At 72.0% G+C, this 56,240-nt stretch carries 52 protein-coding genes and 5 pseudogenes; 37 read left to right on the top strand and 20 right to left on the bottom strand.

What is annotated here, in order from left to right:
- Positions 1–14: 14 nt before the first annotated feature.
- A complete protein-coding gene (locus IE212_RS28560; protein WP_190200852.1) occupies positions 15–437 on the bottom strand; it encodes a DUF350 domain-containing protein in 423 nt (140 codons plus the stop codon).
- A gap of 178 nt (positions 438–615) precedes the next feature.
- On the opposite strand from IE212_RS28560, the gene IE212_RS28555 reads away from it, so the two are divergent.
- Positions 616–993, top strand: a complete 378-nt coding sequence (locus IE212_RS28555; protein ID WP_190200851.1) for a transglycosylase family protein — start codon at positions 616–618, stop codon at positions 991–993.
- Positions 994–1,011: 18 nt separating this feature from the next.
- On the opposite strand, the pseudogene IE212_RS28550 reads toward IE212_RS28555, so the two are convergent.
- Together IE212_RS28550 and IE212_RS28545 are read right to left on the bottom strand one after the other, a co-directional pair.
- A pseudogene (locus IE212_RS28550) lies at positions 1,012–1,175 on the bottom strand (methionyl-tRNA formyltransferase); the annotation flags it as partial.
- A gap of 252 nt (positions 1,176–1,427) precedes the next feature.
- Complete coding sequence (locus IE212_RS28545; RefSeq protein WP_190200850.1) at positions 1,428–2,567, bottom strand: glutathione-independent formaldehyde dehydrogenase; 1,140 nt, start codon at positions 2,565–2,567, stop codon at positions 1,428–1,430.
- A gap of 212 nt (positions 2,568–2,779) precedes the next feature.
- Here IE212_RS28545 and IE212_RS28540 point away from each other — a divergent pair, with 212 nt between their 5' ends.
- Complete coding sequence (locus IE212_RS28540; protein WP_190200849.1) at positions 2,780–2,968, top strand: hypothetical protein; 189 nt, start codon at positions 2,780–2,782, stop codon at positions 2,966–2,968.
- A gap of 250 nt (positions 2,969–3,218) precedes the next feature.
- On the opposite strand, the gene IE212_RS28535 is transcribed toward IE212_RS28540, so the two are convergent.
- Positions 3,219–4,898, bottom strand: a complete 1,680-nt coding sequence (locus IE212_RS28535) for an NAD-dependent malic enzyme (protein ID WP_190200848.1) — start codon at positions 4,896–4,898, stop codon at positions 3,219–3,221.
- 201 nt (positions 4,899–5,099) lie between these two features.
- On the opposite strand from IE212_RS28535, the gene IE212_RS28530 reads away from it, so the two are divergent.
- From IE212_RS28530 to hypA, 8 genes are all read left to right on the top strand, one after another.
- Positions 5,100–6,644 (top strand): hypothetical protein, encoded by a 1,545-nt coding sequence (locus IE212_RS28530; protein WP_190200847.1) that lies wholly within the window; start codon positions 5,100–5,102, stop codon positions 6,642–6,644.
- A gap of 1 nt (position 6,645) precedes the next feature.
- Positions 6,646–7,734: an NADH-quinone oxidoreductase subunit B family protein gene (locus tag IE212_RS28525; protein WP_190200846.1), complete on the top strand. Its 1,089-nt coding sequence runs from the start codon at positions 6,646–6,648 to the stop codon at positions 7,732–7,734.
- A gap of 67 nt (positions 7,735–7,801) precedes the next feature.
- Complete coding sequence (locus IE212_RS28520; protein ID WP_190200845.1) at positions 7,802–9,595, top strand: nickel-dependent hydrogenase large subunit; 1,794 nt, start codon at positions 7,802–7,804, stop codon at positions 9,593–9,595.
- The gene (locus IE212_RS28515) at positions 9,588–10,130 is read left to right on the top strand and encodes a NifU-related iron-sulfur-binding protein (protein WP_190200844.1); all 543 of its coding nucleotides are present in this window, start codon (positions 9,588–9,590) and stop codon (positions 10,128–10,130) included. Before IE212_RS28520 ends, IE212_RS28515 begins: the two co-directional genes overlap by 8 nt.
- The gene (locus IE212_RS28510) at positions 10,127–10,723 is read left to right on the top strand and encodes a DUF5947 family protein (RefSeq protein ID WP_190200843.1); all 597 of its coding nucleotides are present in this window, start codon (positions 10,127–10,129) and stop codon (positions 10,721–10,723) included. Before IE212_RS28515 ends, IE212_RS28510 begins: the two co-directional genes overlap by 4 nt.
- A 42-nt stretch (positions 10,724–10,765) precedes the next feature.
- A complete protein-coding gene (locus IE212_RS28505; RefSeq protein ID WP_190200842.1) occupies positions 10,766–10,972 on the top strand; it encodes a hypothetical protein in 207 nt (68 codons plus the stop codon).
- A gap of 34 nt (positions 10,973–11,006) precedes the next feature.
- A complete protein-coding gene (locus tag IE212_RS28500) occupies positions 11,007–11,204 on the top strand; it encodes a hypothetical protein (RefSeq protein WP_190200909.1) in 198 nt (65 codons plus the stop codon).
- A gap of 7 nt (positions 11,205–11,211) precedes the next feature.
- The gene (hypA, locus tag IE212_RS28495) at positions 11,212–11,568 is read left to right on the top strand and encodes a hydrogenase maturation nickel metallochaperone HypA (protein WP_190200841.1); all 357 of its coding nucleotides are present in this window, start codon (positions 11,212–11,214) and stop codon (positions 11,566–11,568) included.
- 156 nt (positions 11,569–11,724) lie between these two features.
- Here the strand turns inward: hypA and hypE are convergent, their stop codons facing one another.
- Genes hypE through IE212_RS28460 form a run of 7 tightly spaced genes read right to left on the bottom strand, consistent with a single transcriptional unit; the run spans position 11,725 to position 19,638 of the window.
- On the bottom strand, positions 11,725–12,795 hold the full coding sequence (gene hypE / locus IE212_RS28490) for a hydrogenase expression/formation protein HypE (RefSeq protein ID WP_308430256.1): 1,071 nt from the start codon (positions 12,793–12,795) through the stop codon (positions 11,725–11,727).
- Entirely contained in the window at positions 12,788–13,930 is a 1,143-nt protein-coding gene (gene hypD / locus IE212_RS28485; protein WP_190200840.1) for a hydrogenase formation protein HypD, read from the bottom strand. Before hypD ends, hypE begins: the two co-directional genes overlap by 8 nt.
- Positions 13,927–14,208, bottom strand: coding sequence for a HypC/HybG/HupF family hydrogenase formation chaperone (locus tag IE212_RS28480; protein WP_059419943.1), 282 nt, complete (start codon positions 14,206–14,208; stop codon positions 13,927–13,929). Before IE212_RS28480 ends, hypD begins: the two co-directional genes overlap by 4 nt.
- 3 nt (positions 14,209–14,211) lie before the next feature.
- Complete coding sequence (gene hypF / locus IE212_RS28475; RefSeq protein ID WP_190200839.1) at positions 14,212–16,533, bottom strand: carbamoyltransferase HypF; 2,322 nt, start codon at positions 16,531–16,533, stop codon at positions 14,212–14,214.
- Entirely contained in the window at positions 16,530–17,279 is a 750-nt protein-coding gene (gene hypB, locus IE212_RS28470) for a hydrogenase nickel incorporation protein HypB (protein WP_190200838.1), read from the bottom strand. Before hypB ends, hypF begins: the two co-directional genes overlap by 4 nt.
- A 38-nt stretch (positions 17,280–17,317) precedes the next feature.
- Positions 17,318–17,905 (bottom strand): hydrogenase maturation protease, encoded by a 588-nt coding sequence (locus IE212_RS28465; RefSeq protein ID WP_190200837.1) that lies wholly within the window; start codon positions 17,903–17,905, stop codon positions 17,318–17,320.
- The gene (locus tag IE212_RS28460; RefSeq protein WP_190200836.1) at positions 17,902–19,638 is read right to left on the bottom strand and encodes an enoyl-CoA hydratase-related protein; all 1,737 of its coding nucleotides are present in this window, start codon (positions 19,636–19,638) and stop codon (positions 17,902–17,904) included. The genes IE212_RS28465 and IE212_RS28460 overlap by 4 nt, the downstream gene beginning before the upstream one ends.
- Positions 19,639–19,759: 121 nt before the next feature.
- Here IE212_RS28460 and IE212_RS28455 point away from each other — a divergent pair, with 121 nt between their 5' ends.
- Both IE212_RS28455 and IE212_RS28450 read left to right on the top strand, forming a co-directional pair.
- A complete protein-coding gene (locus IE212_RS28455) occupies positions 19,760–20,518 on the top strand; it encodes an IclR family transcriptional regulator (RefSeq protein ID WP_190200835.1) in 759 nt (252 codons plus the stop codon).
- 115 nt (positions 20,519–20,633) lie between these two features.
- Entirely contained in the window at positions 20,634–21,839 is a 1,206-nt protein-coding gene (locus tag IE212_RS28450) for a PP2C family protein-serine/threonine phosphatase (protein WP_190200834.1), read from the top strand.
- Positions 21,840–21,847: 8 nt separating this feature from the next.
- On the opposite strand, the gene paaK is transcribed toward IE212_RS28450, so the two are convergent.
- A complete protein-coding gene (gene paaK / locus IE212_RS28445) occupies positions 21,848–23,152 on the bottom strand; it encodes a phenylacetate--CoA ligase PaaK (protein WP_190200833.1) in 1,305 nt (434 codons plus the stop codon).
- A gap of 150 nt (positions 23,153–23,302) precedes the next feature.
- Here paaK and paaA point away from each other — a divergent pair, with 150 nt between their 5' ends.
- Genes paaA through paaE form a run of 5 tightly spaced genes read left to right on the top strand, consistent with a single transcriptional unit; the run spans position 23,303 to position 27,041 of the window.
- Complete coding sequence (gene paaA, locus IE212_RS28440; protein WP_190200832.1) at positions 23,303–24,289, top strand: 1,2-phenylacetyl-CoA epoxidase subunit PaaA; 987 nt, start codon at positions 23,303–23,305, stop codon at positions 24,287–24,289.
- Entirely contained in the window at positions 24,286–24,579 is a 294-nt protein-coding gene (gene paaB / locus IE212_RS28435) for a 1,2-phenylacetyl-CoA epoxidase subunit PaaB (RefSeq protein ID WP_190200831.1), read from the top strand. Before paaA ends, paaB begins: the two co-directional genes overlap by 4 nt.
- 10 nt (positions 24,580–24,589) lie before the next feature.
- Entirely contained in the window at positions 24,590–25,417 is an 828-nt protein-coding gene (gene paaC / locus IE212_RS28430; RefSeq protein ID WP_190200830.1) for a 1,2-phenylacetyl-CoA epoxidase subunit PaaC, read from the top strand.
- On the top strand, positions 25,411–25,926 hold the full coding sequence (paaD, locus tag IE212_RS28425; RefSeq protein ID WP_190200829.1) for a 1,2-phenylacetyl-CoA epoxidase subunit PaaD: 516 nt from the start codon (positions 25,411–25,413) through the stop codon (positions 25,924–25,926). The genes paaC and paaD overlap by 7 nt, the downstream gene beginning before the upstream one ends.
- The gene (paaE, locus tag IE212_RS28420; RefSeq protein ID WP_229864627.1) at positions 25,926–27,041 is read left to right on the top strand and encodes a 1,2-phenylacetyl-CoA epoxidase subunit PaaE; all 1,116 of its coding nucleotides are present in this window, start codon (positions 25,926–25,928) and stop codon (positions 27,039–27,041) included. The genes paaD and paaE overlap by 1 nt, the downstream gene beginning before the upstream one ends.
- Positions 27,042–27,055: 14 nt before the next feature.
- On the opposite strand, the gene IE212_RS28415 is transcribed toward paaE, so the two are convergent.
- A complete protein-coding gene (locus IE212_RS28415) occupies positions 27,056–28,693 on the bottom strand; it encodes a PucR family transcriptional regulator (protein ID WP_229864626.1) in 1,638 nt (545 codons plus the stop codon).
- Positions 28,694–28,918: 225 nt separating this feature from the next.
- Between IE212_RS28415 and IE212_RS28410 the strand changes: the two genes are divergently transcribed.
- From IE212_RS28410 to IE212_RS28395, 4 genes are all read left to right on the top strand, one after another.
- Positions 28,919–30,187 carry an aspartate aminotransferase family protein gene (locus tag IE212_RS28410; RefSeq protein WP_190200828.1) on the top strand — a complete coding sequence of 423 codons (1,269 nt, stop codon included), beginning with the start codon at positions 28,919–28,921 and terminating at the stop codon, positions 30,185–30,187.
- Entirely contained in the window at positions 30,184–33,060 is a 2,877-nt protein-coding gene (locus IE212_RS28405; RefSeq protein WP_190200827.1) for an FAD-binding and (Fe-S)-binding domain-containing protein, read from the top strand. The genes IE212_RS28410 and IE212_RS28405 overlap by 4 nt, the downstream gene beginning before the upstream one ends.
- Positions 33,057–34,496, top strand: a complete 1,440-nt coding sequence (locus tag IE212_RS28400) for an NAD-dependent succinate-semialdehyde dehydrogenase (RefSeq protein ID WP_190200826.1) — start codon at positions 33,057–33,059, stop codon at positions 34,494–34,496. Before IE212_RS28405 ends, IE212_RS28400 begins: the two co-directional genes overlap by 4 nt.
- A 95-nt stretch (positions 34,497–34,591) precedes the next feature.
- Positions 34,592–36,529: a heavy metal translocating P-type ATPase gene (locus IE212_RS28395; protein ID WP_190200825.1), complete on the top strand. Its 1,938-nt coding sequence runs from the start codon at positions 34,592–34,594 to the stop codon at positions 36,527–36,529.
- Between the two features lie 40 nt (positions 36,530–36,569).
- On the opposite strand, the pseudogene IE212_RS28390 reads toward IE212_RS28395, so the two are convergent.
- Positions 36,570–37,120: pseudogene (locus IE212_RS28390) on the bottom strand (substrate-binding domain-containing protein); the annotation flags it as partial.
- Between the two features lie 226 nt (positions 37,121–37,346).
- On the opposite strand from IE212_RS28390, the gene IE212_RS28385 reads away from it, so the two are divergent.
- A complete protein-coding gene (locus IE212_RS28385) occupies positions 37,347–37,748 on the top strand; it encodes an SseB family protein (protein ID WP_086598811.1) in 402 nt (133 codons plus the stop codon).
- Positions 37,749–37,784: 36 nt separating this feature from the next.
- Here IE212_RS28385 and IE212_RS28380 read toward each other — a convergent pair whose 3' ends face one another.
- Genes IE212_RS28380 through IE212_RS28360 form a run of 5 tightly spaced genes read right to left on the bottom strand, consistent with a single transcriptional unit; the run spans position 37,785 to position 42,412 of the window.
- On the bottom strand, positions 37,785–38,180 hold the full coding sequence (locus IE212_RS28380) for a MarR family winged helix-turn-helix transcriptional regulator (protein ID WP_190200824.1): 396 nt from the start codon (positions 38,178–38,180) through the stop codon (positions 37,785–37,787).
- A 56-nt stretch (positions 38,181–38,236) separates the two neighbouring features.
- On the bottom strand, positions 38,237–39,268 hold the full coding sequence (locus IE212_RS28375) for a LacI family DNA-binding transcriptional regulator (protein WP_190200823.1): 1,032 nt from the start codon (positions 39,266–39,268) through the stop codon (positions 38,237–38,239).
- Positions 39,265–40,173, bottom strand: a complete 909-nt coding sequence (locus IE212_RS28370; RefSeq protein ID WP_190200822.1) for a carbohydrate ABC transporter permease — start codon at positions 40,171–40,173, stop codon at positions 39,265–39,267. Before IE212_RS28370 ends, IE212_RS28375 begins: the two co-directional genes overlap by 4 nt.
- Positions 40,170–41,096: a carbohydrate ABC transporter permease gene (locus tag IE212_RS28365; RefSeq protein ID WP_190200821.1), complete on the bottom strand. Its 927-nt coding sequence runs from the start codon at positions 41,094–41,096 to the stop codon at positions 40,170–40,172. Before IE212_RS28365 ends, IE212_RS28370 begins: the two co-directional genes overlap by 4 nt.
- On the bottom strand, positions 41,093–42,412 hold the full coding sequence (locus IE212_RS28360) for an ABC transporter substrate-binding protein (RefSeq protein WP_190200820.1): 1,320 nt from the start codon (positions 42,410–42,412) through the stop codon (positions 41,093–41,095). Before IE212_RS28360 ends, IE212_RS28365 begins: the two co-directional genes overlap by 4 nt.
- A 184-nt stretch (positions 42,413–42,596) precedes the next feature.
- Between IE212_RS28360 and IE212_RS28355 the strand changes: the two genes are divergently transcribed.
- The 3 genes from IE212_RS28355 to IE212_RS28345 all read left to right on the top strand — a co-directional run bounded on the left by IE212_RS28355 (position 42,597) and on the right by IE212_RS28345 (position 46,763).
- Positions 42,597–44,618, top strand: coding sequence for a beta-galactosidase (locus IE212_RS28355; protein ID WP_190200819.1), 2,022 nt, complete (start codon positions 42,597–42,599; stop codon positions 44,616–44,618).
- 127 nt (positions 44,619–44,745) lie between these two features.
- Entirely contained in the window at positions 44,746–46,296 is a 1,551-nt protein-coding gene (locus tag IE212_RS28350; RefSeq protein ID WP_190200818.1) for a glycoside hydrolase family 53 protein, read from the top strand.
- A gap of 209 nt (positions 46,297–46,505) precedes the next feature.
- A complete protein-coding gene (locus tag IE212_RS28345) occupies positions 46,506–46,763 on the top strand; it encodes an ArsR/SmtB family transcription factor (protein ID WP_190200817.1) in 258 nt (85 codons plus the stop codon).
- Here the strand turns inward: IE212_RS28345 and IE212_RS28340 are convergent.
- Positions 46,703–47,389: an MFS transporter gene (locus tag IE212_RS28340; protein ID WP_373301445.1), complete on the bottom strand. Its 687-nt coding sequence runs from the start codon at positions 47,387–47,389 to the stop codon at positions 46,703–46,705. The genes IE212_RS28345 and IE212_RS28340 overlap by 61 nt on opposite strands.
- 75 nt (positions 47,390–47,464) lie before the next feature.
- Here IE212_RS28340 and IE212_RS35470 point away from each other — a divergent pair.
- The 12 genes and pseudogenes from IE212_RS35470 to IE212_RS28285 all read left to right on the top strand — a co-directional run.
- A pseudogene (locus tag IE212_RS35470) lies at positions 47,465–47,944 on the top strand (FAD-dependent monooxygenase); the annotation flags it as partial.
- The gene (locus IE212_RS28330) at positions 47,941–49,017 is read left to right on the top strand and encodes an amidohydrolase family protein (RefSeq protein WP_190200816.1); all 1,077 of its coding nucleotides are present in this window, start codon (positions 47,941–47,943) and stop codon (positions 49,015–49,017) included. The pseudogene IE212_RS35470 and the gene IE212_RS28330, both read left to right, overlap by 4 nt.
- Before the next feature lie 4 nt (positions 49,018–49,021).
- Positions 49,022–49,834, top strand: a pseudogene (locus IE212_RS28325) (VOC family protein).
- 16 nt (positions 49,835–49,850) lie between these two features.
- A pseudogene (locus IE212_RS35175) lies at positions 49,851–50,257 on the top strand (SMP-30/gluconolactonase/LRE family protein); the annotation flags it as partial.
- Positions 50,258–50,424: 167 nt separating this feature from the next.
- Positions 50,425–50,883: a fluoride efflux transporter CrcB gene (gene crcB, locus IE212_RS28320; protein ID WP_190200815.1), complete on the top strand. Its 459-nt coding sequence runs from the start codon at positions 50,425–50,427 to the stop codon at positions 50,881–50,883.
- On the top strand, positions 50,880–51,260 hold the full coding sequence (locus IE212_RS28315; protein WP_190200814.1) for a DUF190 domain-containing protein: 381 nt from the start codon (positions 50,880–50,882) through the stop codon (positions 51,258–51,260). Before crcB (IE212_RS28320) ends, IE212_RS28315 begins: the two co-directional genes overlap by 4 nt.
- Positions 51,257–51,604, top strand: coding sequence for a fluoride efflux transporter CrcB (crcB, locus tag IE212_RS28310; RefSeq protein ID WP_190200813.1), 348 nt, complete (start codon positions 51,257–51,259; stop codon positions 51,602–51,604). Before IE212_RS28315 ends, crcB (IE212_RS28310) begins: the two co-directional genes overlap by 4 nt.
- Before the next feature lie 85 nt (positions 51,605–51,689).
- Positions 51,690–52,526: an undecaprenyl-diphosphate phosphatase gene (locus IE212_RS28305; RefSeq protein ID WP_190200812.1), complete on the top strand. Its 837-nt coding sequence runs from the start codon at positions 51,690–51,692 to the stop codon at positions 52,524–52,526.
- A gap of 175 nt (positions 52,527–52,701) precedes the next feature.
- Positions 52,702–53,379 (top strand): FadR/GntR family transcriptional regulator, encoded by a 678-nt coding sequence (locus tag IE212_RS28300; protein ID WP_190200903.1) that lies wholly within the window; start codon positions 52,702–52,704, stop codon positions 53,377–53,379.
- Positions 53,376–54,812 carry an amino acid permease gene (locus IE212_RS28295; RefSeq protein WP_190200811.1) on the top strand — a complete coding sequence of 479 codons (1,437 nt, stop codon included), beginning with the start codon at positions 53,376–53,378 and terminating at the stop codon, positions 54,810–54,812. Before IE212_RS28300 ends, IE212_RS28295 begins: the two co-directional genes overlap by 4 nt.
- Positions 54,813–54,844: 32 nt before the next feature.
- The gene (locus IE212_RS28290) at positions 54,845–55,861 is read left to right on the top strand and encodes an asparaginase (RefSeq protein ID WP_190200902.1); all 1,017 of its coding nucleotides are present in this window, start codon (positions 54,845–54,847) and stop codon (positions 55,859–55,861) included.
- Between the two features lie 123 nt (positions 55,862–55,984).
- Positions 55,985–56,240: lyase family protein (locus IE212_RS28285; RefSeq protein ID WP_268250803.1), on the top strand; the 256-nt coding region annotated here is incomplete at its 3' end.

The raw sequence follows: 56,240 nt of genomic DNA, 5'->3' as shown, positions 1-56,240 counted from the left end.
CGCCGGGGGCCTTCTCAGGCGATGGAAGCCGAAAGGATGGCCGATACGGCGAGGTTGCAGGACGCCGTCACCCAGACCGCGGGGTGCGGCTCCGGTTCGACCAGCGCGGCGCCCAGGCGCCCGGGCGTGATCAGGTCCACCACCAGGAACGCCACTGCCATCATCACCAGACCGAGCAGCCCGAACGCCGCGGTGGAGACCAGGCCCTTGCCGAAGTCCTCGTAGGTGGTCCAGATGGACGTGAACACGATGCCACCGACACCGAGCAGCGCGGAGCTGAGCACCAGGGCGGCGTTGCGGTTGCGCTGCTCCCAGATCTGCCGGCCGAGCTTGCCGGGCGTCAGCACGTCGACCAGGACGATGCCGAGGACAAGCAGGACCAGTCCCAGTCCGCCGTAAGCGGTGGCCCTGCCGAGCCCGTTGACGATGTCACTCATGGCGTGGCTGCTCCGTAGCGTGAGAGATCGTGAATGATCGCGGTCAAGGAGGAGCAAAATGTAACGCACCTGTCCGATGACCTGACCGGCCCGGGGAGGGGGGCACGGTGCGGCCTTTTGGCGTAGGACAGCTTGTTCTCGAATCGCCGCTCACCGGGCGCGGTGCAACGGTCTACCTATGATCTCGACACAGAACGCTGAAGCGATCGATGCCCGCGACTGCCGCCGCCGCAGGGCCAGTCCGGCGGTCGTCCTCCTGGCGGCCGTGGTGATAGCGGGCGTTGCCACGAGAGCGGAGGCCCTGCCGTCCTCTCAGTCAGGGCCCGACTGGGACGCCATCGCCGCGTGCGAGTCCGGCGGCGACTGGAAGGCCAACACCGGCAACGGCCACTACGGGGGCCTGCAGTTCAGCCAGTCCAGCTGGGTCGCCGCCGGTGGACGCAAGTACGCGCCGCGCGCCGACCTGGCCACCCGCAAGGAACAGATCGCCGTGGCCAAGCGCCTGGCGGCCCTGCAGGGCATGTCCGCGTGGTCCTGCGCCCACCGGGGCCGGTGAGCGGCGCAGACCCGAAAGCGGACGGCTGGTGAGGTAGCCACCCATGGACGTGAAGTACTCGGTCGCGCCCGACTCCCGGCCGTCCTCCGTCCTCACGCGCGTGATGGCAGGGCCGTGGTCGCGGCCCGGTCCGGGCCGTCGTCCTCGCGGTAGAAGACGCGGCCGGGCGTACCGCCGTAGCGGACAGGGGAGTTCGGCGATCGCCGCCTGCCGGCCGCGGGCGGAGGCCGACCTCGCGGCGATCGTCGTGATCACCAGCAGCCCCGCCCTCCTGGCCGCGGCCGACCGGGTCCTCGTCTCCCTCGCCACCGACGAGGCGTACTGCCGGGCGGTGGCGCGGTGACGGTCCGCATCGCACGAGGCCCCCTCGTTGTCGTGACCGACGCGGCGAGGGGGCGGTGCGATGCGGGATGTGCTCGGGAGCGGTCCTCTCCTCACTCGTGGGGGTGGAGTACGACCTTGGTGTAGCCCTCGACCCGCTTGTCGAACTTCTCGTACGCCGTGGGTGCCTGGTCGAGGGGCAGCTCGTGCGACACCACGAAGCTGGGCGTCGCGCGGCCTTCGATGATCAGGTCACGCAGCTGGCGGTTGTAGCGCTTGACGTTGCACTGACCGGTGCCCATCCGCAGCCCCTTCTCGAAGGCGCGTCCGATGGAGACCAGCAGCATGCCCTGCTTGGCCTGCTCGTCGGGCCCGCCCGGGTCGCGCGGGACGTACAGCCCCGGTATGCCGAGGGCACCCGTCGGCCTGACCGTCTCGACGAGGGAGTTCAGCACGATCGCCGGCTCCTCGCGGTCCTCACCGTGCGCCACGGCCTGGTAGCCGACGGCGTCGATGCCCTTGTCCGTGCCTTCTCCTCCGGTCTGTTCCTTGATCTGCTGAGCCGCGTCGCCCTCGGTGAAGTTGATCGGCACGGCGCCGATCTCCTCGGCCTTCTGCAGCCGCTCCGCCACCCGGTCGACCACGAACACCTTGCTCGCGCCGCGCAGCATCGCCGAGTAGGCCGCCATCAGGCCGACCGGACCACCGCCGTACACGGCGACACTCTCGCCGGGACGCACGTCGGCCAGTTCATTGCCGTGATAGCCGGTCGGGAAGATGTCGGCGAGCAGGACGAAATCGGTCTCCTTCTCGGTGCCCTCCGGCAACTTCAGGCAGTTGAAGTCGGCGTACGGCACCCGTACGTACTCGGCCTGGCCGCCCACGAACGGGCCCATCGCCACATAGCCGTAGGCGCCGCCGGCGAACCCCGGGTTCACCGTCAAACAGAATCCCGTGAAGCCGGCCGTGCAGTTCTTGCAGAAGCCGCATGCCACGTTGAAGGGCATGACCACCCGGTCACCGCGGCTGAGTGACGTCACGCCCTCGCCGGTCTCCTCGATGACACCGAGGTTCTCGTGGCCGAACACGATGCCCGGCTCGGCGGCGGTACGGCCCTCGTACATGTGCAGGTCCGAGCCGCATATCGCGGTGGACGTGACTCGGACGATCACGTCGTTCGGGTGCTGGATCCTGGGATTGTCGACCTGTTCGATCGCTACTTCGAACGGTCCTTTGTACACAACGGCCCTCATCCTCGAGCACCTCCACTGTCCGTAATGGATCTCTTACGCTCTGGAGCGGCAGTGCCGGGAAACCGCTGCATGCGTCGCGGTGAAGGCCCCGGCCCGCAGCTCGGCCGGTCTCTTATGTGTTATGCCTCATAGTCCAGACTGGTGCATGATGCGACGATTTGCACCTAGGGGCCTGTTCGGCCTGTTCGTGCTCTTCGGAAGGATCGACTGTCTTGTCACGACGTCTAGGCTCACTGCTCGTCCCGGTCTGCGGCCTGTCCGGCACCACCTATCCGGTGGGAACCCGCGTGGCCATACGCGGCAGCGGCGGATCCGTCGACGGCTTCGTCGACGGGGACTGGCTGCCGCTCGCCTGGTGGGAGTTCGCGGACATCCGGTCGGAGGACGCGGTGGAGGGGTGACACCCCGCCGTGCCCCGCGCCGGGGGCCGTGTCCCGTCGCCGGTCGGCGGCGGAACCGGTGCCCCGCGGGGACCACGTCCCGGTGGCGCGCCGATCACTGAATCCGCCCGCCGCCGCCCGCCACCGCGGGGCTCAGCCGAGGACCCGGGCGACATCCCTGAGCAGGGCGTGCCGCCAGTCCCACTGGACCGACCTGCGCCCCGTTCCCTTACGGCGGCCACGGACGGCTGACCCGGCGGACAGCAGGCTCTTACTCCTCGTAACGGGGTGTCCACTGGGCCTTCGCGATCGCCTCCCGCAGCTGCTCCTCCGTGGCCCGCGGGGCGACCTCGTCCTCGACCGCGGCGAGGGCCGCGGCCAGCGCGATCTCCCGGGCGGCATCCCGCATCCCGGCGAGCGGCGGCAGCAGCGGCACCGGGCCGTCGTCGCCGTCGGCCGCCCGTACCGCGCACTGCGCGACGGCACGGGCGGCGGCCACCAGCATGCGGTCGGTGACCCGCGTGGCGCGGCTCGCCGTCACCGCGAGCCCCATGGCCGGGAAGACGTACACGTTGTTCGACTGCGCCACCGGCACCTCGCGCCCGTCCACCGTCAGCGGAGGGAAGGGTGAGCCGGTGGCGATCAGCGCCCGGCCGTCGGTCCAGCGGGTGAGGTCCGCGGGCTCGGCCTCGGAGTGGGAGGTGGGGTTGGAGAGCGGGAAGACGACGGGCCGTTCGCAGGTGGAGGCCATCTGCCGCACGATCTCCTCGGTGAACGCCCCGTGAGCCGTCGACAGCCCGATCAGCGCCGTCGGCCCGACACGGCGCACCACCTCCGCGAGGCCGGTGCCGTCCCAGTCGGCCACCTCGCTGTCGTCGCGCGCGAACCTCCGCTGCTGCGGCGTCAGTTCGCCGCGTGAGCGCACCAGCAGGCCGTCCACGTCGACGATCCAGAACCGTGCCGTCGCCTCGTCCTCCGGCAGACCCTCGTCGATCATGGCCGTACGGATCATCTCGGCGACACCGATGGCGGCCGACCCCGCGCCCAGGATCACCAGGCGCTGCTCGGGCAGCGGGGTGCCGGCCACGTCGGCCGCGGTGGACAGGGCACCGAGCGTGACGGCCGCGGTGCCCTGGATGTCGTCGTTGAAGGTGAGCAGCCGGTCCCGGTAGCGGGCGAGGATCGGCTGGGCGTGGGCGGTGGCGAAGTCCTCCCACTGCAGCAGCGTGCCGGGCAGCTCCGCCTCGACCGCCGACACGAAGGCCTCGATCATCTCGTCGTACTCGGCACCGGTCAGCCTGCGCTCACGCCGGCCCAGATAGCGCGGGTTGCCGAGCAGCTCCTCGTTGTCCGTTCCGACGTCCAGCAGGATCGGCAGGGTGCGGGCGGGGTGGATGCCGCCGATCGCCGTGTAGAGGCTCAGCTTGCCGATGGGGATGCCCATGCCGCCGACGCCCTGGTCGCCGAGGCCGAGGATGCGCTGTCCGTCCGTCACGACGACGACGTCCACGTCCCGGCGCCCGTGCGGGCGGTTGCGCAGGATGTCCCGGAACCGGTGCCGGTCCTCCCACGTCAGGAACAGCCCCCGCGGCCGCCGGTAGATCTCACTGAAACGCCGGCACGCCTCGCCCACCGTCGGCGTGTAGACGACCGGCAGCAACTCCTCCAGGTACTCGGTGACCAGACGGTAGAAGAGCACCTCGTTCGTGTCCTGCAGCTGGCGCAGGTAGATGTGCCGGTTGAGGGGCTTGTCGTAGCCGCGGAAGGCCTCGTAGGCGCGGGCGACCTGCTCGTCCAGGGTCTCCACGGCGGGCGGCAGCAGCCCGTCGAGACCGAGCTCGGCACGCTCCTGACGGCTGAAGGCGGTGCCCTTGTTGGCCAGCGGGTCGGCCAGGATCGTGACGGCGGGGCTCGTGCTCGTGCGGGGGCGGTGGTACGTCGGCTGGTCCATGGTGTGACGTGTTCCCTTCGCCGGTCCGTTCGTGCGGGTGACCTGTGCCATCCGGAAGCGCCCGAGGGGCTCTGCTCCGTCGTCCCCCAACCCCTTCGGCCCCGAACGGCCCAATGACGCTGCGCCGCAGGAGGCGACGGTGGGTGAGCGGTGTGACCTTGGTGGAAGGGATGTGCTTGCACACCTGGACGAGGAGGCGCGATGGCGGGTGGACTGGCCGAGGGCGGCGTGGCGTGTGCTGTCCCCAGAGGCGAAGCGGAACCCCCGCACGACCGGTCACCCGACCCCTTCCAGCAGGTGAGTGCCGTCGCCGACGCCGTCCTCTACGAGGGTTACCTCCTCTACCCCTACCGCCGGTCGTCCGCGAAGAACCGCGTCCGGTGGCAGTTCGGGGTGCTGTTCCCCCGGGACTGGGTGGAGTCGGACGGCCCTGTCGTCCCGGGCGTGGCCGGCTCCGCCGACTCCTGGTACCAGCGGACCGAGTGCCTGCTGCGGATCCGGCGGCACGGCGACGCGTCCGTACGGGTGCGCATCCGCTACCTGCAGATGCAGCGCAAGCAGGTGGAGCAGACCGGCCCGGACGGCCGGCACCATGCCGTCGAGTCGCTGCGCACCGGCGACGGCACGACGCATCTCACCTTCGACGAAGCCGTGCCCCGGGAGTGCGAGACCGACGTCCCGCTCGACGAGCTGCTGCACGGCGGACACACGGTCCCCGTCGGCGCGGCGGCCGGCGTGGACATCGAGCCACTGCCCGAAGGCGCCGGGCGGATCGTGCGCCGCCGCGACGAGGTACGAGCCGACACCACCGTCACCGCGGAGCGACTCGCCGGCGACCTCTGCCGGCTGCGCGTGCGGACCAGGAACACCGGGACCGCACCGCGAGCGGGGACCGCGCGTGAGGAGGCCATGCGCTGTGCCCTCATCGCCACCCACACTCTGATCGGCGGTGACGGCGTGGAGTTCGTCTCGCTGATCGATCCGCCGGCCGACCTGCGCAGGCCCGCCCGCGAGTGCCGCAACGAGTTCACCTTCCCCGTCCTCGGCGGGGAAGCCGAGGACGCCGCGCACGTCCTGCTGTCCGCACCGATCATCCTGCCCGACCACCCCCAAGTGGCCCCCGAGAGCCCCGGCGACCTGCACGACGCGGCGGAGATCGACGAGATCCTCACGCTGCGCACCATGCTGCTGACCGACGAGGAGAAGCGCGAAGCGCGGGCCACCGACGCGAGGGCGGCCGCGATCCTCGACCGGGTCGACACCATGCCGCCGGAGGTCTTCGAACGGCTGCACGGCGCCGTCCGTTCCCTGGCACCGGCCGCCCCGGTGTCGCCGCCGGCCGACGAGCGCCCCGCCTGGTGGCGGGAAGGCGCCGACGACGAACTCTCCCCGGCCACCGACACCGTGCCCGTCGACGGCGTGCCCCTCGGCCGCGGCAGCCGCGTCCGCCTCCGGCCCCGGGCGCGGGGGGCCGACGCCCAGGACATGTTCCTGGCCGGCCGCACCGCCGAGGTCGCCGCCGTCTTCCACGACGTGGACGGCAGCGTGCGCCTGGCCGTCACCCTCGACGACGATCCGGCGTCCGAACTGCACACCTGGTACGGACGCTTCCACTACTTCCGGACCGACGAGCTCGAACCGCTCGAGCCCGCCGCGGACCCGGACGAGCCGTCGGCACCGGCTCCCGCCGCAGCGAAGACGCGGCACACGACCGACTCCGAGACCCCCGCAGCGGAGGCCGAGTGACATGACAACGCACAGCAGCACCCAAGAAGTCAGCAAGGAACCCAGCCGCGCAGAGGACCGGCAGGGATTCGACGAGATCACGATCCTCTGGATCTCCGAAGGCATGAGCTGCGACGGCGACACCGTCTCCCTCACAGCCGCGGGCCAGCCCTCCATCGAGGACGTGGTGCTCGGCCTGATCCCGGGCCTGCCGAAGGTGAACCTGGTCAACAAGGTGCTCTCCCCGAGCCTGGGCGGCGAGGACTTCCTCGCTCCCTACCGGGCCGCCGCACGCGGCGACCTGGAGCCGTTCATCCTCGTCATCGAGGGCTCGATCCCCAACCAGAACATCATCGAGGGCGACGGCTACTGGACGTCCTTCGGCAACGACCCGGAGACCGGCGAGCCGCAGACGCTGAACTGGTGGATCGACCAACTCGCCCCCAAGGCCTGGGCGGTGGTGGCCGCGGGCACCTGCGCCACCTTCGGCGGCATCCACGCCATGGCCGGCAACCCGACCGGCTGCATGGGCCTCGCCGACTACCTCGGCTGGGACTACACCTCCCAGGGCGGCCTGCCGGTCGTCAACGTGCCCGGCTGCCCGATCCAGCCCGAGAACTTCATGGAGACCCTCGTCTGGGTCCTCTACCACGCGGCCGGTTCCGCGCCCCCGCCCCCGCTGGACCACATGCTGCGCCCGCAGTGGCTGTTCGGGAAGACCGTCCACGAGGGCTGCGACCGCGGCTCCTACTACGAGCAGGCCGGCTTCGCCAAGGACTACAACTCACCCAAGTGCCTGGTGAAGACGGGCTGCTGGGGTCCGGTCGTCAACTGCAACGTGCCCAAACGCGGCTGGATGGCCGGCATCGGCGGCTGCCCGAACGTGGGCGGCATCTGCATCGGGTGCACCATGCCCGGCTTCCCGGACGCGTTCATGCCGTTCATGGACGAGCCGCCCGGAGGCACCCTGTCGTCCCTGGCCATCAAGCCCTACGGGGCCGTCATCCGCCGTCTGCGCGGCATGACCAACGAGCTGGTCAACCACGAGCCCAGGTGGCGCCACAACAAACGCAAGCTGACCAGCGGCTACGACCCGCGCTGGAGGCCCTGATGACGTCCCGTACCCACCCCACCACCACCCACCGGCCGAACACCGACAGCGAGGGGCAGTACCGCCGATGACCACCACCGAGGCCCGGCCCACGGAGCGCAAGCCGCCACAGCTCGTGGACATGTCCTGGGATCCGATCACCCGGATCATCGGGAACCTGGGCATCTACACGAAGATCGACTTCGCCAACCGGGAAGTCGTGGAATGCCACAGCACCTCGTCGCTGTTCCGCGGCTACTCGGTGTTCATGAAGGGCAAGGACCCGCGCGACGCCGGCTTCATCACGTCCCGGATCTGCGGCATCTGCGGCGACAACCACACCACCTGCTCCGACTACGCCCAGCAGATGGCCTACGGCGTCAAACCGCCGCCGCTGGCCGACTACATCGTCAACCTCGGCGAGGCGGCCGAGTACATCTTCGACCACACGATCTTCCAGGACAACCTGGTCTTCGTGGACTTCTGCGAGGCGATGGTCAAGTCCACCAACCCCGGTGTGCTGGCCCGCGCCGAGAGCACCTCGGCGCCCCGCGGCGACATCCACGGCTACCGCACGATCGCCGACATCATGCGGGCCTTCAACCCCTTCGAGGGCGAGGTCTACAAGGAGGCCCTCAAGGTCAGCCGGATCACCCGTGAGATGTTCTGCCTCATGGAGGGGCGGCACGTCCACCCGTCCACGCTGTACCCCGGCGGCGTCGGCACGATGCCGCAGCCGACCACCTTCACCGACTACCTCAGCCGGCTCATGCGGGTCATCGACTTCGTGAAGAAGGCCGTCGCCATGAACGACGACGTCTTCGACTTCTTCTACGAGGCGCTGCCCGGCTACGAGGAGGTCGGCCGCCGCCGCGTCCTGCTGGGCTGCTGGGGCGCCTTCCAGGACCCCATGACCGTCGACTACCGCTACGAGACGATGAACACCTGGGGCAAGCAGATGTACGTCACCCCTGGCGTCATCGTCGACGGCGAACTCGTCACCAACAACCTCATCGACATCAACCTCGGCCTGCGCATCATGCTGGGCAGTTCGTACTACGAGGACTGGGTGAACGAGCAGCCCTTCGTCACCCACGACCCGCTCGGCAACCCCGTCGACATGCGCCACCCGTGGAACCAGACCACCGTCCCGGTACCGCAGAAGCGCGACTTCGACGGCAAGTACAGCTGGGTCATGAGCCCCCGCTGGCTGGACCCGCGCACCGGGGACCACCTCGCCCTCGACACCGGCGGCGGCCCGCTCGCCCGGCTCTGGTCGACCGCGCTGAGCGGCCTCGTCGACACCCCCTACGTCAAGGCCACCGGCCACAGTGTGCGCATCTCCCTGCCCAAGGGCGAGACGCTGCCGGAGACCACGTTCGAGTGGCACATCCCGCGGTGGAGCAACACCATCGAACGCGACCGTGCCCGGCCGTACTTCATCGCCTACGCGGCCGCGATGGCGCTGCAGTTCATCGAGGAGGCCATGGGCCTCGTGCGGGCCGGCGAGACCAAGGTGTTCGAGAACTACGAGGTGCCCGACGAGGCGATCGGCTGCGGCTTCCACGAGGCGGTGCGCGGCGTCCTCTCCCACCACCTGGTGATCAAGGACAAGAAGATCGCCAACTACCACCCGTACCCGCCCACCCCGTGGAACGCCAGCCCCCGCGACATGTACGGCACCCCCGGCCCGTACGAGGACGCCGTCCAGGGCCAGCCCGTCTTCGAGGAGAACGGGCCGGACGACTTCAAGGGCATCGACATCATGCGCACGGTCCGCAGCTTCGACCCCTGTCTGCCGTGCGGCGTGCACATGTACGTCGGCAAGGGCAAGACGCTGACCACCCTGCACTCGCCGACCTACGGGGCGAACCATGGCTGAGGCCGCCGCCCCCGCACGGCTGGCGGACCCGGACGTCGAGGCACGGCTCGCGCTCCTCGACGAGCTGCTGGAAGGGCTGGAGCCCGTCCCCGGGCCCGCCACCGAGGCGGTACGGCTGCTGACCGAGGTGTACGGCGAGGCCCTGGCCCGTGTCCTGGACCAGGCCGGCGAGCAGCTGGCCGGTCGCCTCGCCGACGACGAGCTGCTGGGGCACCTGATGGTGCTGCACGACATCCACCCCGAGCCCGCCGAGCGCCGGGCGGCCCGCGCGGTCGAGCGGCTGCGGCCCGCCGTGCGGGAGCGGGGCGGCGACGTGGAGTGGGCCGGCGTGGAAGGGCAGGTCGGCCGGGTGCGCCTGACGTCCGGCGGCGGGTGTGGATCCGGCTGCGGTGACGGAGCCGCTCAGGTCACCGACGCGGTCCGGGAGGCCGTGCTCGCCGTGGCCCCCGAACTGACGGCGGTGGAACCGCTGCCGAGCACGCCGGCACCCGCGTTCGTGCCGTTGACCACGCTGACGCACCGGGGCGCACGGTGACCACCGACGGTGCGCTGGCCCGCCTGATCCGTTCCTCGGCCGACCGCCCGGCGGCGGCCGAGGCGGAGGTGTGCGACCTGTGCGCCGCGCCGGTGGCCGAGGAGCACGCCCACCTCTACGACACCGGGCGGGAGGAGGTGTGCTGCGTGTGCGGCCCCTGCTCCGTGCTGTTCGCCGGGGCCGGGGCGGGCGACGGCCACTACCGGCTCGTGCCCCGGCGCCGGGTCCGGCTGCCCCACCTGGACACGACCGTGCTGGGCGTACCGGTGGGCCTGGTGTTCTTCGTGCCGAGGGCGGACGGCACGGTCACCGCCGAGGGCCCGAGCCCCGCGGGCGCCATGCGGTGGGAGGTGGACGCGGCGGCCTGGAAGCAGCTGGCCGGGACGTGTCCGCAGCTCGCCGGCGTGGAACCCGACGTGGAGGCCCTGCTGGTGAACACCGTCCACGGCCTCGACCAGCACTGGATCGTGCCGATCGACGACTGCTACCGGATGGTCGCCGTCGTACGCCGGGAATGGCGCGGCCTGTCCGGCGGCGGCCGGGTCTGGCCGGCCGTCGAGCGGTTCTTCGAGGAGCTCACCGAGCGGCCATAGCCACGCACTCCGCAGGTCGGAGGCGAGGAAGGAGAACACCCCATGGGCAACATCAGAGTGGGCCGGCCCCAGGCGAAGCCCGACACCCCCCGGCACGTCGCCGGCATGCACCAGGGCAACAGGGGACGGTACGAGAAGCAGCAGGGTCACCACGAGGACGGCACCGCCGACGCGCGCCGCTCCACGGGGATCCACTGGAAGCGGCATGACGCCCTCGTGGAGTCCATGCCGAACATCCCGCCGGGATGAAAGCCGTGATGAGACCGAGCAGGGAGTCGCCGTGATGAAGGTCCGACGAGTACGCAGACCCGTCGCCCGCAGGCGGGGCGCAGCGAACGGACAGCGGGTACTGATGGCCGAGGCCGCCCTGGTGGGCGGTGCGGTCCTGGCGCTGCTGGCCTGGGAACTGCCGAGCCTGCGGCGCGAGGTGCGGATCTGGCGGATGGCCGGCGGTTTCCGCGCCGGTCGCCGCTACCCGTGAGCAGCCCGTGCACGAGCTGTCGATCGCGACCGCGATCATCGAGCGCGCCGACGAGCTGGCCCGGGCGGACGGGACCGGGGCCGTCTCGGCCGTGACCGTCCGGGTGGGCGAGCTGGCGGGCGTCGTCCCCGACGCCCTGGGCTTCGCCTTCGAGGTTGCCCGCGACGGCACCGCCCTGGCCGGGGCGCGGCTCGTGGTCGAGCAGGTCCCCGCGCAGGCCTGGTGCGGCCCGTGCGCCGAGGAGTTCCCGGTGGGCATGCCCCCGTTCTTCTGGTGCCCGCGCTGCGACCGGCCCTCCAGCGACCTGCGCAGCGGCCGGGAGCTGGAGATCACCGGCATCGAGCCGTCACCGGCCCCGGCCTAGTGCCGGGGCAGGCAACGGTCGCCCGTCAAGGAGCGGCGTCCGGTGCGGCTGCGAGAGCGGATGCCGGACGCCGCGGCACCGCGACGGGGTGAACGCCGCCTGCCGCGGCACCAGCGCCAAGGGCCCCGACGCCGGGGCCCTTCGCGTGCTCGCGGTTCAGCAGATGCGCGGCAGCTGCTCGCCGAGCGGCAGGTCCACCACCCGCGTGCCGCCGAGGCCGGTGGCGACCACGACCATGCCGGGGTGGTCGGCGACGCACTCGCCGATCACCGTGGCGCCCGTGCCGCGCGGATGGGCGCGCATCGCCGCGAGGACCTCGTCCGCCGCCGACGGGGGCACGAAGGCGACCAGCCGGCCCTCGTTGGCGACGTACAGCGGGTCCAGCCCGAGGAACCCGCAGGCGTTCGCCACCGCGTCCGGCACCGGAATGGCACGCTCCCGAAGCCGCACCCCGGTCCCGGAGGCACGGGCGATCTCGTTCAGGGACGCCGCCAGACCACCCCTGGTCGGGTCGCGCAGCACATGGACGTCGGGCGTGACGGCCAGCATCGCCGCCACCAGATCCGCCAGCGGCGCGGTGTCACTGGCGACCTCGGCCCCGAACTCCAGCCCCTCCCGCACGCTCATGATCGCCACCCCGTGCAGACCGATCGGCCCGCTGACGATCACCACGTCACCGGGCCGCGCACGCTGCGGCCGGATGTCCACCCCGTCCGGGACGAGCCCGACACCGGCGGTGGTGACGTACACCCCGTCGCCGTGCCCGGACTCCACCACTTTGGTGTCACCCGTGGCGATGGCGACCCCGGCGGCCCCGGCCGCCGCCCCCATGGCGCGCGCGATCCGCTCCACGACCGTCAGCTCCACACCCTCCTCCAGGACGAAGGCGGCGGACAGGTACGCCGGCCGGGCACCACTCATCGCCAGGTCGTTGACCGTGCCGTTGACCGCCAGGTCGCCCAGGCTGCCGCCGGGGAAGAACAGCGGGCGGACCACATGGGAGTCGGTGGAGAACGCGAGCCGCGCGCCGCCCAGTTCGAGGACGGCGGAGTCGGCGAGGCCGGCCAGGACGGGGTTGCCGTAGGCGGGGGTGAAGACCTGCTCGATCAGCTCGGCCGACAGCGCGCCCCCGCCGCCGTGCCCCATCACCACGACCGGCTGGTCGCGCAGCGGGGCGGGGCAGGTCCAGCCGGCCGGGTCGACGACCTCGGTGAGTTGTTCAGGCAACGGGGTTCATCTCCTCCCGCGCGGCCGGTTCGGCCTGCGGCGTCGGGGCGTTCATCCGGCGGTACAGGTAGTAGGCCGCGCATGCGCCCTCGCTGGAGACCATGGTGGCGCCGAGCGGCGTACGGGGGGTGCAGGCGGTGCCGAACGCGGCACACTCGGTCGGCTTGATCAGGCCCTGCAGCACCTCGCCGCTGCGGCACTCGGCGGGCTCCTCGGTACGGATGCCGGTGACGTCGAAGCGGTGCTCGGCGTCGTACGCCCGGAAGGCGTCGCGCAGCCGCCAGCCACTGGCCGGGATCGGCCCGATGCCGCGCCAGGACCGGTCGGTGACCTCGAACACCTCCTCGATCATGCGCACGGCCGCCGGATTGCCCTCCTCCCGCACCGCACGCGGGTAGGCGTTCTCCACCCGGTGCTCGCCACGCTCCAGCTGGCGGACCGCCCGGCGGATGCCCTCCAGGATGTCCAGCGGCTCGAACCCGGTCACCACCATCGGCACCTTGAACCGTTCGGTCAGCTCCGGGTACTCCGCCGTGCCCATCACGCTGCACACGTGCCCGGCGGCCAGGAATCCCTGCACCCGGCACCGAGGCGCCGTCATGATCGCCTCGACGGCCGGGGGCACCCGCACATGCGACACCAGCAGACTGAAGTTGCCCAGCCCCAGGCGGCGGGCCTGGTGCACGGCCATCGCGTTGGCCGGGGCGGTGGTCTCGAAGCCGATCGCGAAGAACACCACCTCCCGGTCCGGGTGGCGCCGGGCCAGCTCCAGGGCGTCGAGCGGCGAGTACACCACGCGCACGTCACCGCCCTCGCCCTTGACCCGGAACAGGTCGCGGCCGGTGCCCGGCACCCGCAGCATGTCACCGAAGGAACAGAAGACCACCCCGGGCCGCGAGGCGATCTCCAGCGCCTTGTCGATGACCTCCAGCGGCGTGACACAGACGGGGCAGCCCGGGCCGTGGATCAGCTCCACCTGCTCGGGCAGGAGCTGGTCGATGCCGTGCCGGATGATCGAGTGGGTCTGCCCGCCGCACACCTCCATCAGGGCCCACGGCCGGGTCGCGGTGGCACGGATCTCGTCCAGCAGGCGCCGGGCCAGATCCGGGTCGTTGAACTCGTCGATGTACTTCACGCCGTTCCCGCCTCCTTCGCCGCCTGCTCCCAGGCGTCGCCGAACTCCTCCTCCAGCAGCCCCAGTTCCTCGAACAGCTTCAGCGAGGCCAGGGCCGACTCCTCGTCGAGGCGCTGGAGCGCGAAACCGACGTGCACGATGACGTACTCACCCACCCGCACATCGGGCACGTACTCCAGGCACGCCTGCTTCTGCACTCCGCCGAAGTCGATCAGTCCGGTGAGCGGATCCGCGCTGTCGTCGATGGCCACGACCTTGCCGGGCACTGCCAAACACATGGGTCACTCCTCCTGTCGTAGGTGCGCCGCGACCACCAGCTGGCCGAGGGACAGTCCGCCGTCGTTCGGGGGGACCTCGCCGTGGCGGAGCACCGCGAAGCCGGCGCCCGCCAGCAGGCGCGCGCACTCCTCCTCCAGCAGCGCGTTGGCGAAGACCCCGCCGCTGAGGGCGACGACGGCCAGACCGGTGTCCCGCCGCGCCCGCCGGCAGATCTCCGCGACGGCCCGCGCGACGGCACGGTGGAAGCGGGCGGCGAGCACCGGAGCCGGGGTGCCGCGCCGCAGGTCGGTGACCAGGGCCCGCAGCACCGGCGCCGGGTCGAAGGCGCCGGCGGCGAAGCCGAAACCGTACGCCGAGCCGTCGGCGTCCCAGGCGAGGGTCGCGGCGGCCTCCAGCTCCAGGGCGGCCTGGGCCTCGTACCCCGCGCGATGGCACACCCCGACGAGCGAGGACACGGCGTCGAAGAGCCGCCCCATGCTGGAGGTCGCCACGCAGGCCACTCCTCGCGCCAACTGCCGTTCCAGGATTCCCAGTTCCTCTGGTGGGCAGGCGGTGACGCAGGGCAGGTCCGGATCCCACCCGAGGCCCGCCGCCCACAGCCGGGCCAGGGCCGTGCGGCACGGGTTGGCCACGCCCGCGTCGCCGCCGGGCAGCGGGGCGGGGGAGAGGTGGGCGTAGCGCCGGAATCCGCCGTAGTCGGCGAGCAGCACCTCGCCGCCCCAGACGGTGCCGTCGTCGCCGTAGCCCGTGCCGTCGAAGGCGACACCGAGCACGGGTGCCGTCCCGTCCTGGCCGTGCTCGGCCATCGCCGCCGCGACGTGCGCGTGGTGGTGCTGGACCAGCACAGGGGGACGTTCGGTCAGCCGGGCCGCCCACCTCGCCGAGTGATAGCCGGGGTGCCGGTCGGCGGCGACGATCTCGGGGCTGACGCCGGTCAGGGACCGCAGGTGCGCCTCCGCCCGGCCGGCCGCCTCCAGGGCCGTCAGGTCGCCCATGTCGCCGATGTGCGGACCGAACCAGGCGAGATCGCCCTCGCCGAGGCACAGTGCCTGCTTCAGGTCACCGCCCACGGCCAGCGCCGGCCGCACCGGGACCGGCAGCCGCAGCGGCCGGGGCACATACCCGCGGGACCGGCGCAGCACCAGCTCGGTGCCGTCGGGGCGCACCCGCAGCAGGGAGTCGTCGCAGGGCGAGGCGATGGACCGGTCGTGGGCGAGCCAGGCGTCGGCCAGTCCGGCCAGCCGGGTCAGGGCCTCGTCGTCGTCCGTGACGATCGGTTCCCCCGAGCGGTTGCCGCTCGTCATGACCAGCACCCGCGGCCCGGGCGGATCGCCGGGCAGGCCGAACAGCAGGGCGTGCACGGGCGTGTACGGCAGCATCACGCCGAGGTGCGGACTGCCCGGGCAGACGCCGGGTGCGAGACCCGCCCCGTCCTCGCGCCGGCGCAGCAGGACGATGGGGCGCCGCGGGCCGGCGAGGACGGCCTCCTCGGACGCGGAGAGCACCGCGATCCGTCGCACGGTGTCCAGGTCCGGGCACATCACCGCGAACGGTTTGCCGCCGCGGGCCTTGCGGGCGCGCAGCGCGTCGACGGCCCGTGCGTCGGTGGCGTCGCAGGCGAGGTGGTAACCACCGAGGCCCTTGACCGCGACGATCCGCCCGGCGGCCAGCAGCGCCCGCGCCGTCGCCAGGGCGCCGGCGTCCCGCTCCGGACGGACGCCGCTCCCGGAGGCGGGCACCAGGCGGAGCCGGGGACCGCAGCCCGGGCAGGCCACCGGCTGGGCGTGGAAGCGCCGGTCACCGGGATCGCCGTACTCCCGGGCGCAGTCGGCGCACATCGGGAAGCCGGCCATGGTCGTCACCGCCCGGTCGTAGGGCATGCCCGTGGCGATCGTGAAGCGCGGCCCGCAGTGCGTGCACGTGACGAACGGGTGCCGGTACCGGCGGTCCGCCGGATCGCTCAGCTCCCGCAGGCAGTCCGCGCAGGTCGCCGTGTCCGGCGGGAGGAGGGTGCGGCCGGGGGAGCGGTCGGTGGAGCGGATGCTGAAGGTGTCGTCGGCGCCGCTGACGGGCAGGTCCTCGAACCCGACACCGGTGACGGTGGCCAGCGGCGGCGGCTCGGTCGCCAGCCGGTCGCAGAAGCGGGCGACACCCTCGGGCGGTCCCTCCACCTCGATGACGACACCGCTCGCCGTGTTGCTCACGAAGCCGGAGAGCGCGAGTTCCGTGGCCAGGCGGTGCACGTACGGGCGGAAGCCGACGCCCTGGACCGTGCCGCGTACGGTGACGCGGCGGCGCACCGCCGGTGTGACGGGGGCCGTCACGGGACGAGGCCGGCTTCGGCGTCCTCGTGGGAGTGGCTGGGGGTGTGGGTGTGCGGACGGGGCGCCAGGGGAGGGCGGTGAACCGGAGCTCCGTCCCATACGGCGAGCACCCGCTCCAGCAGAGCGTCCACGCCGGCGCCGGTACGGGCGCAGGACCGCAGGACCTCCACCCCGGGGTTGATCCGCCCGACGTGGGCGTCGAAGGCGGCCTCGTCGAACCCGGCGGGCCCGGCCAGGTCGGTCTTGGTCAGCACCACGAGATGGGCGGAACCGAAGGCCGTGGGGTACTTCAGCGGCTTGTCCTCGCCCTCCGTCACCGCCATGAGCACGATCCGCAGGCTCTCCCCGAGGTCGTAGGAGGCCGGGCAGACGAGATTGCCGACGTTCTCGATGAAGAGCAGCGAGGTGTCCTCGGGCAGCCAGCTCTCCACGTGCCCGCGCAGCTGCCGCGCCTCCAGGTGGCACAGCCCGTCGGTGAGCAGCTGCTTCACGGCGGCTCCCGAACGGGCCAGCCGGTGGGCGTCGTTCTCGGTCGCCAGATCGGCGGTGAGCGCGGCCACCGCAAGGCCCCGCTCGACAGCCCTGGCCAGCACCCGCCCGAGCAGTTCCGTCTTGCCGCTGCCCGGACTGGACAGCAGGTTGACCACGCTCACCCCGCGCCGGGCGAGCTCGTCGCGCAGGTCCGCGGCCAGACCGTCGTTCCTCGCCAGGACGGCCTGAGTGACCTCGTCCATGGACTCGCACATGGGCGCCGCTCCTCGCGGTCGGTAGGGAAATCGTTCCGCTACCGATCCTCCGCGCCGTCACCCGCCGTACCCGGCAGCCCGGCCGGGGACAGGGCGGCGGATTCGTCCGGGCGGCTCAACGGGGGCGTGGCGGCCGGGTCGGCGAGCAGCGCCGGGACCATCGTGTGCAGGGCCGCGACGGCCCGTCCGACCGCCGCGCGCACGGTCGCGCTGATGCCCGGCGCGATGTCCTCGTCGGCGGGTGCCCGCAGCTCCGGCTCGCAGGCGAGGACGAGTACGCGGGGGAGCGGCTCGTCGCCCAGGTGGGCGGCCAGGGCCAGGACCTTCGCCGGGTCCATGCCGTGCGCCTCGGGCGGGGCGCCTGTCGCGGCCCGGGCGGGGAGGTCGGGTTCGATCAGCGACAGGGTGCCCGGCTCGTGTCCCCGTGCGGCCGCGTCGACCAGGACGGCCGTGTCGTAGCCGTCGAGCAGCGCGTACGCGAGGTCCATCCCGCGGATGCCGAAGTCCCGTACCCGCACCCCGGGCGGCAGCGGGCGCTGCCCCAGGGCGCGGATGACCTCGGGGCCGAAGGCGTCGTCCGCGAGGAAGATGTTGCCGACGCCCGCCACGAGCAGGCGCGCACTCATCGCGTGGCTCCCAGGGGCCTCGGGGAGCCGGTCGGAAGCTTGCGGACGAAGGCCGCGCGCAGCGCGTGGTACGGCGCCCGCGGGTCGAAGAAGACGGCTCGCATCCGGGCGAGTTCGCTCCGCCGGTACTCGGCGAGGGGCCGCTGGAGCTCGTCCGCGTGACGTGCCGTGGTCTTGGCGGTGATGCGTTGGGTCAGATCCGGGTCGCCGGCGAGTTCGGCGGCCAGACGCTCGACCTCGTCCCGGAACCCCTGGGCCGGGACCGGTACCAGACGGTCCACCAGCCCGATCCGCTCGGCCGTCGCGGCGCTCACCGGCAACGCCTCGGTCGTCAGCCGCTCGGCCGTCTCGGCGCCCACGCGGCGGGGCAGCGAGTACGTCCAGTACTCCGACCCGTACAGGCCCATGTTCCGGTAGTGCGGGTTGAGGACGCTGCCGGTGCGGCACCAGACCTCGTCGGCGGCGAGGGCGAGCATGACGCCGCCGGCCGCCGCGTTGCCGCCGATGGCCGCCACCACCAGCCGGTCGGTGGTGCGCAGGATCGCCTCGACGAGATCGTTCATGGCGTTGAGATTGGACCAGGACTCACCCGCCGGGTCGCTCGAGGCCTCGATGACGTTGAGGTGGATGCCGTTGGAGAAGAAGTCACGGGAGCCGCCGAGCACCAGCACCGACGTGGGGCGGCTGAGCGCGTACCGGTAGGCCGCCAGCAGCCTGCGGCAGTGGGTGGTGCTCATCGCCCCGCCGGGGAACGAGAAGCTCAGGAACCCGATGTCCCCCTGCTGTCGGTAGCGGATGTCGGTCCAGGTGACGCGGCCCGGGGGCAGTTCGAGCGGGGCGGCGATCTCGGGCAGCCAGTAGGGGCGGTCGCTGGAACCCGGCATGCCACGGAATCCGGGCGGGGCCGGGAAGCCGGCCAGCACCGAGGCCGCCGGGCGGCGGAACGGTGCCGGGTCACCCGAGCTCTTGCGAGGGCGCAGCTCGGGGATCCACACGGCTCCGTCCCGGGTGGCCCGGCAGACCGCGCCGGACCGGGTCGCGAGCAGTTCCCCGGGCTCTCCCCGCAGCCGGTCCTCGGGATGCCCGCCGTGCAGGAAGACCTCCCGGCCGCAGAGTTCGTCCCGCACCCCGGGCTGCGAGTCGGCCCCGCGGAGCTTGCGCAGCACCGCCTGGGTGCTGTCGTTCTCCCAGTCGATCCGCCGCTGCTCCTGCCGGAAGAAGTCCCGCCACACCACCTGGATCCCGGGATCACTCTGCGGACGCGGCTTGAACGATCCGTCGGCGAATCGCCGCACCGCCAGCAGGACGGCGGCCGAGGCGGCGTCGGAGACCTCGCCGCGGTACACGTCGCTCTTGCCGGCGGACGGCACCGGGAAGGCCTCGTCCGCCCAGATGTCACCCGCGTCCATCGCCGCCTCGGCCTGCAGGACCGTCACGCCCCACCGGGGCGCCTCCTCGGCGATCGCCCAGTCCAGGGCCGACGGGCCCCGGTCGCCGGGTGGCCCCGGATGCACGATGAGGCAGGTGTGCTCCCGCCACACGTCCTCCGGCAGGGCCGACTTCAGCATCGGGGCCACGACCAGTTCCGGGCGTACCTCCCGAACGGCGTCCCGGACCGCGTCGGGGCCGTGCGAGGCGAGCACGACGTCCACCCGGTGCCCCTCGTCCGACAGTTCGGCGTAGACACGCTGGGACAGGCTGTTGAACGCACTGGCGACGAGCAAGATGTCCATGACATGGCATGGTCGCCGCTCGGGAGAGGGCCGAGAAGAACCACCGCGGCGTTTCGCGGCCCTCTTCCGCTTCCGGGCTATCCGCCTTGCTCTCGCCGGACGGCTGGCGCAGGCTGGTGCTGTGGGTGGGCACGACGGCCCTACGCTCATCACGTCCGTCCAGCGGGCCATGCGTCTGCTGGAGGCGGTGAGCGCGCACCAGAACGGCGCGCCGGCGAAGCAGCTGGCGCGTGAGACCGGCCTGCCCCTGGCCACCGCCTACCACCTGCTCCGGACGCTCGTCCACGACGGGTACGTGCGGAAGCTGGACGACGGGGGCTTCGTCCTCGGCGACAAACTCCAGGCGCTGCGCGGCACCGGCCGCGCCCAGGCGCTGCTCGGCCGTGTCCGGCCCACGCTGGCCGCGCTGCGCGACGAACTGGCGAGCCCCGCCTACCTCACCTTCTACGAGGAGGGCGAGATCAGGGTCGCCGAGATCGTCGACGGGCCGGGGACTCCTCGTGTCGATCTGTGGGTGGGTTTCGAGGACGCGGGGCACGCGACCGCGCTCGGCAAGTCCGTGCTGCGCGAAATGGACGTCGAGGCCCGCAAGGACTACCTCGCCCGTCACCACCTCGCCGACCTCACCCCCCGGACGGTCACCAGCCCGCCGGAACTGCTCCGGCGCCTGGAGACCCCGCCCCTGGCCCCGGCCGTCACCGACCTCGAGGAGTACGCCCTCGGCACGGTCTGTGTCGCCGTCCCCGTCTACAGCGGGAACACCATCGGCTCCCTCGGTGTCTCGCTGCCCGCGAACCGGCTGTCCAGACTGCCGGAGATCCGCGAGCGGCTGCTCCCGACCGCGAGCCGCGTGACCCGGAGCCTCTCGCTCACTATCTGAAATTCCGCTCCTTGCCGGTGTCCCAGTCCACCCCTTTTTCTGGATAAGTCGGATATTTATGGGATGTGCTGCATGCCTCGCATCCCGCACGCAGGTGAGGGACACGGACAAGAACATGAGCCATGCGCGAGACCTCGGTGACGACCACTGGCCTGAACAGCCGGCCGGCGTCCGGGTGGCCGGTGCCGGGGCTTCGGCCCGCAGGCGGGCCCTCGGGCAGCTGGCCGCGGGTACGCCCGTCCTGCCCGTACTGATCGTCATCGCCGTCCTGCTCGCCGATCTCGCCGGCGGCGCCGGGATGATCTGGCTGCCGCTCCTCGCCGCCGGGCCCGCGCTGGCCGCCACGACCAACGGGCCGCGCGGCGTCGTCTGTGTCGGCCTCCTCGCCGCGGTGCTCGGCGCGCTGCTGGGGATCCGGGACGGCGTTCCGGGCCGTGAGCTGGCCGCCGTGCTGTCGGCCCTGGTGGCCGTCACCCTCGCGAGCGGCCTGGCCAGTCTCCTGCGCGGGCGCCGGGAACGGGTGCTCGCGGCCGTCCGATCGGTCGCGGAGACCGCCCAGCACGCGCTGCTCAGGCCCGTACCGGCGAACGTCGGCCCCTTCCAGGTGGCCGTGCGCTACAGCGCCGCGGCCGCCGAGGCCCGGATCGGCGGCGACCTCTACGCCCTGATACCCACCCCGCACGGGGTACGGCTGATCGTCGGCGATGTGCGCGGCAAGGGGCTGCCCGCCGTGGGGACCGCCGCGCTGGTCCTCGGCGTCTTCCGGGAGGCCGCTCACGACGAGCCCGACCTGCTCGCCGTGGTCGACAGGATCGAGCGCAGCCTGGCGCGCAACCTCGGCCACGACGACTTCGTCACCGCCGTGGTCGCCGGACATCCGCCGCAAGGGCATCTGGAGGTGGTGAACTGCGGGCACACGCCCCCGCTGCTGGTGCGCGCCTCGGGGAGGGTCACGCCGGTCGAACCCGATCTTCCGTCTCCGCCCCTCGGGTTGCGCGCCCTCGCCGGTCACTCGCCCGGTCTCCAGGAGCTTCCGTTCGACGAGGGCGACCAGCTGCTGCTCTACACCGACGGCGTCACCGAGGCCCGCGACCACGGCCGCGCCTTCTATCCGCTCGCCGAAGGCCTCGAGCGTCATGTGTCCCACGATCCGGCCCACACCCTCGGCGCCCTGCACGACGAGCTGCTGGCCCACGTGGGGGGCCGGCTCCACGACGACGCGGCGCTCCTGCTGATCCGGAAGCCGGCCCTGTCCGAAGCGGGTGTGCCGGCCGAGGCGGCAGCTCCCGCCGCGGTCTGCGAGGCGCGCTGCCGCGCGTGACGTCGCCGCTACGGCTCGCGCAGGTCCGTGACCCGCTTGAGTTTGCCGAGGGAGCGTTCCAGTGTCTCCGGTTCGACGATCGTCACCTCGACCGTGACGCCGACGCGGTCCTTGACGTCCTGCGCGATCGCCCGGGCAGCGGCCTCGCGCCGCTCGGCGGGCGTGTCCGGGCGGGTCTCGACGCGCACGGTCATGTGGTCCAGGCGGCCCCGCCGGGTCAGCCGGATCTGGAAGTGCGGGGCCACGCCGGGCGTGCGCAGCACGATCTCCTCGATCTGGCTGGGGAAGACGTTCACCCCCCGAAGGATGATCATGTCGTCGCAGCGGCCGGTGATCTTCTGGATGCGGCGGAAGGCGGGCCGTGCCGTGCCGGGCAGCAGCCGGGTCAGGTCGCGGGTGCGGTAGCGGACGACCGGCAGGGCCTCCTTGGTCAGGGAAGTGAAGACCAGCTCGCCCTCCGTGCCCTCGGGCAGCACCTCACCGGTGACCGGGTCGACGACCTCGGGATAGAAGTGGTCCTCCCACACGTGCAGGCCGTCCTTGGTCTCCACGCACTCCTGAGCGACACCCGGGCCGATCACTTCCGACAGCCCGTATATGTCGACGGCGTGGATGTCCGTCCGCTCCTCGATCTCGCGGCGCATCTCCTCCGTCCACGGCTCGGCGCCGAAGACGCCCACCCGCAGAGAGGTGGAGCGAGGGTCGACGCCCTGCCGCTCGAACTCGTCGAGCAGCGTGAGCATGTACGACGGGGTGACCATGATGATCTCGGGGCGGAAGTCCTGGATGATCTGCACCTGGCGCGCGGTCATGCCGCCGGAGGCCGGGATCACCACGCAGCCGGCCCGTTCCGCGCCGTAGTGCGCGCCGAGGCCGCCGGTGAAGAGTCCGTAGCCGTAGGAGATGTGCACCTTGTGGCCGGGCCGTCCGCCGGCCGCCCGGATCGAGCGGGCGACGAGGTCCGCCCACATCGACAGGTCCTTCTCCGTGTAGCCGACGACCGTGGGGCGGCCGGTGGTGCCGCTGGAGGCATGGATCCGGCGGACCCGGTCCATGGGGACCGCGAACATGCCGAAGGGATAGGTGTCGCGCAGGTCCGCCTTGGTCGTGAACGGGAAGCGGGACAGATCCTCCAGGGTGCGGCAGTCCTCGGGCCCCACCCCGGCCTCGTCGAACTTCTTCCGGTACGTCTCCACGTTGTCGTAGGCGTGGCGCAGACTCCGCCGCAGACGGTCGAGCTGGAGTTCGCGCAGTTCCGCGCGTGTCAGGCGCTCACCGTCGTCCAGTAGATCGTGGGGGATCACTTCGTACACCGCCTTGTAGCCCGACCGAACATTCGGTTAGCTTCGGTGCCGCAAAGTAATCAACCAGCGTCGACACCTGTCAAGGGTCAGGGCCTTACCAAGGCGCGCCGGCTTGTCATACCATGGGCCGAACGAATGGTCGGTTGGGAAGTGGGACGGATGGACACGACACACTCCAGCCCCCCGGGGGCGGACGGCGCGGAGCCGGTTCTCCAGCGGCACTTCGACGCGACGATCGCGCGGGACCAGCGGATCGAGCCGCGTGACTGGATGCCGGAGGGCTACCGCAAGACGCTCGTCCGGCAGATCGCACAGCACGCGCACTCCGAGATCATCGGCATGCAGCCCGAGGGCGAGTGGATCACCCGGGCGCCGTCGCTGCGCCGCAAGGCCATCCTGTTCGCGAAGGTCCAGGACGAGGCCGGGCACGGCCTGTACCTGTACTCGGCGGCGGAGACGCTGGGCGCCGACCGCGCGGACCTGACCGAGCGGCTGATCGAGGGCCGCCAGAAGTACTCGTCGATCTTCAACTACCCCACGCTGAGCTTCGCCGACGTGGGCGTCATCGGCTGGTTCGTGGACGGGGCGGCGATCTGCAACCAGGTGCCGCTGTGCCGCAGCTCCTACGGCCCCTACGCGCGCGCCATGGTGCGCATCTGCAAGGAGGAGTCGTTCCATCAGCGGCAGGGCTACGAGCTGCTGATGACGATGATGCGCGGCACTCCCGAGCAGCGGGAGATGGTGCAGGACGCCGTGAACCGCTGGTGGTGGCCGTCCCTGATGATGTTCGGCCCGCCCGACGACGCCTCGCCCAACTCCGCGCGGTCCATGGCCTGGAAGATCAAGCGGCACAGCAACGACGAACTGCGCCAGCGCTTCGTCGACATGACCGTCCCGCAGGCCGGGAAGCTCGGCGTCACCCTGCCCGACCCGGAGCTGCGCTGGAACGAGGAGCGCGGGCACCACGACTTCGGCACCCCCGACTGGGACGAGCTCATGCGGGTCATCAAGGGCGACGGCCCGTGCAACGCCCAGCGGGTGGAACGGCGCCGCACGGCCCACGAGGAGGGCGCCTGGGTACGCGAGGCGGCCACCGCCCACGCCGTCAAGCAGGCCGCCCGCGCGGAGAAGGGAGCGGTGGCATGACCGCCGAGAAGCAGAAATGGCCGCTGTACGAGGTGTTCGTGCGCGGCAAGCGCGGGCTCAACCACGTCCACGTGGGTTCGCTGCACGCCGCCGACGACCGCATGGCGCTCACCCACGCCCGCGACCTGTACACCCGGCGCAACGAGGGCGTGAGCATCTGGGTGGTGCGCTCCAAGCACATCGCCGCCTCCACGCGCGACGAGAAGGACCCCTTCTTCGCTCCCAGCGCCGACAAGGTTTACCGGCACCCGACCTTCTACGACATCCCCGACGACGTCCCGCACATCTGAAGGAGAGGGCATGAGCGACGACCACGTCTACCTGACCCTCGCCGAGGGCCACGAGGACGACACCCGCTGGGCCTACGGCACCGGCTTCGAGGACCCCCTGCACGGCGTGGACACCACCGTGCCCGACGGCGTGGACGCCGGTGGACTGGCCGCCCTGTGCGTCACCCTGGCCGACGACGCCCTGGTCGCGGCGCAGCGGCTGGCCGAGTGGACCACCCGGGCCCCCGAGCTCGAGGAGGAGGTCGCCCTGGCCAACATCGGGCTCGATCTGCTCGGCCAGGCCCGCATGCTCTACTCCCGGGCGGGCCAGGCCGACGGCACCGGGCGCGGCGAGGACGCCTACGCGTATTTCCGTGACGCCGGCGACTTCCGCAACGTGCGCCTGGCCGAACTCCCCAACGGGGACTTCGCGTTCACCGTCGTGCGGCTGCTGGTGTTCTCCAGCTGGCGCCTCGCGCACTTCGAGCGGCTCACCGCCCACCGCGACCCGGTGCTCGCCGCGATCGCCGCCAAGGGCGTGAAGGAACTGGCCTACCACCGGCAGTACGCGGCCGAGTGGGCGGTGCGGCTGGGGGACGGCACCGAGGAGTCGCACCGCCGGATGCGCAAGGCGCAGGAGCAGGTCGCCCCCTACCTGGGCGAGCTGTTCACCGCGTACGACGTCCGCGACGAGGTCGTCGCCGTGCTGCGCCAGGTCACCGAGGCGGCAGGCCTGCCCATGCCCGTCTACCGTCCCCTGCCCGGCTCGGGCCGCGCCGGCGAGCACACCGAGCATCTCACCCCGCTGCTGGCCGAGTTGCAGGGCGTGGCCCGCGCTCATCCGGAGGCGGCATGGTGACCACGCTGCTCGACGCCCGACGGGCCCGGCGCATCGCCGAGCAGGTGCCCGACCCGGAGCTGCCCATGCTCACCCTGGCCGACCTCGGCGTGCTGCGCGAGGTCTGTCTGGCCCCGGACGGGACGGTCGTCGCGAGTCTCACCCCGACCTACTCGGGCTGCCCGGCGATGGCGGAGATGCGGGCGGGTGTGGCTGCCCGGCTGCGCGCCGCGGGATACGCGCGAGTGGAGATCCGCACCGTCCTGGACCCGCCGTGGACCAGCGACTGGATCACCGCGGACGGCCGCCGCAAGCTCGCCGAACACGGCATCGCCCCGCCCGGGGCCAGGCGGGCGGGCGCCACCGGACCGGTCCCGCTGGTGCTGTCGCCGGCCCGCCGTTCGGTGCCCTGCCCCCGCTGCGGCTCCGCCGACACCGAGGAGACCTCCCGCTTCGGCGCCACGTCCTGCAAGGCCCTGTGGCGCTGCCGCGCCTGCCGCGAGCCGTTCGAGCACCTCAAGGAGATCTGATGGAGGACCTGATGGAGCCGGCCCCCGCCCCGGCGGCAGGCGCCCGTGCCCGCCGACGCCCGGTCTTCCGCCCCCTGCGGGTCGCCGCCGTGCTGCCGCTGTGCGAGGACGCGGCGGCCGTCAGCTTCGACATCCCGGACGAACTGGCCGAGGAGTTCGCCTTCGCGCCCGGCCAGTCGCTCACCCTGCGGCGTGAGATCGACGGCCGCGACGAGCGCCGCTCGTACTCGATCTGCTCGCCCGCCGGCACACCGCCCCGCATCGGCGTCCGGGTCGTACCCGGCGGCCTGTTCTCCTCCTGGCTGGTGCGTGACCTGCGCCCCGGCGACACCGTCGAGGTGATGGCACCCACCGGGGCCTTCACACCCGACCTCACCACGCCCGGCCACCACGTCCTCATCGCCGCCGGCTCGGGCATCACCCCCATGGTCTCCATCGCCGAGTCCGTCCTGGCCGCCGACTCCCGCTCGACGGTCACCCTCCTCTACGGCAACCGCCGCACCGGCACCGTGATGTTCGCCGACGAGCTGGCCGACCTCAAGGACCTCTACCCGACGCGCTTCCAGCTCGCCCACGTCCTCTCCCGGGAGCCTCGCGAGGCCGAGGTGCTCTCCGGACGTCTCGACGCCGACCGGCTGGCCGCGCTCGTCGACGCGCTGGTCGACGTACCGTCCGCCGACCACTGGTGGCTGTGCGGCCCGCACGGCATGGTCCGCGCCGCGAGGCAGGTCCTGACCGGTCTCGGCGTCCCCGCCGACCGCGTCCACCAGGAGCTGTTCTACGCCGACGACGAGCCCGTACGCGAGGTGCGGCACACCGAGAGAGGCCCCTCGGGGCCCGTCAGCCAGGTCACCGTCACCCTCGACGGCCGCTCCACCACCTCCGCCCTGCCCCGGGAGCGCACCATCCTCGAAGGCGCCCAGCAGACCCGCCCCGACCTCCCCTTCGCCTGCAAGGGCGGCGTCTGCGGCACCTGCCGTGCCCGGATCACCGACGGCAAGGCCGACATGCGCCGCAACTTCGCCCTGGAACCGGCCGAGGTCGACGCCGGCTACGTCCTCACCTGCCAGTCGTTCCCGGTGTCTGAGGCGCTGACGGTGGACTTCGACACCTGAGCCGGAGCCGGGGTTCAGTCGGTCCGCAGGACGCGCAACGCCGTAAGTGCCACATGGAGTTCGGTGCGCCGTTCGCCGGACTCGAGGTCGATGCCGAGGACGCGTTCGATGGTGCGCAGGCGCTGGTACATCGTCTCCCTGGACAGGCCGCCGCGGCGGGACGCGGCGGTCTTGTTGCCCGCCGCGTCGAGATAGTGGCCGAGGGTCGTCAGCAGGTCGGTGCCGTGCCTGGTGTCATGCTCGATGAGCCGGCCGAGCCGGCGCTCCGTGTAGTCCTGGATCCGCGTGTCCTCGCGCAGGGCGTACAGCAGGCGGCGCAGGCCGACGTCCGGCAGTTCGTGGAAGGAGCGGCCGGCGGGGAGGGGCTGGCCGGGCGGGGTGGCCTCCAGGACCCGGGCCGCCTCCCGGAAGGAGCGCGCGGTGTCGGCGAGGTCGGCCACCTCCGAGCCGGCACTCACGATCGCCCCCGGGGCCAGGCTCAGGGCGGTGCGGCTCAGGCGTTCGGCCACCGGGCGCCAGGGCTGGGCGGGCCGCAGGGCGGGCAGGACGCCGAGGCGGCCGGGGGAGAGCTCGCCGACGAGTGCCGCGACACCCGCCGACCTCAGATCCCGGTGCAGCCGGGCCTCCAGCTCACCGCCGGCCGCCTGCGGCCCGAGGTCGACGAGGATCGCCACGAACCGGCTGTCCTCGGTGGGCAGACCGAGCGCGGCACAGCGGGCGCGGGTGTCCTCGGGGGAGTGGTGGAGCTGCTCCGCCAGCTCCCGCAGCGCGGTGCGGTGGGCCGTGTGCTCCCAGGGCGTGGCATGGATGAGACGGGCGACGGTCAGGGCCATCGCCGTGCGTTCCAGCACGGTCACGTGTTCCGGCCCGAAGTCCGGCCCTTGCGCGGAGAGTCCGAGCATGACCAGGCGGCCCCAGCGTTCGCCCTGGTAGGAGACGGGCGAGGTGAGCCAGCCCTCCGGGCCGCCCACCTCCGTGTGGTCGCCGGGCTCGGCGGCCCGGGAGCGCCGCTCCCACCCGGCGAGGGCGTCCTCGACCGTGCTCCCGGACGGCTCGCAGATCAGCGCCTGGTGCACCAGGTTCTCCAGGACGACCGTGCGGCCGCTCATCTCCGCCGCCGCGCGCACCACGTCCTGCGGTCCCGCGCCGCGCAGCGTCAGGGCGGTGAACGCCTCGTGGATCCGCTGGGTCCGGCGCATCGCGTCGGCCTGATTGCCGAGGATGAGGGCGTGCACGACCTGGGTGACCTCCAGGAAGTTGACGTCCCGGGCGAGGGTGACCAGGGGAAGACGCCGCGCGCGGCAGGCCTGGACGAGGGCGTCGGGCGGGCGGTGGTAGCGCCGTACCAGCTCGATGACCAGGGCGGCCGCTCCCACGTCGGTGAGCTCGTCGACGTACCGGCGGACGCCCGCGGCGTCGTCCGGCAGCGGCATGCCCGTGGTCAGGACGAGCTCGCCGCCCTTGAGGAAGGACGCGGGGTCCGTCAGCTCGGTGATGTGCACCCAGCGCACCGGCCGGTCCAGCTGGGACAGCCCGGTGATCACCTGGGGCTGCCCGGCGGCCAGGACGGGCAGGGCGAGGACGTCGGCGACGGTGGGCGCGCGACCGGCCGGGGCGGAGTCCCGGCCGGTCGCCGGGGGCTGTTCGTTCACGATGTCTCCCTGCTCGCCCGGTCACTCTGACAAGCCGCGCTGACCTGCGCAAGAGCTGTCCACGGGAGGGGCGGGCGGTACCCGGGGGGTTCGCCGGCTGACACAACGTCCGAACATCGCGCTCCCGCTGGACACATCACGCGTTGTCGCCTCTCTGGGTGGCTCGGATGCTCGGATACCGGACCGACGAGCACCCAGACCTCGACGCACGGCCGGGAGACGAACATGACCGCACTGTCGCCGCACCTTCGCCAGGCCACGCCCGTGGTCGCGGCCCGAGGCGAAGGCATCCACCTCTACGGTGAGGACGGCCGCCGTTACCTCGACTTCACCGCCGGCATCGGCGTCACCAGCACCGGGCACTGCCATCCCAGGGTCGTGGCGGCGGCGCAGGAGCAGGTGGGCACGCTGGTGCACGGCCAGTACACGACCGTCATGCACCAGCCGCTGCGGCGCCTCGTCGACAAGCTGGGCGAGGTCCTGCCGGCCGGCCTGGACAGCCTGTTCTTCACCAACTCCGGAAGCGAGGCCGTCGAGGCGGCGCTGCGGCTGGCCCGCCAGGCCACCGGCCGCCCCAACGTCCTGGTCTGCCACGGCGGCTTCCACGGCCGCACCGTCGCCGCCGCCTCCATGACCACCTCCGGCATCCGCTTCCGGTCCGGCTTCTCCCCGCTGATGAGCGGCGTGGTCGTCACCCCGTTCCCGACGCCCTTCCGCTACGGCTGGGACGAGGAGACCGCCACCCGCTTCGCCCTGAAGGAGCTCGACTACACCCTGCAGACGATCTCCTCGCCGGCCGACACGGCCGCGATCATCGTCGAACCGGTGCTCGGCGAGGGCGGGTACGTCCCCGCCAACCGCGCGTTCGTCGAGGGGCTGCGGGAGCGCGCGGACCGGCACGGCTTCCTGCTCATCTTCGACGAGGTGCAGACGGGCGTCGGGCGCACCGGACGCTTCTGGGGCCACGACCACTTCGGCGTCACCCCGGACATCCTCGTCACCGCCAAGGGCCTCGCCAGCGGCTTCCCGCTGTCCGGCATCGCCGCCTCCGAGGAGCTGATGAGCAAGGCCTGGCCCGGCTCGCAGGGCGGCACGTACGGCGCCAACGCCGTCGCCTGCGCCGCCGCCTGCGCGACCCTGGACGTCGTCCGCGACGAGGAGCTCGTCGAGAACGCCGAGGCGATGGGCAAGCGGCTGCGTACCGGCCTGGAGGCGGTGGCCGACCGTACCCCGGGCATCGGTGACGTCCGCGGCCTCGGCCTGATGCTCGCCACCGAGTTCGTCGACGAGGACGGCGGCCCCGACCCCGAGACCGCCGCCCGGGTGCAGCGCGCCGCCATCGACGAGGGCCTGCTCCTGCTGCTGTGCGGCGCCTGGAACCAGGTCGTGCGCATGATCCCGGCGCTCGTCATCGACGAGGCGGGCGTGGACGAGGGCCTCCAGGCCTGGGCGAACGCCGTCGAGGCCGGCACCTCGGGAGCGGCGGACCGATGACCACCGCCACCCGCGACCTGGCGGGTCTGACGGCCCGCATCGCCGAGATCGCGCCCGGTCTGCGGGTGGAGACCGGCCCGGGGGCGACCGGCCCCTATGCCTACGACGCCTCCAACTACCGTGTGCCGCCGCGGGCCGTGGCCTTCCCGCGCACCGCCGACGACGTGGTCGCGGTGCTGCGGGCCTGCCGTGAGGCGGGTGTGCCGGTCACGGCCCGGGGCGGCGGCACGAGCATGGCCGGCAACGCCGTCGGGCCCGGCGTCGTCCTGGACTTCTCCCGGTACATGAACCGGATCCTGGACATCGACGCCGAGGCGCGTACCGCGCGGGTCGAGGCCGGTGTCGTGCTGGACGCGCTGCGCGGCGCGACCGCACTGCACGGCCTGGACTTCGGCCCGGACCCGTCCTCGCACAGCCGCTGCACGCTGGGCGGCATGATCGGCAACGACGCGTGCGGCAACCGGTCAGTGCGCGACGGGCGGACCAGCGGACACGTCGAGGCGCTGGAGATCGTGACGGCCGACGGCGTGCGGGCCGTCGCCGACCGCTGCGGGCTGCGTGCCGCCGAGCCGGGCGACGCGGAGGCTGTGCGGCGCGTCGCCCGGCTCGAATCCGACCTGCGGAAGCTGATCGACGGCAACCTGGCGGCGATCCGGACCGAGCTGGGCCGCATCCCGCGCCAGGTCTCCGGCTACCAGCTGCAGCACCTGCTGCCGGAGAACGGCTTCGACACGGCCCGCGCGCTGGTGGGCACCGAGGGCACCTGTGCGGTCGTCACCGCCGCGACGGTCCGCCTGGTGGCGGCCGCACAGGCATCCACCCTGCTGACCCTCGGCTACGACGATGTGGTCGAGGCGGCCGAGGACGTGCCGGAGATCCTGCGCTGGTCGCCCAGTGCCGTGGAGGGCATGGACGAGGCGATCGTGGCCACCATGAGGGCCCGCCGGGGCGCGGACTCGGTGACCGGTCTGCCCGAGGGGCGGGCCTGGCTGTATGTCGAGCTCGAAGGCGACGACCAGGCCGCGGTGAACGCCCGGGCGGCCGAGCTGCTGGACGCGCTCAGGTCCCGGGGCCGTATGACCGGAGGGCGGGTCGTCGACAGCCCGGCCGAGCGGCGTTCGCTGTGGCGGGTGCGTGAGGACGGTGCGGGGCTGGCCGCCCGGCTCGTCGACGGTGGTGAGTCATGGCCGGGCTGGGAGGACGCGGCCGTCGCCCCCGAGAACCTCGCCTCCTACCTGCGCGGCTTCCGCAAGCTGCTGGTCTCCCACGACCTGACCGGTGTGCTGTACGGGCACTTCGGCGCGGGCTGCGTCCACGTGCGCATCGACTTCGACCCGGCCACCGAGGCCGGGCGGGCGGTCATGCGGCGGTTCCTGTCCGAGGCGGCGGCGCTGGTCGTGGAGCACGGTGGCACGCTGTCGGGCGAGCACGGTGACGGACGGGCCCGCAGCGAACTGCTGGAGGTCATGTACAGCCATCGCATGATCGCCGCGTTCGCCGCGTTCAAGAAGGTCTTCGACCCTGAGGGGCTGCTGAACCCCGGCGTCATCGTCGATCCGGCCCCGCTCGACGGGAACCTGGCGCTGCGTGAACTGCCGTTGGTGGAGACGACGTTCGGCTTCCCCCACGACGCGGACGGTTTCGCCGGGGCGGTGCGCCGCTGTGTGGGTGTCGGCCGGTGCCGCAGCGACACGGGCGGTGTGATGTGCCCGAGCTACCGGGCGACGGGAGAGGAGAACGCCTCCACCCGAGGCCGGGCCCGCATGCTGCAGGAGATGATGCGCGGCGAGGCGTTGCGGGAGGGCTGGCGCTCCACGCAGGTGCGCGACGCCCTGGACCTGTGCCTGTCGTGCAAGGCGTGCTCCAGCGACTGCCCGGTGGGTGTCGACATGGCCACCTACAAGGCGGAGTTCCTCCACCAGCACTACAAGGGCAGGCTCAGGCCCCGCTCCCACTACTCCCTGGGCTGGCTGCCCCTCACCTCGGCCCTGGCCGGATACGCCGCCCGACCGGTCAACGCCGTGCTGCGCGGACCACTGGGCAAGCTCCTCGCCCGACTCGGCGGCGTGACGACCAGACGCAGGATCCCCGCCTTCGCCTCCCGCCGCGCCCTGCGCAGGACCCTGCGCGCGGCGAAGCCGGACGGGCCGGCCGAGGCGGTGCTGTTCGTCGACAGCTTCACCCGCGCCTTCCGCCCCCGGATCGCCGGCGCCACCAGCCGCGTCCTCGCCGACGCCGGCCTCCCGTGCACCGTCCAGGACGCTCTGTGCTGCGGGCTGACCTGGGTCAGCACCGGCCAGCTGTCCGTCGCCCGGCGGATCATGGCCCGCACCGTCGCCGCCCTCGACACCGGCGACACCCGGCCGATCGTCGTGGCCGAACCCAGCTGCGCCGCCGCCCTCAAGCGCGACGTGCCCGAACTGCTCGGCACCCCGGCCGCCCAGCGGGTAGCGGACCGCGTCCACACCCTCACCGGAGCCCTCACCGACCTCGCCGACGAGGGCTGGACGCCACCCCGGCTGCCCGGGAACGTCGTGCTGCAGACCCACTGCCACGAGTACGCCACGTTCAAGGGCCGCCGCCCCGCCGACCTGCTGCGCCGCCTCGGCGTGAGCGGCGTCGACGAGGCCGAGGGCTGCTGCGGCCTCGCCGGCAACTTCGGTTTCGAGGAACAGCACTACGACACCTCCATGGCCGTGGCGGACCTGGCCCTCAAACCCCGCCTCGACGGCCTCGGCGGACGGACCGTCGTGGCCGACGGCTTCAGCTGCGCCACCCAGATCGACCACCTCGCCGGTGACCGGGGCACCCGTGCCCTGCACCTCGCGGAACTGCTCGACCCCGCCGCCGACCGACCAGGAGAGACGACATGACCGAGGTACTGACCCAGTTGTTCATCGGCGGTGCCTGGGTGGACGCCGCGGACGGCGCCACCATGCCCGTCGACGACCCCGCCACCGGCGAGATCCTCTGCCACGTCGCCGACGCCGGCCCCAAGGACGCCAGGTCGGCCGAGGAGGCGGCCGTCCAGGCACAGGCCGAGTGGGCGCGCACCGCGCCCCGGGCCCGCAGCGAGATCCTGCGCCGCGCCTACGAACTCATCCTCGAGCGCACCGACGAACTCGCCCACCTGATGACCTCCGAAATGGGCAAGCCGCTGGCCGAGGCCCGGGGAGAGGTGGCGTACGCCGCGGAGTTCTTCCGCTGGTTCTCCGAGGAGGCCGTCCGCATCGACGGCGGCTGCGGCATCCTTCCCGACGGGCGCAACCGCATGCTGCTCTCCCGCCGTCCGGTCGGCCCCTGCCTGCTGATCACGCCGTGGAACTTCCCGCTGGCCATGGGCACCCGCAAGATCGGCCCGGCCATCGCCGCCGGCTGCACGATGATCCTCAAGCCGGCCCCGCAGACTCCGCTGTCCAGCCTCGCCCTGGCCGGGATCCTCAAGGAGGCCGGCCTGCCCGACGGGGTGCTGAACGTCGTCACCACCTCCCGGGCCGGCGAGGTGTGCGAGCCGCTGCTGCGCGGCGGGAGGATCCGCAAGCTGTCCTTCACCGGCTCCACGGCCGTCGGCCGGCTGCTGCTCGCGCAGTGCGCCGACACTGTCGTGCGCACCTCGATGGAACTGGGCGGCAACGCGCCGTTCATCGTCTTCGAGGACGCCGACCTGGAGGCGGCCGTGGACGGCGCGATGGTCGCCAAGATGCGCAACATGGGCGAGGCCTGCACCGCCGCCAACCGCTTCTTCGTCCACCGCTCGGTGGCCGGCGACTTCGGGCGACGCCTCGCCCAGCGGATGGGCGCGCTGGTCGTCGGCCCCGGCACCCGGGACGGTGTCGATGTCGGCCCGCTGATCGACACCGCCGGGCGGGCCAAGGTGGCGGAACTGGTCGCGGACGCGGTCGAGCGCGGCGCCCAGGTGCTGGTCGGCGGCCGCACGCCGGAGGGGCCGGGCTGCTTCTACCCGCCGACCGTGCTAACGGACGTGTCCCCCGAGAGCCGTCTGATGGACACCGAGATCTTCGGACCCGTGGCCGCCATCCTGACCTTCGACGACGAGGACGAGGTCGTCTCCCGCGCCAACGACACCCCCTGGGGCCTCGTCGGCTACGTCTTCACCGAGGGCCTGGACCGCGCCCTGCGCGTCAGCGAACGCCTGGAGGTCGGCATGGTGGGCCTCAACACCGGTCTCGTCTCCAACCCCGCCGCCCCCTTCGGCGGCGTCAAGCAGTCCGGGCTCGGCCGCGAGGGCGGCCGGGTGGGCATCGACGAGTTCCTGGAGTACCAGTACCTGGCGGTGCCCGTGCGCTGACACGTCCCGGGAGCGACGCATGAAGGAATGAATGAGTCTTCATGTGTTCCTGTATGGTGAGGGGCCTGACGCGCCCCCGCCAGAAGGACCCCCCGATGACTTCCACCCTCACACCGCGGCCGGTCGACCGGCCGCGGTCCTCCCGTCGCGGACCGGTGGCCCGGCGGCGTACCCGGGTCCTCGCCCTCCCCGAGGCGCGCTGGGCCGCGGCCGCCACCGCCTTCTTCCTGCTCGGGCTGCCCCTCCAGCTGACCGGCGCGCCCGCCTGGACCTGGGGCCCGCTGTACGCGCTGTCCTACGTCACGGGTGGCTGGGAGCCGGGCTGGGAGGGACTGAAGGCGCTGAAGGAGCGCACCCTCGACGTCGACCTGCTGATGGTCGTCGCCGCCCTGGGCGCGGCGGCCATCGGGCAGGTGATGGACGGCGCCCTGCTCATCGTCATCTTCGCCACCTCGGGCGCGCTGGAGGCACTGGCCACCGCCCGCACCGCCGACTCCGTACGCGGCCTGCTCGACCTGGCCCCCGCCACCGCCACCCGGCTGACCCCGGACGGCGGCGAACAGACCGTGCCGGTGGAGGAACTGGGTCTCGGGGACACCGTGCTGGTCCGCCCGGGGGAGCGGGTCGGCGCGGACGGCCGGGTACTGGACGGGGCAAGCGAGGTCGACCAGGCGACCATCACCGGCGAGCCGCTCCCCGTGGTGAAGGAGCGGGGCGACGACGTCTTCGCCGGCACCCTCAACGGCACCGGCGCCCTGCGGATCCGGGTCGAGCGCGACGCGTCCGACTCGGTGATCGCCCGGATCGTCCGCATGGTGCAGGAGGCGTCCGAGACCAAGGCGCCCACGCAGCTGTTCATCGAGAAGGTGGAACAGCGCTACTCGCTGGGCATGGTGGCCGCGACGCCGGCCGTCTTCCTGGTGCCGCTCGCCTTCGGCGCGCCGTTCACCGAGTCGCTGCTGCGCGCCATGACCTTCATGATCGTTGCCTCCCCGTGCGCGGTCGTACTGGCCACCATGCCGCCCCTGCTGTCGGCCATCGCCAACGCCGGACGGCACGGCGTGCTGGTGAAGTCGGCGGTGGTGATGGAGCGGCTGGGCCAGACGGACGCGGTCGCGCTCGACAAGACCGGCACCCTGACCGAGGGCAGCCCGCGTGTCACCGACGTCCGGCCGCTCGCCGCGTCAGGACTCGACGCGAGCGAGTTGCTGACGCTGGCGGCAGCGGCGGAACGGCCGAGTGAACATCCGCTGGCCCGTGCGGTCGTCGAGGCGGCCCGCGAGCGTGGCCTCGACCTGCCCGACGCGGACGGTTTCACGTCGACTCCCGGGGTGGGAGTGACCGCCGTCGTCGGTGGCCGCACGGTCGCCGTGGGCGCCCCGGACCGCCTGCTGGACCACGCCGTGGCGACCGTCGCGGAACTCGAGGAGTCCGGCCGTACCGCAGTCCTGGTCGTCGTCGACGGCACCCCCGCCGGCCTGCTCGGCATCGCCGACCGGCTGCGCCCGGACGCGGCCGCCACGGTCGCCGCGCTCACCACCCTCACCGGGGCCACGCCCGTGCTCCTCACCGGCGACAATCCCCGAGCCGCCGCACGCCTCGCCGCCGAGGCCGGCATCGACGACGTGCGGGCCGGCCTCCTGCCGCAGGACAAGCTGGCCGCGGTGCAGGACATGGAGAGCGCCGGACGCAGGGTGCTGGTCGTCGGGGACGGGGTCAACGACGCGCCCGCCCTGGCCGCCGCGCACACCGGCGTCGCCATGGGCCGGGCGGGCTCCGACCTCGCCCTGGAGACCGCGGACGCGGTGATCGTGCGCGACGAGCTCTCCACGGTCCCCGCCACCGTCGCCCTCTCCCGCCGCGCGCGCGGTCTGGTCGTCCAGAACCTCGTCATCGCCGGGGCGTGCATCGCCGGCCTCGTCGCCTGGGACCTGGCCGGGACCCTGCCCCTGCCGCTGGGCGTCGCCGGCCACGAGGGCTCCACGGTCCTGGTCGGCCTGAACGGCCTGCGCCTGCTGCGGGAGACCGCCTGACAGCGGGCGGCCGCCGAGACAAGCGCCTGACCGAGCGGTTTCAGCGCGGCGGGCCGCCGCTGTCCCGCACCACCAGGTCGACGGGGGCCAGGCCGTCCACCCGGGGCCGCTCTCGGGGGCCGTCGATACGGTCCGGCAGCAGCCGCAGGGACCGGGTGCCGTTCTCGGCGAAGTCGGTGCGGACGGTGGTCAGCGGGGGCAGCAGATGCGCGGCCTCGGGAATGTCGTCGTAGCCCACCACGCTGACGTCCCCCGGGGACGGACCGCCCGGACTCGTGCAGGGCGTGCAGCAGCCCCAGGGCCATCTGGTCGTTGGACGCGAACACGGCCGTCACCTCCGGGCGCCGGGCCAGCCGGAGGCCCACGCTGAAGGCGGCCGGTGCGGACGTTCCGGCGCCGCTCGTCGGTGGCTTGCCAGCTCGCCCGCCGGTGGTCGGCGGAGGTCCAGCCGGCCGGGCCGGCGATGTGCCAGACGGTGCGGTGGCCCAGACCGAGCAGGTGCTCGGTGGCCTTGCGGGCGCCGGTGCGGGAGTCGCCGGTGATCAGGGGAGTGTCGTCGTCCAGGGCGTTCTCCAGCACGACCAGGGGAGTATGGACGGGGGCCCGTACCGGGCGGCGTCGAAGGAGATCACCCCGAGCATCCACGCCCTGCCCTCCCGCCACACCCCGCTGATCCCCGAACCCTCCGCACCGTCTGCCGAACCTTCAAGATCCAGCAGGATTGCCCCAGGCTCGATCGGGTACGCGAGCAGAACCGTGTCCGGGACGGATCTTGTCCCGGGCAGGCCGCACGACCGCCGCTATCAGGGAATCTGCCATGGAGACACCCGCAAACGACCCCACGCCCACGCCCGCCCAGCGGGCTCTGGACGTCCTCGCCGACAACACGGAGGACGCGGCGGCTCTGGACGCGCTCGCCAACAGCGACGTGCTCATCCCCGTGCCCGACGACGCGAACGACGCCGACGCGGCCAACCCCTCGGCGGTGGCACTTCCGGTGCTGGAGCAGCCGGGCGGCGAACCGGTGGTGCCCGTGTTCACCTCCGAGGTGGAGATGGCCGGGCTGCTGCCGTTCGTGTCCCGCTACCGCCTGGTGCCGCTCGGCGCCCTCGCCGCCCAGTGGCCGGCCGACGACCTGTCGCTCACCATCGACGGCAGCTCGGAACACCGCCTGACGCTCACCTCGGAGGGAGTGCGCACCCTGCTGGCACGCCCGTAGGACAGGCCGAGACCCGGGGCCGGACGCCGGGGTGGGCTATGTGCCCTCGCCCAGCGTCCGGGCCAGTGCGGCCCGCTGCAGCGGCAGCACCTCGGCGTGCAGGTCACGGCCCTTCGGCGTCAGGGACACCCACACGCCGCGCCGGTCCTCCGCGCACACGGAACGCGTCACCAGCCCGTCCTTCTCCAGCCGGGCGATGAGCCGCGACAGCGCGCTCTGACTGAGATGAACCCGCCCGACCAGGTTGTGCACCCGGCACTGCTCGCCCACCTCGGGCGCCGCGGTCGCGAGAATGTCCAGGACCTCGAAGTCCGACGCGCCCAGGCCGTGCGGATGCAGCACCCGGTCGATCTCGCACATCGTTCGGGCATGCGCCGACAGGATGTCCCGCCAGCGTTCCTCGAGCCGCGCACCAGCCGTTTTCGCCGCCATATCGGAACCGTACACCGCTGTTCGATGACCATACATGCAGTGCGTGGGGTGCGGGTCTACGTCGACTCCCGCTTCACCAGCTCCGTCGGCAAGATCACCGCCGCCGGAGCCTCGCCCCCGATCTGCGCGAGCAGCACCCGGACCATCTCCGTGCTGATGCGGTCCCAGGGCTGCCGGATGGTCGTGAGCTGCGGGCTCGACGCCAGGGCGGCCGGGGAGTCGTCGAAGCCGCCGACCGCGACATCCTGCGGCACCCGCCGCCCCGCCCGCTGCAGGGCCGCCAGTACGCCCTGGGCCATGAGGTCCGAGGCGACGAACACCGCGTCCACCTCGGGGGCCTGTGCCAGCAGCCGCTCGGCGCCCGCCTCGCCGCTGGCCCGGCTGTAGTCGCCGGGGACGACGAGGCGCTCGTCGAACTCCAGGCCCGCGTCCGCGATCACCTCCCGGTAGCCGGCCAGGCGCTCGACACCGCCGGGGGTGTCCAGCGGGCCGGTCACCATGCCCACCCGGCGCCGCCCGAGCGACAGCAGATGACGCACCATGTCGCGGGCGCCGTCGCGATCGTCGGCGGCCACGTAACTGACCTTCGAGCCGAGCCCGATCGGCTTCCCGCACGCCACCAGCGGTACACCGGCCGCGCGCAACTGCTCGGCGACCGGGTCGCCGGAGTGGCTGGAGACCAGCAGCACCCCGTCCACGTGCCCGGCGGTGATGTACCGCGCGATGCGCCGCCGTTCGTCCCCGGTGCCCGCCAGCATCAGCAGCAGCGGGACGTCGTGCGCGGCGAGCGCCTGGGTGCAGCCGCGCAGCAGCACGTTGAAGTTGGGGTCCTCGAAGAACCGCTCCTGTGGTTCCGTGAGCAGGAAGCCGATCGAGTCGGACCGCCCGGTGATCAGGGAGCGGGCGTGCCGGTTGACGACGTACCCCGTCCTGCGGATGGCCGCGTTGACCGCCTCCTGGGCGGCCGGGCTGACGTAGTGGCCGCCGTTGAGCACACGCGAGACGGTGCCGCGCGAGACCCCCGCCTCGCGCGCCACGTCGTGGATCGTGGGTGGCCTGCGCCTGCCTCCCGCAGCGTTCATGGTCATGACTTTACGGCTCCGGACAGCAGATCCAGACTCCAGAACCGCTGGATGACCAGGAAGAGAGCGACCAGCGGGAGCACCGCGAGGAACGCGCCCGTGATCACCAGCGTGTACAGCGCCGGGGAGTTGGCGCCCTGCTCCAGCAGCGTGAACAGGCCGAGCGTGATCGGGAACCTCTCGTCGTCGCTCAGCATGATGTACGGCAGCAGGAAGTTGTTCCAGATCGCCACGAACTGGAACAGGAACACCGTCACCATGCCGGGGATCATCATCGGCAGCGCGATCCGCGTGAAGATCCGCCACTCGCTCGCCCCGTCCATCCGCCCGGCCTCCACCACGTCGGCGGGCACCGCGGCGGCGGCGTAGACCCGCGCGAGGTAGACGCCGTACGGAGAGAGGATCTGCGGCAACAGGACCGACAGGAGGGAGTCCGTGAGGTCGGCCTCCGCCAGCAGCAGGTACTGCGGGACGGCCAGGATCACCGGCGGCATCAGCACACCCGCGAGCAGCACGCTGAAGATCGTCTCGCGGCCCCGGAAACGGTAGGTCGCCAGCGCGTAGCCGCTGAGCGCCGAGACGCAGGCCGACAGCAGGGCGCCCAGCCCGGCGTGCAGGGCGGAGTTGCCCATCCACTGCCAGTAGACGCCGTCGCGGTAGGCGCTCAGATCGCGGACGTTGCCGGCGAAGCCCGTGCCGGGCAGGAAGGTGAACGTGGAGAACAGCTCACGGCCGGACTTGGTGGCCGCGATGACCACCCAGGCCACCGGCAGCAGGCAGTAGAGGGCTCCCAGGAGCAGGGTGACCGTGGGGATCAGGGCGGTCCGGCGGCGCAGCGGCGGGCGCCCCCGGGCGGCGCCGGGCGTGCTGCCCGCCACCGGGTCGGTCTGGGGGACGGCGAGTGAGCTCATCGGGCGGCCTCCTGCTTCTGACGTCGGTTCGCGGCTCGCAGGAAGCCGAAGGACAGCAGCAGGGTGGCGATCGCGATGATCACGGCCTGTGCCGCGGCGCTGTGGGTGTCGCCGTCGCCGAACGCGTCACGGTGCACCTTCATCAGCGGACTCCACGTGGTGGACACGGAGTTGGTGAGGGGCTTGAGGGTGGTCGGCTCGTTGAACACCTGGAGTGTGGCGATGATCGAGAAGAAGAAGGTCAGTACCAGCGAGGGCGCCACCATCGGGATCTTGATCCGCAGGGCGATCTGCAGCGGGCTCGCGCCGTCCAGCCTCGCCGCCTCGTACACCTCGGCCGGGATCGCCTGGAGCGAGGTGTAGATGACGATCATGTTGAAGCCGGTGCCGCCCCACACGGCGATGTTCGACAGCGCCAGGTACAGCGGTCCGCCGTCCAGCAGGTCCGGCTGCGGCAGTCCCAGCCTGTCGAGCACGAAGTAGAAGGGGCTGACGTCCGGCAGGTACAGAAAGCCCCACAGCAGCGCCGCCATCACCCCGGGGACGGCGTACGGCAGGAAGATCGCGAGGCGGGTGAGCGGAGCGAGCCGTACCTTCTCGGTGTCGAGCATCAGCGCGAACAGCAGGGCGAGGCCCAGCATCACGGGGACCACGATGCAGCCGTAGCCCAGCACCCGCAGGGCCCCGTGCACCAGCTCGCTGTCGGTCAGGGCGTCGGTGTAGTTCTCCGGACCGGCCCAGACTTCCCTGCGGGCGCCGGAGCCGAGTCCGAGCCCGGACACCTTCACCTTGTGGAAGCTGAGCCAGACCGCGTAGCCGATGGGCAGCGCGAAGAACAGCGCGAACAGGATCGTCGCGGGAAGGAGGAAGGCGTACGGGGCCCTCTTGACCCCGTACGACTCCCGGCGTGCCGTGCTTTTCACCGAGCGACCTCGAAGCCCTGCTTCTTCATGTCGGCGACGGTGTCGGCCTGCATCTCGCTCAGGGCGGCGCCGAAGTCCGACTTGTTCTTGGCGGCGGCGCCGAAGGCGTCCTTGAAGGTGGTGTAGGCGACGTTCACGTTCGGGCCCCAGGCCGAGGGCGCGGTGGTCTCGGCGATGTCGGCGGCCTTGGCGTAGAAGTCCGCCTGGTTCGAGAAGTAGGCCGGCGGCTTGAGGAAGGCGCCGCTGGTCTGGGCGTTCTTGGCGGCGGGGTAGATGCCGCTCTCCTTGGCCAGCGCGTTCAGGGCCTCGCTGTCGGTGTTCAGCCAGGCGGCGAACTTCGCGGCGGCCCGCTGGTGCTCGGAGTCCGTGGTGACGGCGGTGGAGGAGCCGCCCCAGCTGCCGGTGCGGTTCTCGGCGGCCGACCACTGGGGGAGCGGGGCCATGGCCCACTTGCCCTTGGTGTCGGGAGCGGCGGTGGTGAGCGTGCCCGGTGCCCACACGGCGCTGACCCAGGCGATCTGCTTGCCGGTGTTGAGCGCCTTGTTCCAGGAGGGGGTGTACATGGGCTGGTTGTCGATGGCGCCCTCCTTGACCAGGCCGCCCCAGAACTTGGCGACCTTCCGCGTCGCCGGGTCGTCGATGGAGACCTTCCACTGGTCGCCGGAGGTCGTCCACCACTTCGCGCCGGCCTGCTGGGCGAGGCCCGCGAAGAGCCCGGAGTCGCTGGCGGAGAAGGTGGTGAGGTCCTTGTCGGGGGCCGCCTTCTTGAGCTCCCGGGCGGTCTCGGCGAACTCGTCCCAGGTCGTCGGGACCGACAGGCCGTACTGCTTGAACAGGTCCTCGCGGTAGAAGAACATCATCGGCCCGATGTCCTGCGGGACGGCGTATACGGCGTCCGTGCCGAGCGTCGTCTGCTGCCAGACACCGTCGGCGAAGCTGCTCTCGGCGTCGCCCACGTTCTCCGATATGTCCGCGAGGGCGTCGTTGCTGACCAGCGTGGGCAGCGCCTGGTACTCCGCCTGCACCAGGTCGGGGGCCTTGCCGGCCTTGTGCGCGGTGAGGATCTTGGTGATCAGCGTGTCGCCGGAGGCCTGCTTCTTCACCGTGACCGTGATCTGGTCCTCCTTGCCCGGCCCCTTGTTCCACAGGTCCACGACCTTGTCCATGCCGGGCGTCCAGGTCCAGTACGTCAGCGAGACCGGGCCCGAGCCGCCCTCGCTGTCCCCGGACTCCGTGCCGCAGGCGGCGAGGGCGGTGGTGCCGAGCACCAGGGCTACGGCGGATCTCACGAGGCGGCGGCGCTTCGTGTACGGCATGGATCTCTCCCCTGACCTGGGGTCCTCGCCTGCTGCGAGGACCTGCCATGCTTCTGTGAGCGTTCACAGTAGAGAAACAGCACGGACACTTGTCAATGATTGTTGCTGTGCGGTTATGTTGGCCTGCGCGGTGCATCGCTGTGTGTGCACGTTCCCAATTGATCGACCGACCGGGAGAGCATCCATGCCGGAGACCACCCCCAAGGGCCTCACCGGGCTCGCCTTCGGCGGGGACTACAACCCCGAGCAGTGGCCGGAAGGCGTCTGGCGGGAGGACGTCCGGCTGATGCGGGAGGCCGGCGTCACCATGGTGAGCGTCGGGATCTTCTCCTGGGCGCTGCTGGAACCCTCGCCCGGGAACTACGACTTCGGCTGGCTCGACCGGATCCTGGACCTGCTGCACGAGCACGGCGTCCGCGTCGACCTCGCCACGCCCACGGTCTGCCCGCCGGTGTGGTTCTACCGCGCGCACCCCGAGGCCCTGCCCGTGACGGCCGAGGGCGCGCGCCACGAGTTCGGCTCCCGCGCCGCCATCTGCCACAGCAACGCCGACTACCGCACGGCCGCCGCCACCATCACCACCAAGCTCGCCGAGCGCTACGGCGACCACCCGGCCCTGGCGATGTGGCACGTGCACAACGAGTACGGCGTCCCCGTCTCGGCCTGCTACTGCGACTCCTGCGCCGCGCACTTCCGCCGCTGGCTGGCGACGGCCTACGGCACGGTCGACGCCCTCAACGACGCCTGGGGCACGGCCTTCTGGGGCCAGCGCTACACCGACTTCGAGCAGATCAACCCGCCCCGGCTCACCCCGACGGCCGTCAACCCGAGCCAGGCGCTGGACTACAAGCGGTTCGCCGACGCCACCATGCGCGAGAACTTCCGCAGGGAACGGGACATCCTGCACCGCCTCTCGCCGGGCGTCCCGGTCACCACCAACTTCATGACGGCCCTGAGCCAGTGCGACTCCGTCGACTACTGGGCCTGGGGACGCGAGGTCGACATCGTCACCAACGACCACTACCTGATCACCGACGGCCGCCGCACCCACGTCAACCTCGCGATGGCCGCGGACCTCACCCGCTCCGTGGCGGGCGGCGCCCCCTGGCTGCTGCTCGAACACTCCACCTCGGGCGTCAACTGGCAGCCCCGCAACCCCGCCAAGGCGCCCGGCCAGATGGCCCGCAACTCCCTCGCGCACGTGGCGCGCGGTTCCGAGGGTGCCCTGTTCTTCCAGTGGCGCCAGTCCCGGCGCGGCGCCGAGAAGTTCCACTCGGCGATGGTCCCGCACGGCGGCCGCGACACCCGCGTATGGCGCGAGGTCGTCGAACTCGGGGCCGGACTGGGGGCGCTGAGCGACGTGCGCGGCACCCGTACCGAGGCCGACGTGGCCGTGCTGTGGGACTGGCACTCCTGGTGGGCGCAGAACCTGGACTGGCGTCCCAGCGAGGACCACGACGCCCGCGAGCGCGCCGACGCCTTCTACGAGGCCCTCTACGACCGGCACCTCACCGTCGACTTCGCCCACCCGGAAGCCGACTTGTCGAGTTATCCCCTTGTCGTCGTACCGGCCCTCTACCTGATGACGAGGGCGGCCGGGAACAACCTGCGGGCGTACGTGGAGCGCGGCGGCACGCTGGTCGTCTCGTACTTCTCCGGCATCGTCGACCAGCACGACGCCGTCCACGAGGGCGCCTACCCCGGCCCGCTGCGGGACGTGCTCGGCCTCACCGTCGAGGAGTTCTCTCCCCTGCTGCCCGGTGAACGGGTGCGCGTCACCGGTCCCGACCAAAGCGAACTGGACGCCGACGTGTGGACGGAGTTCGTGGTGCCGCGCGGCGCCGAGACCGTCCTGACGTACGCCGACGGCCTGACCGCCGGCCGGCCCGCCGTCACCCGGCACCGCCTGGGCGAGGGCACCGCCTGGTACCTGTCCACCCGGTTCGGCGCCGACGGCCTGGACGCCCTCCTCGCCCAGGCGATCGAGGACGCGCGGCTCGCCCCGCGCGCCGATCTGCCCCGGGACGTCGAAGTGGTGCGCCGCACCGGTGAGTCGGGCACGTACCTGTTCGCCGTCAACCACACCGGCTCGGACACCAAGGTGGCGCTGGAGACCCCCGGCACCGAGCTGCTGACCGGTGAACGGGCCGCGGGCAGGCTGGCCGTCCCGGCCGGAGCCGTCCGGGTCGTGCGGCTCGACGGCTGAACCGACCGGACGGCCGAACCGACTCCCTCCGCCCGCGTGAGCCACGAGCCGCGGGCGGAGGGGCCCCTCACCCTCCTCCCGGCGAGGGGCACTCCCACACCCCACGTCGAAGGGACGACGGACGGCGATGCTCCATCCCAGACGCACACTCAGAGCCCTGCTGCTCCCGCTCGCGGCGGGGCTCGCCCTCACCGCACTGCCCGCCCAGGCCGCGAGCACCCTCACGAACGGAGGCTTCGAGGCCGGCGGCTCGGGAGCGGCCACCCCCGGCGGCTGGTCCGAGTACGGCGACACCGGCGCCTCGTTCACCGAGTCCGGCGGCCACACGGGCGGCTACCGCCTGAGCCACTGGGCCTCCACCGCCTACAAGGTGGAGACCTACCAGTACCTGTCCGGACTCGCCAACGGCGGTTACCGGCTCACCGCCTGGGTGCGCTCGGGCGGCGGGCAGAAGTCCGCCTACATAGCGCTGAGGAACTGCGGCGGCGCCGAACAGCGCACCGACCTTCCGGTGTCGGCGAGCGGGTGGATCCGGATCGTCGTGCCGGTCCGTGTGACCGGTAACCAGTGCACCATCAGCATCAACAGTGACGCAGGCGCCGGCAACTGGATCAATGTCGACGACCTGACGTTCACGCCGGGCACGTCCGGCACGTCGATCAAGGGTGCCGACGTCTCGTCGCTGCCCAAGAGCGAAGCCAAGGGCGGCGTCTACCGCGACAGCTCCGGCACGGCCGGTGACGCCCTGGCGATTCTCAAGTCGTCCGGCATGAACTACGCGCGCCTCAAGGTCTGGGTGAACCCGGCCGACGGCTACAACGACAAGGCCCGCGTCCTGGCCATGGCCAAGCGGGTCAAGGCGCAGGGCATGAAGCTGCTGGTCGACTTCCACTACTCGGACTTCTGGGCAGACCCCGGCCGTCAGGACAAGCCCGCCGCCTGGTCCGGGCACTCCTACGGTCAGCTCAGGACGGACGTGTACAACCATACGTACGACGTGCTGAACTCCCTGAAGGCGCAGGGCACCACCGCCGACATGGTCCAGATCGGCAACGAGATCAACGGCGGCATGCTGTGGAACGAGGGATCCACCTCCAACTGGCCCCAGCTGGCCGGCCTGCTGGGCTCCGGCTACGACGCGGTCAAGGCGGTCGACTCGTCCACCACCGTCGCCCTGCACCTCGCCAAGGGCGGTGACCTGGAGGGCACCCGCTGGTGGTTCGACAACGCCCGAGCCGCCGGCGTGCGGTTCGACGCCATCGGCCTGTCCTACTACGGGTACTGGCACGGCACCCTGGCCGACTTCCAGACCACCCTCGACGACGCTGCCTCCCGCTACGGCAAGCCGGTCTTCGTCGCCGAGACCGCCTACCCGTTCCGCCTGGACAGCGAGGACTCCCACGAGAACATCATCGACACCGGCGGCGAACTGGTTTCCGGCTATCCGGCGAGCGTGGCCGGCCAGACCCGCTGGATGAACGACGTGGCGAGCATCGTGGAGGCCGTACCGGGCGGCCGCGGCCTCGGCGTCTTCTACTGGGAGGCGACCTGGACCGCCGTCGGCGGCAACGGCTGGGACCCGACGGACGCCGCCTCCGGCAACGCCTGGGAGAACCAGGCACTGTTCGGCTACGACGACCGGGCGCTGCCGTCGACGTCCTGGTTCCGCCACCGCTGACCCGGCGGGAGGGCGGGGCCCGGTCGCACCCCTGCGGCCGGGCCCCGCCCCGTTCCCGCGCGCGGAACACCGAACAGGCCGAACTCCTCACCGGCGCGCGGCGGTTGGGTATCGGTCAAGGACGCGGAGTGCCGGACGCGGCGCTGCCGACTGCGAGACAGTGGGAAGACGCGGCCATGAGGACGTCAGCCGCGAGGCAGGGGTGCGACATGCTGAGGACTCCCACCGACGAGACGCGGCTGCGCATCCTGGCCTGGATGAAGGAGCCCGGACCCGCCGACCGCGGCGTCACCGCGGACGCCGTCGCAGAGAGGTTCTCGATGCCCCGCCCGGTCGCCGTCATCCACCTCCGGCTGCTGGAGGCCACCGGCATGCTCCGCACCAGCCGGTCGGACGGCCCAGTGCGCTACCACCGCGACGAGGTGCGGATCGCCGAGGTCGCGCGCATGTTCGAAAAGGGTTGGTAGGGATCGGCGCCGGTGCGGGTCAGCCCGCCGTCTGCTGGATCCGGTTCCGGGGTGGCTCCCGTCCGGCGGCGCCGGGCGGCGAGGCCGAGTGCGGCGGTGGCGACAGCCCCGGCGAGGGCGAGTGCGCCCAGGGCGTTCGCCAGGGTGCCGACGGCGGAGGTGAGCGCGAGGACCACGAGCGGGCAGATGAACTGGCCGAGGAAGAAGAAGCCCGTCCACAGGCCGGTGCCGCGGCCGCGGTCGGCGAAGTGGAGCTTGGACATGGCGAGGGTGAGCAGGCTCGGCAGCATGATGCCGCTGCCGAGGCAGTTGATCACCGCGCCGGCGATCAGTACGACGGGGTTGGGGGCGAGCCAGATCACCGCGAAGCCGAGGGCGGACAGGCCGAAGGCGGTGGGCAGCCAGGCTTCTGGGCTGCGGCCGGCCTTGGCGAAGACGACGGCGCCGATCACGACCGCTGCACTGGAGCCGGCTGTGGCCAGTCCGATCACGCCGGGGTTGCTCACGCCCATGTCGTTCAGGAGGAATGCCATCTCCACCTGGACGGTGTAGAAGAGGATGGCGCCGAAGAGGGTCAGCGCGCAGGGGCCGGCCAGCGGACGCCAGGGGAAGGGCCGCTCGGCCATCGGTTCCGCGGCGGCGGGGGAGGGCTCGTCCGTTCGGTCGGCTGGTCGCGGCCGCGGCAGGAAGGCGGCCATGGCACGATCTACGCCTATCTGGTGGAGGCCGGCCGCGACCGCGCCACGATCCCGCCGGAGTCCTACGCGCAGGAGATGCGCCGCCTCGCCGAGGGCTACGGCGGTGCCTGGGACGAGATCCGCGACTCGCTCACCGACCCGGCGCAGGTGAACTACACCTGGTTCGACCGGATGCTGGTCGAGGGGTCCTGGCACCGGGGCCGGGTCGTCCTGGTCGGCGACGCCGCACACTGCTGCCCGCCCACGATGGCCCAGGGCGCGGCGATGGCCCTGGAGGACGCCTGGGTGCTGTCCCAGCTGCTGACCAGCGGATCCGCGTGGGACGAGGAACTGCTCACGCGCTACTACGAGCGGCGGATCGACCGGGTCCGGATGGTCGTCGAAGCGTCCGTGCAGATCGGGCAGTGGCAGCTCGACGGCGTGCCCGGTGACGTGCCGGGGCTGCTGGACGCCACCATGCCGGTGCTCAAGGAGCTGCCGTGACGGCCCACCCGCCCCCGGCTACCGCCGGGAGCCGCCCCCAGCCCGACCACCGCCCCTCGCCGAGCGCCGACGCGCGCACTTCCCCGACCGTCGACGTACACGCGCACGTCCTGATCCGCGAGGTCGAGGCCCTGGTGGCCGGCCTGCCGGGCCTGGCGGAGGCCAAGGCCCTCGACGCCCGCCGCAACGGGCCCGCGGCCCTGGCCGTCAGCGGCCCCATGGTCGCCGAGCGCATCCCGGGGCTGACGGACGTCGCCGTACGACTGGCCGCGATGGACGCGCAGGGCGTGGACGTCCAGCTGGTCAGCCCGTCCCCCTCGCATTACCACTACTGGGCGGACGAGGAGACGGCGGAGAAGGTGTACCGGCTCGCGGGCGAGGCGACGGCCGCCCACTGCGCCCAGGCGCCCGGTCGGCTGCACGGTCTGGGCCTCGTCCCCCTGCAGCACCCGGAATCGGCGGTGCGCGCGCTCGAACTCGCCATGGGTATGGGCCTGTTGGGTGTCGAGATCTCCTCGCACGCGCCGGGCCGGGAGCTGTCGGATCCGGCGTACGAACCCTTCTGGACCCGGGCCGAGGAGACGGGCGCGATCCTCTTCCTGCACCCCTTCGGCTGCACGCTCGACGAGCGCCTCGACCAGTGGTACCTGTCCAACACCGTCGGCCAGCCCACCGAGAACGCCGTCGCGCTCTCGCACCTGATCTTCTCCGGCGTGCTGGACCGGCACCCGGAGCTGAAGGTCGTCGCCGCGCACGGGGGCGGCTATCTGCCCACCCACATCGGCCGCTCCGACCACGCCTGGTCGGCCCGCTCCGACGCGGGCGCGGGCTGCGCCCACCTGCCCAGCAGCTACCTCAAGCGCCTGTACTTCGACTCCCTGGTCCACGATCCGCAGGTACTGCGGGCACTGATCGGCGCGGTCGGTGCGGACCGTGTACTGCTCGGCTCCGATTTCCCCTTCGACATGGGCACCGAGGACCCCGTCGGCGCACTGCGCGCGGCGGGGCTGTCCGACCCGGACTTCCATGCCGTACGAGGCGGCAATGCCGCCGCCCTCCTTCGGAAGGACTGACATCATGCGTCTGCTCACCCATCTGCGGCATGTCGACCTGGCCGTGCCCGACTACGACAAGCAGCTCGACTTCTACGCCGGCGTGTGGGGCCTGACCAAGGTCGCCGAGGACTCCGGGATCTCGTTCCTGGCCGCCGAGGGCTCGCCGGAGCAGTACGTCGTGCGGCTGCGCAAGGCCGACGAGAAGCGGCTCGACCTCGTTTCGTACGGAGCGGCCTCAGTGCCGGACGTGGACACCCTCGCCGATCGACTTCTCGCCGGAGGCGTGCAGTTGATCTCCCAGCCGGGCAAGACCGACGCACCCGGCGGCGGCTACGGCTTCCGCTTCTTCGACGTCGACGGCCGCACCATCGAGGTCTCCGCGGACGTCGAGGTCCGGCAGCACCGCAAGATCGAGGAGAAGTAGGCCATCCCGGTCAAGCTGTCGCACGTCGTCCTCAACTCCCCGGATCTGAACCGCACTCGGGAGTGGTACGAGCATCACCTCGGGTTCCGGCTCTCCGACACGCTGATGCATCCGAAGATGGGCGAAGCGATGCACTTCATGCGCATCAGCAACCAGCACCACTCCATGGCCATCGCCAAGGGCCCGCACACCTCCCTGCACCACGTCTCCTTCGAGATGCGCGGTCTGGACGAGTACATGCGCGGCTCCGGCCGCGTGATGCGCGCCGGCGCCGAGATCACGGTCGACGGCGGCCTCACCGCGCACGGCGGCGTCAAGTCCATCTCGGACGCTCTGAGTCCAGCCGCTGCGGATTCGGCTGCTTCGAGTCCGGAGGGGAATCGAATGGGCTGGAAGGAAAGGCGGTCCTGATACTCGGGCACGGCCCGCCGACGGGCTGGCCGCCGCGGCCGCCGAGCTCTTCCTCGTCGTCGCCGGGACCGGGGCCCGCCGGCTCACCCGCTACTGGCTCACCGGGCCGGAGACCGGCCGCGTCGAGCCCTTCGCCGAGCACCTCCCGGGCATGCCCGACGACCTCTGGCGCGGCGCCCCGGACGGACCGGTCCGGGTCGCGCCGGACGGGCCGGTCCGCATGGCCGTACACGCCCCGTTCCGCCCCACCGCACGATCGCCGTCCTGGCCTTCGACGACGCGGGCCGCGTCGTCCACCACCCGGCCCGGCGCCGCTCCGGCTTCCGCATGGTCACCAGCGTCCGCGAGACGGCCGGACACCTGGTGCCGGGCAGCCTCTGGGAGCCGGGTGTGGCGGTCTGCGAGCCACCCGCCCCGAAGTGACCCCGGTCCGCCCCCGGGGTTAACCTGAACGCGCCGTGAGCACCTGGCGCGGCGCGGCGGTGGGGCCCGCCGTACCCGAACCGCGGCGAGGAAGCCGCCAACGGTCCCTACTTGCGACGGCACCCGCCCGCACGCCCCGGGCTCCGGCGAGTAGGAGACGTACCACCATGACAGTCCCCGAAGAGGGCCTCCGCGTTCCGGCTCCCGCTCGGCGTATGCCCTCCTGGCGTGCCCAGGCGCCCGTCGTCGCGGTCGTCGCCCTCGGCGGGGGAGCGGGCGCCGCCGCCCGGTACGCGGCCTCCCTGGGGTGGCCCGCGCCCGCGGGAGGCTTTCCCTGGACGATTCTCTGGGTGAACATCGCCGGGTGCGCCATGATCGGCGTGTTCATGGTGCTCGTCACCGAGGCCAGGGCCGTCCACCCGCTGGTCCGCCCCTTCTTCGGCACCGGCGTCCTCGGCGGCTTCACCACCTTCTCGACGTACGCCGTCGACATCCGGAAGCTGATCGACGGTGGCCATGCCGCGACCGGCCTGGCCTACCTCGCGGCGACCCCTCTCGCGGCCCTCACGGCGGTGTGGCTGGCGACCGGAGCGGCCCGCCGCGTCCTGAAACGGAGGCAGCCATGACGAGGCTGACCGGCAGTGCCCTGCGCCTGACCGTCTTCGTCGGCGAGAACGACACCTGGCATCACAAGCCCCTCTACTCGGAGATCGTCCACCGGGCCCACGCGGCGGGCCTCGCGGGCGCCAGCGTCTTCCGCGGCGTCGAGGGCTTCGGCGCCTCCTCCCTGATCCACACCACGCGGTTGCTGTCCCTGAGCGAGGACCTGCCGGTCGCGGTGGTGATCGTCGACACCGCACCACGCGTCCGCGCCTTCCTGCCGCAGCTCGACGACATCGTCACCGAGGGGCTGGTGACCCTCGAGGACTGCGAGGTCGTCCGGTACACCGGACGCGAGGGCATTCCCGGCACAACGGACACGAAGGGTAAGAAGTCGTCGTGAACTGGCTGCTGGTCGTCGGCGGCGCGATGGTCGGCGCCCCGCTCCGCTACCTCACCGACCGGGCGGTGCAGTCCCGGCACGACTCGGTCTTCCCCTGGGGCACCTTCACGGTGAACGTCACCGGCTGCCTGATCCTCGGCCTGCTCACCGGAGCCGCCGGGCAGCTCCAGCTGCTGCTCGGCACCGGCCTGTGCGGGGCCCTGACGACGTACTCGACGTTCTCCTACGAGACGCTGCGACTGGCGGAGACAGGGGCACGTCTGCACGCCTTCCTCAACGTCGCGGCCAGCGTGACGGCCGGTCTCGCCGCGGCGTCCGCGGGGACGGCACTGGTCCGTATGTGACGCGCGTCCATGAGCTCCGTTCTCGCCGGCGTGTAGTAAGACGGTCCTCTCCGCTGCCGTACGCCCCCGCACAGAACGGGATCCCATGAGCGTCATCAACGTCGGTCAGGCCGTCGTCCTCGGAGCCGTCGAGGGGGTGACCGAGTTCCTGCCCGTCTCCTCCACCGGCCATCTGAAGATCGTCGAGGGGCTGATGGGCATCCCCGTCGACGACCACGCGGTGGTCGGGTTCTCGGCCGTCATCCAGGTCGGCGCGATCGCCGCGGTGCTCGTGTACTTCTTCAAGGACATCGTGCGGATCGTCTCCGCCTGGGTCAGGGGCCTGCGCGACCGTGAGCAGCGGTACCGCCACGACTACAAGTTCGCCTGGTGGGTCATCTGCGCGACCGTCCCGATCGTCCTCACAGGACTCGCCGCCAAGCCGCTCATCCAGGGCCCGCTCGCCTCCCTGTGGGTGGTGGCCGGCTCACTGATCGCCGGCAGCGGGGTGATGTGGGTAGCGGACCGGACGGGCCGGCACAAGCGCGGCGAGGACGACACCTCGTTCAGGGACGCGATGCTGGTCGGAAGCTCCCAGATCCTCGCCCTGCTCTTCCCGGGCTTCTCCCGCTCCGGCGCCACCATGTCCACCGCCCTCATGCTCGACCTGGACCGCGTCGCCGCCACCCGGCTCTCCTTCTTCCTCGGCATCCCCGCCCTGACCGGCGCGGGCCTGTACGAACTCAAGGACGCCCTGGGCACCGGCGTGGGCGCGGCTCCGCTCGCCGCCGGAACGGCCGTGTCCTTCGTGGTGGCCTACGGCTCCATCGCCTGGCTGCTGAAGTTCGTCGCCAAGCACTCCTTCAACGCCTTCGTGATCTACCGGATCGCCGTGGGAGTGCTGCTGTTCGGCCTGCTCGGGACGGGTGCCATCCACAGCTGACCGCCCTCGCGGGCCCCGCGCGGGCCAGGGTGCCGGGCGCCTGAACGCAGGCTTCCGGCCCCCTGAACGATTCCTTTCGGACTCTTGACAGGCACCTCCCGCGCCCCCCAGGATCACCACCGTGAACCTGTCAGACAGCCGGACAGCCGGACAGCCTGTGCGTCGCGTCAGCGCCATGGAAGCGGTGCTGGAATACCTGCGCGGCGCCATCGAACGCGGCGAGTACGCCATCGGTGACAAGCTCCCCTCCGAGGCGGAGCTGTGCCGGACCCTCGAGGTCTCCCGGCCCGTGCTGCGCGAGGCGCTGCGGGCGCTGCAGACCATGGGTCTGACCGTGTCCCGGACCGGCAAGGGCACCTTCGTCGTCGCCAGCACCGTGGAGGACCCCACGTTCGGCGACTACTCGGCCAGCGACCTGCTGGAGGTGCGCCGCCACGTCGAGATCCCCGTCGCCGGGTACGCGGCGCGGCGCCGCACCCCGGAGAACCTCGATCATCTGGCCCACCTGCTGGACCGGATGGAGCGGGAGACGGACACCACCGCGTGGGTCGCCATGGACACGCTGTTCCATCTCGCCGTGGCCGAGGCCGCCCAGAACCCGGTCTTCCGCCGAGTCATCGAGGAGATCCGGGACGCGCTGGCACGCCAGTCGGCCTTCCTCAACGAGCTGGGCGGCCGTCGCGAGCAGTCCAACCGGGAGCACCGGGCCATCGTCGAGGCGCTGACCGACGGTTCCGAACACGACGCGGTGGAGGCCATGTCCCACCACCTCGACCGCGTCGAGACCACCCTCACCGACATCGTGCGTCCCCCGCGCACGGACAGCCCCACGGAAGGCGGACCCGAGGCGTGAGCGAGTCACTCAAGGAAGCCGTACACAAGCCGGCGCACGTCGACGCCGGCGACGCGGGCTACAGCAAGTCCCTCAAGTCCCGGCACGTCAACATGATCGCCATTGGCGGCGCCATCGGCACCGGCCTGTTCCTCGGCGCCGGCGGACGCCTCGCCGACGCCGGCCCGTCCCTGTTCATCGCGTACGCGGTCTGCGGCCTCTTCGCCTTCCTCGTCGTACGTGCCCTCGGCGAACTCGTCCTGTACCGTCCCTCGTCCGGCGCGTTCGTGTCGTACGCCCGTGAGTTCATGGGGGAGAAGGGCGCCTACACCGCGGGCTGGATGTACTTCCTCAACTGGGCGACCACCGGCATCGCCGACATCACCGCCGTGGCCACCTACACCCACTACTGGGGCATGTTCTCCGACATCCCGCAGTGGGTGATCGCGCTGATCGCGCTCGCCGTCGTGCTCACCGTGAACCTGATCTCGGTGAAGATATTCGGCGAACTGGAGTTCTGGTTCGCGATCATCAAGGTCGGCGCGCTCGTCGTCTTCATGTGCATCGGCATCTTCCTGCTGGTCACCCAGCACCCCGTCGACGGCCACAGCCCCGGCCCGTCCCTGATCAGCGACAACGGCGGCGTCTTCCCGCACGGCATGCTGCCCATGCTGCTGATCATCCAGGGTGTCGTCTTCGCCTACGCCTCCGTCGAGCTGGTCGGCGTCGCCGCCGGTGAGACCCAGAACCCCGAGAAGATCATGCCGAAGGCGATCAACTCGATCATGTGGCGCGTGGGCCTCTTCTACGTCGGCTCGGTCATCCTGCTGTCGATGCTGCTGCCGTGGAACAAGTACACGGCGGGGGAGAGCCCCTTCGTCACCGTGCTGTCCAACATCGGCGTCCCCGCGGCCGGCGGCGTGATGAACCTGGTCGTCCTCACCGCCGCGATGTCCTCCCTCAACTCCGGCCTCTACTCCACCGGCCGCATCCTGCGCTCCATGGCCATGTCCGGATCCGCGCCGAAGTTCACCTCCGTGATGAGCCGCAGCCAGGTCCCGTACGGCGGCATCCTGCTCACCAGCGGCATCTGCGTGCTGGGTGTCGGCCTCAACTTCGTCGTGCCCGCCGAGGCGTTCGAGATCGTGCTGAACTTCGCCGCGATCGGCATCCTCGCCACCTGGGGCATGATCATGATCTGTCACCTCCTCTTCTGGCAGAAGACCCAGAAGGGCGAGCTGACCCGCCCGGGCTACCGGCTGCCGGGATCGCCCTGGACCGAGATCGTGACGCTGGCGTTCCTCGCCTCCGTCCTGGTCCTCATGTACGCCGACGGCGGCGCGGGACGGACCACCGTGCTGTGCCTGCCGCTGATCGTCGGGGCACTGGTCGCCGGATGGTTCGGCATCCGCGGCCGTGTCGCTCGAAAGTCCACCACCGGAGCCGACGCGTGAGCGACGCGCCGCTCCACGAGAAACAGGCAGTGATGTTCAGCAGTTCCCTCGCGGACGCACCCCTTGTCCGTGAACCCGTCCACGCCCCCGTCGCCCACCTCATACGCGGCGGAATCGTCGAAGGCATCCACTACGGCTCCGTCGTCGTCCTCGGCGCCGACGGGGCGGTCCAGCTCCAGATCGGAGACATCGAGGCCGCCTTCTACCCGCGCTCCGCGCTCAAGCCCGTGCAGGCCGTGGCCATGGCACGGGCCGGGCTCCCGCTCGACGGCGAACTGCTGTCGCTGACCGCGGCCAGCCACTCCGGCGAGGAACGCCACCTCGCCGGGGCCCGGCGCATCCTCGACCTCGCCGGGCTCACCGAGGACCACCTGCGCAACGTCCCGGACATGCCGTTCGACCCGGTCGTCCGGGAGGCCTGGGTGCGGGAGGGCCGGCTGCCCTCACGGCTCGCCCAGAACTGCTCCGGCAAGCACGCGGCCATGCTCTACACCTGCATGCTCAACGGCTGGTCGCTGGAGGACTACCTCGACCCGGGCCACCCGCTCCAGCAGGCCATCGCCGAGATCCTCGAGGACCTCACCGGGCAGCGCGTCGCAGGGGTGACCGTCGACGGCTGCGGCGCGCCCCTGTTCTCCATCTCCCTGCACGGCCTGGCCCGCGCCACCGCCCGGATCACGACCGCGGCACCGGGCACGCCCGAGGCCCGTGTCGCCGACGCGATGCGCGAGCACCCCGAGATGGCCTCCGGCTCCGGCCGGGACGTCGCGGCGCTGATGCGGGCCGTGCCCGGGCTGCTCACCAAGGACGGCTTCGAGGGAGTGCAGGTCGCCGCGCTGGCCGATGGCCGGGCCGTCGCGGTGAAGATCGCGGATGGTGCGAACCGGGCGCGGGTGCCGGTGGCTGCCGCCGCGCTGGCCAGGGCGGGCGTCGACCCCGAGCTGCTGACCGAGTTCGCGGGCGAGGCGCTGCTCGGGGGAGGCCGGGAGGTCGGGCGTGTGCGGCCCGTTCGCTCGCTGGAGCCGCTCGCCGGTGCTGCCCGCGCCTGACGACATGCCGGATCCCCCCGTCCGGCGGCTGCGGCACCCCTGTGGCTGATCGCGCAGTTCCCCGCGCCCCTGCGGGGCGCTCACTCACTCCTGCTCTTCCCCAGAAAGAGGATTCTCACCTTCATGACCGCCGCCACCCGCCGCGAACACGACCTGCTCGGCGACCGGGACGTCCCCGCCGAGGCCTACTGGGGCATCCACACCCTGCGGGCCACCGAGAACTTCCCCATCACGGGTATGCCCATCTCCGCCTACCCGCACCTCGTCGACGCCCTGGCCGCCGTGAAGGAGGCCGCCGCGCTCGCCAACGAGGAACTCGGCCTGCTGGACGCGAAGAAGGCCGCCGCCATCGCCGCCGCCTGCCGGGAGATCCGGGACG

Source organism: Streptomyces djakartensis, from assembly GCF_014651075.1.
In the GTDB taxonomy this organism is placed as follows: domain Bacteria; phylum Actinomycetota; class Actinomycetes; order Streptomycetales; family Streptomycetaceae; genus Streptomyces; species Streptomyces djakartensis.
Note: the sequence above shows the minus strand (reverse complement) of the source record. Positions and strands in the feature narration are given on the sequence as shown.

Excerpts from the sequence above, each read along its gene's own strand:
- IE212_RS28500 (WP_190200909.1), top strand. The coding sequence starts at position 11,007 with ATGAAGGTCCGACGAGTACGCAGACCCGTCGCCCGCAGGCGGGGCGCA.
- IE212_RS28370 (WP_190200822.1), bottom strand. The coding sequence starts at position 40,173 with ATGAGCTCACTCGCCGTCCCCCAGACCGACCCGGTGGCGGGCAGCACG.
- IE212_RS28290 (WP_190200902.1), top strand. The coding sequence starts at position 54,845 with ATGTTCAGCAGTTCCCTCGCGGACGCACCCCTTGTCCGTGAACCCGTC.
- paaD (WP_190200829.1), top strand. The coding sequence starts at position 25,411 with ATGGTGACCACGCTGCTCGACGCCCGACGGGCCCGGCGCATCGCCGAG.
- IE212_RS28380 (WP_190200824.1), bottom strand. The coding sequence starts at position 38,180 with ATGGCGGCGAAAACGGCTGGTGCGCGGCTCGAGGAACGCTGGCGGGAC.
- IE212_RS28515 (WP_190200844.1), top strand. The coding sequence starts at position 9,588 with ATGGCTGAGGCCGCCGCCCCCGCACGGCTGGCGGACCCGGACGTCGAG.
- paaC (WP_190200830.1), top strand. The coding sequence starts at position 24,590 with ATGAGCGACGACCACGTCTACCTGACCCTCGCCGAGGGCCACGAGGAC.
- IE212_RS28405 (WP_190200827.1), top strand. The coding sequence starts at position 30,184 with ATGACCACCGCCACCCGCGACCTGGCGGGTCTGACGGCCCGCATCGCC.
- IE212_RS28395 (WP_190200825.1), top strand. The coding sequence starts at position 34,592 with ATGACTTCCACCCTCACACCGCGGCCGGTCGACCGGCCGCGGTCCTCC.
- IE212_RS28385 (WP_086598811.1), top strand. The coding sequence starts at position 37,347 with ATGGAGACACCCGCAAACGACCCCACGCCCACGCCCGCCCAGCGGGCT.
- IE212_RS28450 (WP_190200834.1), top strand. The coding sequence starts at position 20,634 with ATGAGCCATGCGCGAGACCTCGGTGACGACCACTGGCCTGAACAGCCG.
- hypB (WP_190200838.1), bottom strand. The coding sequence starts at position 17,279 with ATGTGCGAGTCCATGGACGAGGTCACTCAGGCCGTCCTGGCGAGGAAC.
- IE212_RS28300 (WP_190200903.1), top strand. The coding sequence starts at position 52,702 with ATGGAAGCGGTGCTGGAATACCTGCGCGGCGCCATCGAACGCGGCGAG.
- IE212_RS28315 (WP_190200814.1), top strand. The coding sequence starts at position 50,880 with ATGACGAGGCTGACCGGCAGTGCCCTGCGCCTGACCGTCTTCGTCGGC.
- paaB (WP_190200831.1), top strand. The coding sequence starts at position 24,286 with ATGACCGCCGAGAAGCAGAAATGGCCGCTGTACGAGGTGTTCGTGCGC.
- IE212_RS28465 (WP_190200837.1), bottom strand. The coding sequence starts at position 17,905 with ATGAGTGCGCGCCTGCTCGTGGCGGGCGTCGGCAACATCTTCCTCGCG.
- IE212_RS28535 (WP_190200848.1), bottom strand. The coding sequence starts at position 4,898 with ATGGACCAGCCGACGTACCACCGCCCCCGCACGAGCACGAGCCCCGCC.
- paaA (WP_190200832.1), top strand. The coding sequence starts at position 23,303 with ATGGACACGACACACTCCAGCCCCCCGGGGGCGGACGGCGCGGAGCCG.
- IE212_RS28520 (WP_190200845.1), top strand. The coding sequence starts at position 7,802 with ATGACCACCACCGAGGCCCGGCCCACGGAGCGCAAGCCGCCACAGCTC.
- IE212_RS28505 (WP_190200842.1), top strand. The coding sequence starts at position 10,766 with ATGGGCAACATCAGAGTGGGCCGGCCCCAGGCGAAGCCCGACACCCCC.
- IE212_RS28525 (WP_190200846.1), top strand. The coding sequence starts at position 6,646 with ATGACAACGCACAGCAGCACCCAAGAAGTCAGCAAGGAACCCAGCCGC.
- paaE (WP_229864627.1), top strand. The coding sequence starts at position 25,926 with ATGGAGGACCTGATGGAGCCGGCCCCCGCCCCGGCGGCAGGCGCCCGT.
- IE212_RS28555 (WP_190200851.1), top strand. The coding sequence starts at position 616 with ATGATCTCGACACAGAACGCTGAAGCGATCGATGCCCGCGACTGCCGC.
- IE212_RS28560 (WP_190200852.1), bottom strand. The coding sequence starts at position 437 with ATGAGTGACATCGTCAACGGGCTCGGCAGGGCCACCGCTTACGGCGGA.
- IE212_RS28305 (WP_190200812.1), top strand. The coding sequence starts at position 51,690 with ATGAGCGTCATCAACGTCGGTCAGGCCGTCGTCCTCGGAGCCGTCGAG.
- IE212_RS28400 (WP_190200826.1), top strand. The coding sequence starts at position 33,057 with ATGACCGAGGTACTGACCCAGTTGTTCATCGGCGGTGCCTGGGTGGAC.
- IE212_RS28350 (WP_190200818.1), top strand. The coding sequence starts at position 44,746 with ATGCTCCATCCCAGACGCACACTCAGAGCCCTGCTGCTCCCGCTCGCG.
- IE212_RS28375 (WP_190200823.1), bottom strand. The coding sequence starts at position 39,268 with ATGACCATGAACGCTGCGGGAGGCAGGCGCAGGCCACCCACGATCCAC.
- crcB (WP_190200815.1), top strand. The coding sequence starts at position 50,425 with ATGACAGTCCCCGAAGAGGGCCTCCGCGTTCCGGCTCCCGCTCGGCGT.
- IE212_RS28545 (WP_190200850.1), bottom strand. The coding sequence starts at position 2,567 with ATGAGGGCCGTTGTGTACAAAGGACCGTTCGAAGTAGCGATCGAACAG.
- IE212_RS28355 (WP_190200819.1), top strand. The coding sequence starts at position 42,597 with ATGCCGGAGACCACCCCCAAGGGCCTCACCGGGCTCGCCTTCGGCGGG.
- IE212_RS28345 (WP_190200817.1), top strand. The coding sequence starts at position 46,506 with ATGCTGAGGACTCCCACCGACGAGACGCGGCTGCGCATCCTGGCCTGG.
- IE212_RS28360 (WP_190200820.1), bottom strand. The coding sequence starts at position 42,412 with ATGCCGTACACGAAGCGCCGCCGCCTCGTGAGATCCGCCGTAGCCCTG.
- IE212_RS28410 (WP_190200828.1), top strand. The coding sequence starts at position 28,919 with ATGACCGCACTGTCGCCGCACCTTCGCCAGGCCACGCCCGTGGTCGCG.
- IE212_RS28480 (WP_059419943.1), bottom strand. The coding sequence starts at position 14,208 with ATGTGTTTGGCAGTGCCCGGCAAGGTCGTGGCCATCGACGACAGCGCG.
- IE212_RS28460 (WP_190200836.1), bottom strand. The coding sequence starts at position 19,638 with ATGGACATCTTGCTCGTCGCCAGTGCGTTCAACAGCCTGTCCCAGCGT.
- IE212_RS28530 (WP_190200847.1), top strand. The coding sequence starts at position 5,100 with ATGGCGGGTGGACTGGCCGAGGGCGGCGTGGCGTGTGCTGTCCCCAGA.
- IE212_RS28340 (WP_373301445.1), bottom strand. The coding sequence starts at position 47,389 with ATGGCCGAGCGGCCCTTCCCCTGGCGTCCGCTGGCCGGCCCCTGCGCG.